Origin of the sequence: Streptomyces sp. NPDC050121 (genome assembly GCF_044460385.1) — a bacterium.
GTDB classification, from domain to species: Bacteria; Actinomycetota; Actinomycetes; order Streptomycetales; family Streptomycetaceae; genus Streptomyces; species Streptomyces soliscabiei.
The window spans coordinates 1-56,005 of the sequence record NZ_JBITJV010000037.1; the positions used below are offsets into that span (position 1 = coordinate 1).

The 56,005-nt window shown below is 71.1% G+C and carries 51 protein-coding genes and 2 pseudogenes (1 of these 53 cut by a window edge); 25 read left to right on the top strand and 28 right to left on the bottom strand.

Annotated elements, in window-relative coordinates; genetic code table 11:
• The 4 genes from ACIBTS_RS38245 to ACIBTS_RS38260 form a co-directional block, all read right to left on the bottom strand.
• Nucleotides 1-690, bottom strand: a 690-nt coding sequence (locus ACIBTS_RS38245; RefSeq protein ID WP_399325276.1) for a carbohydrate ABC transporter permease, incomplete at its 3' end; no start/stop codon positions are given.
• Nucleotides 687-1,655: a carbohydrate ABC transporter permease gene (locus tag ACIBTS_RS38250; RefSeq protein ID WP_399325277.1), complete on the bottom strand. Its 969-nt coding sequence runs from the start codon at nucleotides 1,653-1,655 to the stop codon at nucleotides 687-689. The genes ACIBTS_RS38245 and ACIBTS_RS38250, both read right to left, overlap by 4 nt.
• Nucleotides 1,656-1,664: 9 nt before the next feature.
• Nucleotides 1,665-2,909: an extracellular solute-binding protein gene (locus tag ACIBTS_RS38255; protein WP_399325278.1), complete on the bottom strand. Its 1,245-nt coding sequence runs from the start codon at nucleotides 2,907-2,909 to the stop codon at nucleotides 1,665-1,667.
• Between the two features lie 47 nt (nucleotides 2,910-2,956).
• The gene (locus ACIBTS_RS38260) at nucleotides 2,957-4,891 is read right to left on the bottom strand and encodes a glycoside hydrolase family 127 protein (protein WP_399325279.1); all 1,935 of its coding nucleotides are present in this window, start codon (nucleotides 4,889-4,891) and stop codon (nucleotides 2,957-2,959) included.
• Between the two features lie 220 nt (nucleotides 4,892-5,111).
• Between ACIBTS_RS38260 and ACIBTS_RS38265 the strand changes: the two genes are divergently transcribed.
• The 4 genes from ACIBTS_RS38265 (at nucleotide 5,112) to ligA (ending at nucleotide 10,773) form a co-directional block, all read left to right on the top strand.
• Nucleotides 5,112-6,131, top strand: coding sequence for a LacI family DNA-binding transcriptional regulator (locus ACIBTS_RS38265; protein WP_399325280.1), 1,020 nt, complete (start codon nucleotides 5,112-5,114; stop codon nucleotides 6,129-6,131).
• A gap of 694 nt (nucleotides 6,132-6,825) precedes the next feature.
• On the top strand, nucleotides 6,826-8,055 hold the full coding sequence (locus ACIBTS_RS38270; RefSeq protein WP_399325281.1) for a molybdopterin-dependent oxidoreductase: 1,230 nt from the start codon (nucleotides 6,826-6,828) through the stop codon (nucleotides 8,053-8,055).
• On the top strand, nucleotides 8,055-8,513 hold the full coding sequence (locus ACIBTS_RS38275; protein WP_399325282.1) for a hypothetical protein: 459 nt from the start codon (nucleotides 8,055-8,057) through the stop codon (nucleotides 8,511-8,513). Before ACIBTS_RS38270 ends, ACIBTS_RS38275 begins: the two co-directional genes overlap by 1 nt.
• 121 nt (nucleotides 8,514-8,634) lie before the next feature.
• Nucleotides 8,635-10,773, top strand: coding sequence for an NAD-dependent DNA ligase LigA (gene ligA / locus ACIBTS_RS38280; RefSeq protein WP_399325283.1), 2,139 nt, complete (start codon nucleotides 8,635-8,637; stop codon nucleotides 10,771-10,773).
• A gap of 49 nt (nucleotides 10,774-10,822) precedes the next feature.
• Here ligA and ACIBTS_RS38285 read toward each other — a convergent pair whose 3' ends face one another.
• The 6 genes from ACIBTS_RS38285 to ACIBTS_RS38310 form a co-directional block, all read right to left on the bottom strand.
• Complete coding sequence (locus ACIBTS_RS38285; RefSeq protein ID WP_399325284.1) at nucleotides 10,823-11,368, bottom strand: YciI family protein; 546 nt, start codon at nucleotides 11,366-11,368, stop codon at nucleotides 10,823-10,825.
• Nucleotides 11,369-11,442: 74 nt separating this feature from the next.
• Nucleotides 11,443-12,105, bottom strand: a complete 663-nt coding sequence (locus ACIBTS_RS38290; RefSeq protein WP_399325285.1) for a maleylpyruvate isomerase N-terminal domain-containing protein — start codon at nucleotides 12,103-12,105, stop codon at nucleotides 11,443-11,445.
• A 114-nt stretch (nucleotides 12,106-12,219) separates the two neighbouring features.
• Nucleotides 12,220-12,717, bottom strand: a complete 498-nt coding sequence (locus tag ACIBTS_RS38295) for a peptidylprolyl isomerase (protein WP_079657538.1) — start codon at nucleotides 12,715-12,717, stop codon at nucleotides 12,220-12,222.
• 72 nt (nucleotides 12,718-12,789) lie between these two features.
• Nucleotides 12,790-14,268: a glutamate--cysteine ligase gene (locus ACIBTS_RS38300; RefSeq protein WP_399325286.1), complete on the bottom strand. Its 1,479-nt coding sequence runs from the start codon at nucleotides 14,266-14,268 to the stop codon at nucleotides 12,790-12,792.
• 139 nt (nucleotides 14,269-14,407) lie between these two features.
• Entirely contained in the window at nucleotides 14,408-15,349 is a 942-nt protein-coding gene (locus ACIBTS_RS38305; protein WP_399325287.1) for a hypothetical protein, read from the bottom strand.
• Between the two features lie 103 nt (nucleotides 15,350-15,452).
• Nucleotides 15,453-16,787, bottom strand: a complete 1,335-nt coding sequence (locus tag ACIBTS_RS38310) for a GH25 family lysozyme (protein WP_399325288.1) — start codon at nucleotides 16,785-16,787, stop codon at nucleotides 15,453-15,455.
• 344 nt (nucleotides 16,788-17,131) lie between these two features.
• Here ACIBTS_RS38310 and ACIBTS_RS38315 point away from each other — a divergent pair, with 344 nt between their 5' ends.
• Together ACIBTS_RS38315 and ACIBTS_RS38320 are read left to right on the top strand one after the other, a co-directional pair.
• Nucleotides 17,132-17,263: a hypothetical protein gene (locus ACIBTS_RS38315; protein WP_399325289.1), complete on the top strand. Its 132-nt coding sequence runs from the start codon at nucleotides 17,132-17,134 to the stop codon at nucleotides 17,261-17,263.
• 74 nt (nucleotides 17,264-17,337) lie between these two features.
• Nucleotides 17,338-17,754, top strand: coding sequence for a hypothetical protein (locus ACIBTS_RS38320; RefSeq protein WP_399325290.1), 417 nt, complete (start codon nucleotides 17,338-17,340; stop codon nucleotides 17,752-17,754).
• Nucleotides 17,755-17,830: 76 nt separating this feature from the next.
• Here the strand turns inward: ACIBTS_RS38320 and ACIBTS_RS38325 are convergent, their stop codons facing one another.
• From ACIBTS_RS38325 to ACIBTS_RS38360, 8 genes are all read right to left on the bottom strand, one after another.
• The gene (locus ACIBTS_RS38325; RefSeq protein WP_399325291.1) at nucleotides 17,831-19,237 is read right to left on the bottom strand and encodes a HEAT repeat domain-containing protein; all 1,407 of its coding nucleotides are present in this window, start codon (nucleotides 19,235-19,237) and stop codon (nucleotides 17,831-17,833) included.
• Between the two features lie 384 nt (nucleotides 19,238-19,621).
• Nucleotides 19,622-20,812: an MFS transporter gene (locus ACIBTS_RS38330; RefSeq protein ID WP_399325292.1), complete on the bottom strand. Its 1,191-nt coding sequence runs from the start codon at nucleotides 20,810-20,812 to the stop codon at nucleotides 19,622-19,624.
• Between the two features lie 74 nt (nucleotides 20,813-20,886).
• Nucleotides 20,887-21,267, bottom strand: a complete 381-nt coding sequence (locus ACIBTS_RS38335; protein WP_399325293.1) for a fic family toxin-antitoxin system, toxin component — start codon at nucleotides 21,265-21,267, stop codon at nucleotides 20,887-20,889.
• Nucleotides 21,264-21,560, bottom strand: coding sequence for a DUF1778 domain-containing protein (locus ACIBTS_RS38340; protein WP_319671988.1), 297 nt, complete (start codon nucleotides 21,558-21,560; stop codon nucleotides 21,264-21,266). Before ACIBTS_RS38340 ends, ACIBTS_RS38335 begins: the two co-directional genes overlap by 4 nt.
• Before the next feature lie 66 nt (nucleotides 21,561-21,626).
• A complete protein-coding gene (locus tag ACIBTS_RS38345) occupies nucleotides 21,627-22,106 on the bottom strand; it encodes a hypothetical protein (RefSeq protein ID WP_399325294.1) in 480 nt (159 codons plus the stop codon).
• 99 nt (nucleotides 22,107-22,205) lie between these two features.
• A complete protein-coding gene (locus tag ACIBTS_RS38350; protein WP_399325295.1) occupies nucleotides 22,206-24,326 on the bottom strand; it encodes a DUF4157 domain-containing protein in 2,121 nt (706 codons plus the stop codon).
• Nucleotides 24,327-24,447: 121 nt separating this feature from the next.
• Nucleotides 24,448-25,383 (bottom strand): SGNH/GDSL hydrolase family protein, encoded by a 936-nt coding sequence (locus ACIBTS_RS38355; protein WP_399325296.1) that lies wholly within the window; start codon nucleotides 25,381-25,383, stop codon nucleotides 24,448-24,450.
• Nucleotides 25,384-25,689: 306 nt separating this feature from the next.
• Nucleotides 25,690-26,946, bottom strand: coding sequence for an alpha-lytic protease prodomain-containing protein (locus ACIBTS_RS38360; RefSeq protein WP_399325297.1), 1,257 nt, complete (start codon nucleotides 26,944-26,946; stop codon nucleotides 25,690-25,692).
• Nucleotides 26,947-27,187: 241 nt separating this feature from the next.
• Here ACIBTS_RS38360 and ACIBTS_RS38365 point away from each other — a divergent pair, with 241 nt between their 5' ends.
• From ACIBTS_RS38365 to ACIBTS_RS38385, 5 genes are all read left to right on the top strand, one after another.
• Nucleotides 27,188-28,144, top strand: a complete 957-nt coding sequence (locus tag ACIBTS_RS38365) for a GlxA family transcriptional regulator (RefSeq protein WP_399325298.1) — start codon at nucleotides 27,188-27,190, stop codon at nucleotides 28,142-28,144.
• Between the two features lie 125 nt (nucleotides 28,145-28,269).
• Nucleotides 28,270-29,265, top strand: a complete 996-nt coding sequence (gene gap, locus ACIBTS_RS38370; RefSeq protein WP_399325299.1) for a type I glyceraldehyde-3-phosphate dehydrogenase — start codon at nucleotides 28,270-28,272, stop codon at nucleotides 29,263-29,265.
• Nucleotides 29,266-29,560: 295 nt separating this feature from the next.
• Nucleotides 29,561-29,737, top strand: coding sequence for a hypothetical protein (locus ACIBTS_RS38375; RefSeq protein ID WP_173877633.1), 177 nt, complete (start codon nucleotides 29,561-29,563; stop codon nucleotides 29,735-29,737).
• Nucleotides 29,738-29,751: 14 nt separating this feature from the next.
• On the top strand, nucleotides 29,752-30,993 hold the full coding sequence (locus tag ACIBTS_RS38380; protein ID WP_399325300.1) for an aminotransferase class V-fold PLP-dependent enzyme: 1,242 nt from the start codon (nucleotides 29,752-29,754) through the stop codon (nucleotides 30,991-30,993).
• A gap of 127 nt (nucleotides 30,994-31,120) precedes the next feature.
• Nucleotides 31,121-31,462: a hypothetical protein gene (locus tag ACIBTS_RS38385; RefSeq protein WP_399325301.1), complete on the top strand. Its 342-nt coding sequence runs from the start codon at nucleotides 31,121-31,123 to the stop codon at nucleotides 31,460-31,462.
• A 173-nt stretch (nucleotides 31,463-31,635) separates the two neighbouring features.
• On the opposite strand, the gene pepN is transcribed toward ACIBTS_RS38385, so the two are convergent.
• Entirely contained in the window at nucleotides 31,636-34,077 is a 2,442-nt protein-coding gene (gene pepN / locus ACIBTS_RS38390) for an aminopeptidase N (RefSeq protein WP_399325302.1), read from the bottom strand.
• A gap of 238 nt (nucleotides 34,078-34,315) precedes the next feature.
• On the opposite strand from pepN, the pseudogene ACIBTS_RS38395 reads away from it, so the two are divergent.
• The 3 genes and pseudogenes from ACIBTS_RS38395 to ACIBTS_RS38405 form a co-directional block, all read left to right on the top strand.
• Nucleotides 34,316-34,654, top strand: a pseudogene (locus ACIBTS_RS38395) (hypothetical protein); the annotation flags it as partial.
• A gap of 103 nt (nucleotides 34,655-34,757) precedes the next feature.
• Nucleotides 34,758-35,447, top strand: a complete 690-nt coding sequence (locus tag ACIBTS_RS38400) for a M24 family metallopeptidase (RefSeq protein WP_399325303.1) — start codon at nucleotides 34,758-34,760, stop codon at nucleotides 35,445-35,447.
• A 42-nt stretch (nucleotides 35,448-35,489) separates the two neighbouring features.
• Nucleotides 35,490-36,551, top strand: a complete 1,062-nt coding sequence (locus ACIBTS_RS38405; protein WP_399325304.1) for a threonine aldolase family protein — start codon at nucleotides 35,490-35,492, stop codon at nucleotides 36,549-36,551.
• Nucleotides 36,552-36,596: 45 nt separating this feature from the next.
• Here the strand turns inward: ACIBTS_RS38405 and ACIBTS_RS38410 are convergent, their stop codons facing one another.
• The 4 genes from ACIBTS_RS38410 to ACIBTS_RS38425 form a co-directional block, all read right to left on the bottom strand.
• A complete protein-coding gene (locus ACIBTS_RS38410; RefSeq protein WP_399325305.1) occupies nucleotides 36,597-37,115 on the bottom strand; it encodes a hypothetical protein in 519 nt (172 codons plus the stop codon).
• A gap of 144 nt (nucleotides 37,116-37,259) precedes the next feature.
• Complete coding sequence (locus ACIBTS_RS38415; RefSeq protein ID WP_399325306.1) at nucleotides 37,260-37,433, bottom strand: hypothetical protein; 174 nt, start codon at nucleotides 37,431-37,433, stop codon at nucleotides 37,260-37,262.
• Nucleotides 37,434-37,458: 25 nt separating this feature from the next.
• On the bottom strand, nucleotides 37,459-37,815 hold the full coding sequence (locus tag ACIBTS_RS38420; RefSeq protein ID WP_399325307.1) for a PRC-barrel domain-containing protein: 357 nt from the start codon (nucleotides 37,813-37,815) through the stop codon (nucleotides 37,459-37,461).
• 57 nt (nucleotides 37,816-37,872) lie between these two features.
• Entirely contained in the window at nucleotides 37,873-39,858 is a 1,986-nt protein-coding gene (locus ACIBTS_RS38425; RefSeq protein WP_399325349.1) for a SpoIIE family protein phosphatase, read from the bottom strand.
• Between the two features lie 393 nt (nucleotides 39,859-40,251).
• On the opposite strand from ACIBTS_RS38425, the pseudogene ACIBTS_RS38430 reads away from it, so the two are divergent.
• Nucleotides 40,252-41,337 (top strand): annotated as a pseudogene (locus ACIBTS_RS38430) (chitinase); the annotation flags it as partial.
• On the opposite strand, the gene ACIBTS_RS38435 reads toward ACIBTS_RS38430, so the two are convergent.
• Complete coding sequence (locus tag ACIBTS_RS38435; protein ID WP_399325308.1) at nucleotides 41,315-41,863, bottom strand: DUF6174 domain-containing protein; 549 nt, start codon at nucleotides 41,861-41,863, stop codon at nucleotides 41,315-41,317. The pseudogene ACIBTS_RS38430 and the gene ACIBTS_RS38435 sit on opposite strands and share 23 nt — an antisense overlap.
• Nucleotides 41,864-42,223: 360 nt before the next feature.
• Between ACIBTS_RS38435 and ACIBTS_RS38440 the strand changes: the two genes are divergently transcribed.
• Nucleotides 42,224-43,315: an FAD-dependent oxidoreductase gene (locus ACIBTS_RS38440; protein WP_399325309.1), complete on the top strand. Its 1,092-nt coding sequence runs from the start codon at nucleotides 42,224-42,226 to the stop codon at nucleotides 43,313-43,315.
• A gap of 242 nt (nucleotides 43,316-43,557) precedes the next feature.
• On the opposite strand, the gene ACIBTS_RS38445 is transcribed toward ACIBTS_RS38440, so the two are convergent.
• Together ACIBTS_RS38445 and ACIBTS_RS38450 are read right to left on the bottom strand one after the other, a co-directional pair.
• Complete coding sequence (locus ACIBTS_RS38445; protein ID WP_399325310.1) at nucleotides 43,558-44,424, bottom strand: helix-turn-helix domain-containing protein; 867 nt, start codon at nucleotides 44,422-44,424, stop codon at nucleotides 43,558-43,560.
• A gap of 76 nt (nucleotides 44,425-44,500) precedes the next feature.
• Nucleotides 44,501-45,451, bottom strand: coding sequence for an SDR family oxidoreductase (locus ACIBTS_RS38450; RefSeq protein WP_399325311.1), 951 nt, complete (start codon nucleotides 45,449-45,451; stop codon nucleotides 44,501-44,503).
• 57 nt (nucleotides 45,452-45,508) lie between these two features.
• Between ACIBTS_RS38450 and ACIBTS_RS38455 the strand changes: the two genes are divergently transcribed.
• The 5 genes from ACIBTS_RS38455 to ACIBTS_RS38475 all read left to right on the top strand — a co-directional run bounded on the left by ACIBTS_RS38455 (nucleotide 45,509) and on the right by ACIBTS_RS38475 (nucleotide 50,420).
• Nucleotides 45,509-45,682, top strand: a complete 174-nt coding sequence (locus tag ACIBTS_RS38455) for an alpha/beta hydrolase-fold protein (RefSeq protein WP_399325312.1) — start codon at nucleotides 45,509-45,511, stop codon at nucleotides 45,680-45,682.
• 132 nt (nucleotides 45,683-45,814) lie between these two features.
• Entirely contained in the window at nucleotides 45,815-46,759 is a 945-nt protein-coding gene (locus tag ACIBTS_RS38460) for a C45 family autoproteolytic acyltransferase/hydolase (RefSeq protein ID WP_399325313.1), read from the top strand.
• 349 nt (nucleotides 46,760-47,108) lie between these two features.
• Entirely contained in the window at nucleotides 47,109-47,501 is a 393-nt protein-coding gene (locus ACIBTS_RS38465; protein WP_399325314.1) for a hypothetical protein, read from the top strand.
• 29 nt (nucleotides 47,502-47,530) lie between these two features.
• Nucleotides 47,531-48,706, top strand: coding sequence for an NAD(P)H-binding protein (locus ACIBTS_RS38470; RefSeq protein WP_399325315.1), 1,176 nt, complete (start codon nucleotides 47,531-47,533; stop codon nucleotides 48,704-48,706).
• 469 nt (nucleotides 48,707-49,175) lie between these two features.
• Entirely contained in the window at nucleotides 49,176-50,420 is a 1,245-nt protein-coding gene (locus ACIBTS_RS38475; protein WP_399325316.1) for an Ig-like domain-containing protein, read from the top strand.
• Nucleotides 50,421-50,603: 183 nt separating this feature from the next.
• Here the strand turns inward: ACIBTS_RS38475 and ACIBTS_RS38480 are convergent, their stop codons facing one another.
• Complete coding sequence (locus ACIBTS_RS38480; RefSeq protein WP_399325317.1) at nucleotides 50,604-51,434, bottom strand: helix-turn-helix domain-containing protein; 831 nt, start codon at nucleotides 51,432-51,434, stop codon at nucleotides 50,604-50,606.
• Nucleotides 51,435-51,536: 102 nt separating this feature from the next.
• Here ACIBTS_RS38480 and ACIBTS_RS38485 point away from each other — a divergent pair, with 102 nt between their 5' ends.
• Nucleotides 51,537-52,307, top strand: a complete 771-nt coding sequence (locus tag ACIBTS_RS38485) for an SDR family oxidoreductase (protein ID WP_399325318.1) — start codon at nucleotides 51,537-51,539, stop codon at nucleotides 52,305-52,307.
• A gap of 365 nt (nucleotides 52,308-52,672) precedes the next feature.
• Here ACIBTS_RS38485 and ACIBTS_RS38490 read toward each other — a convergent pair whose 3' ends face one another.
• Nucleotides 52,673-53,467, bottom strand: a complete 795-nt coding sequence (locus ACIBTS_RS38490; RefSeq protein WP_399325319.1) for a helix-turn-helix domain-containing protein — start codon at nucleotides 53,465-53,467, stop codon at nucleotides 52,673-52,675.
• Between the two features lie 73 nt (nucleotides 53,468-53,540).
• Here ACIBTS_RS38490 and ACIBTS_RS38495 point away from each other — a divergent pair, with 73 nt between their 5' ends.
• From ACIBTS_RS38495 to ACIBTS_RS38505, 3 genes are all read left to right on the top strand, one after another.
• Nucleotides 53,541-54,359 carry a phytanoyl-CoA dioxygenase family protein gene (locus ACIBTS_RS38495; protein WP_319674838.1) on the top strand — a complete coding sequence of 273 codons (819 nt, stop codon included), beginning with the start codon at nucleotides 53,541-53,543 and terminating at the stop codon, nucleotides 54,357-54,359.
• A complete protein-coding gene (locus ACIBTS_RS38500) occupies nucleotides 54,356-54,631 on the top strand; it encodes a hypothetical protein (RefSeq protein ID WP_319674839.1) in 276 nt (91 codons plus the stop codon). Before ACIBTS_RS38495 ends, ACIBTS_RS38500 begins: the two co-directional genes overlap by 4 nt.
• A gap of 205 nt (nucleotides 54,632-54,836) precedes the next feature.
• A protein-coding gene (locus ACIBTS_RS38505) for an RICIN domain-containing protein (RefSeq protein ID WP_399325350.1) crosses the window boundary here: on the top strand, nucleotides 54,837-56,005 show its 5' portion. Its footprint extends 322 nt past the window's final position; the window shows 1,169 of its 1,491 coding nt (coding positions 1-1,169); its start codon is at nucleotides 54,837-54,839; its stop codon lies beyond the right edge, outside the window.

The following is a 56,005-nucleotide window of genomic DNA, read 5'->3' on the forward strand; positions in this document are numbered from 1 at the left end:
GATGTACTTGTAGATGCCGAGGGTGATCGGCCTCAGATCGCCGCCGCCGTCCAGGGTGTTGGCGAAGACGAAGTCGGACCAGGCCCACAGGAAGGAGAAGAGCGAGACGGTGACGACGGCGTTGCGGCTGACCGGCAGGACGACCGACCAGAACGTGCGGAAGGTGCCCGCGCCGTCGATGCGGGAGGCGGCGATCAGCTCGCCCGGGATGCCCGACATGAACGCCGTGAAGATCATGACGCCGAACGGCACGGCGATGGTGGAGTCCGCGACGATCAGCCCCCACCAGGAGTTCAGCAGACCGAGGTCGAGGAAGATGCCGTAGAAGCCCATCGCCATGACGATGCCCGGGATCATCTGCGCGACCAGCAGGAACAGCCCGAGGGCGCCGCCGCCGCGCGGGCGGAGCTTCGCCAGCGAGTAGCCGGCCGGCGCAGCCAGCAGCAGGGTGAGGGCGACCGTCCCGAGGCCGATGAGGAGGCTGGTGCCCAGATAGGGCAACTGGTCGTCCAGGACGGCCCGATAGCCCTCGAACGTCGGATGCAGCGGGAACAGGTCGGGCGGGGACTTGCGCATGTCCTGCTGCGGGGTGAGGGACACATTCAGCATCCAGTAAACCGGGAACAGCATCAGCGCCGTGAGGACCAGCCCGATCACGGTGTAACGGCGGGAGCCGGTACGGGACTTCACGCTTCCTGCCTCCTCTGGACACGGATGTACAGGAGCCCGAAGACGAGCGCGATGAGGATGAGGATGTTGCCGACCGCGGCGCCGGGACCGAACTTCGGCAGCAGCGTGCCGAAGCCGAGCTGGTACGACCAGGTCGCCAGCGTCGAGGAGGTGTCCCCCGGCCCGCCCTTGGTCATGATCCAGATCAGGTCGAACACCTTCAGCGTGTAGACCAGCCCCAGCAGCAGCGTGATCGCCGACACCGGCCGCAGCAGCGGGAAGGTGATGCGCCGGAACTGCTGCCACGCGCCCGCCCCGTCCAGGGCCGCCGCCTCGTACAGCTCCGCGGGGATGTTCTGCAGACCGCTGTAGAGGATCACCAGGTTGAACGGGATGCCGATCCAGATGTTGGCGACGATCACCGAGGTCAGCGCCCAGTCCGGCGAGGTGAGCCAGCCGACCGGGTCCGCCCCGAAAAGATGCAGGAAGTAGTTCACCACGCCCGACTCGCTGTTGAACATCCACGACCAGGTGGACGCCGAGACGATGAGGGGCAGCAGCCAGGGGATCAGGAACAGGGCCCGCAGGGTCGGGGCCAGCCGGAAGTGCCGGTTGAAGAAGACGGCGAGAGCGAGCCCGATGACGTACTGGAAGGCGATCGACACGAACGTGAAGACCATCGTGTGGCGCAGTGCCGGGCCGAACGTGGGGTCGTCCAGGACCCGCTGGAAGTTGTCCCAGCCGGTGAACGGGGCGTCGCCGGCCACGAAGGAGCGGACCGTGTAGTCGCGCAGGCTCAGGTCGAGGTTGCGGTACAGCGGATAGAGGTAGAAGGCGGCGAGATAGACGATCAGCGGGGCGACGAAGGCGAACGCGGCCAGGCGGCCTCGCCACCGCTGCCGACGGGGCAGCGGCAGCGAGCCGGAACCGCTCGCCTTCACCACCGCCGACGGCCGCCGCGGGCGGTCGACACGGGCGATGGTCATGTCCGGTGCCTAGCCCTTCTGCGCGCTCGACTGGGCCGTTCCGAGAGCGTCCTTGGGGCTCTTGCTCCCCGACAGCGCGGCCTGCACGGCGGTCCACATCTGCTGCGAGATGGTCGGGTACTTGGTGCCCAGACCGCCGCTGGTGCGCCCGCGCGCCGCGGCCACCGCGTCCACCCACGGCTTGAGCTTCGGGTTCTGCTTCACCTGCTCGGCCTGGACGGCCGCGGTGGGCGCGACATACGTCAGGGTCGTGTCGCTGGCGAGCAGGTTGGCCTCGCTGGTCAGACAGGTGACGATCTTCTTGGTGAGGTCATAGCGCGCGGTGTCCTTCTGGACGGGCACGGTGACGAACTCACCGCCCGTCGGTACCGGCGCCGAACCGCCTTTCTCAGCCGGGACGTTGACGATGCCGTACTCGAAGCCGGCCTTGTCGGCGTTGCCGAGCTGCCAGGTGCCGTTCTCGCCGAACGCGTACTCGCCGGTCGCGAACTCCTGCCAGCTGGTGGTCTGGGTGTTCTGCAGTACGTCCTTGGGGGCCAGCCCGTCGTCCACCCACCCCTTCCACAGTGACAGCGCGGCCACGCCCTTCGCCGAGTCCAGCTTCGTCAGGTCGCCGCCCGCGCCCCAGAACCAGGGCAGGAACTGGAAGCTGCCCTCCTCGGTGCCGATCGCGGAGAAGGTGATGCCCTTCTTCCCGGCCGCCTTGACCTTCTTCAGGGCCGCGGTGAGGGAGGCCCAGTCCTTGACGGAGGCCGGGTCGACACCGGACGCGGTCAGCACCTTCTTGTTGTAGTAGAGGGCGAGGGTGTTGGCGCCGATCGGGATGCCGTAGGCGGCGTCGTCGATGGTGCCCGCGCCGATGATGTTCTGCTGGATCGACTTGGTGTCGAGGCCGAGGTCGCTCGTCTTGTTGAGGATGCCCGCCTCGACCAGCGTGGAGACGACCGGGTTGTCCACCAGCATCACATCGGGCGCGTTGCCCTGCTGGGCGGCGAGCAGCGCCTTGTTGCCGAGGTCGGTGGTGTCGTACGCGGTCCGCTTGACGGTGACGCCCGCCTTCGTCCCGCACTCGCCGACGCGCTTGCCCCACGGCGAGGACGCGTCGAACTGCGGGTACGGGTCCCAGAAGGTGTAGGTCCCGCCGGCTGCGTCGGAGGATCCCGAGCCGTCGGAGCCGCTTGAGCAGGCGGTGAGGGAGGCGAGAGTGCCGACCGCGGCGAGCGCGGCGAGGAGGGTACGGCGGGTCGGTATCACGGGGTGACCTCGTTGTCGTAGAGAAGTGGCGCAGAAGCAGGGGGAGTTCAGGAGAGGGGCAGCCAGACGCGCATGCTGCCGTCCTCACGGTTGGCCCACGCGTAGTAGGGGACGGCGGTCAGCTCGACGGGATCGCCGGCGGCGGGCCCGGCGGCCTGCGCGGTGTCCGTGGGGGTGTACGGCCACCAGCCCCGTTCGGGCACGGTGCGCCGGTGGCCGGCCGCCACGACCGTGGTGACACCGCCGAGCAGGTCCGGGCGGTGCTTCACGGCGAGCGGCCGGGTCGGGTCGAGGACGAGGTCGTCCAGGCCGCCGCCCGGGTGGTCGGCCTGCTCCAGGCAGTACACGAGCGGTCCGCGCTCGATCGCGACACAGCCGCGTACCGCGTCCACCCGGGGGTCGGCCGTGGTCAGCCGGGGTTCCAGCCCCAGCTCCAGGACCACTTCGTCGCCCGGAGCCCAGGTGCGCTCCAGACGCAGCCAGCCGTCCGACACCGCCGTGTCGTACGTCTGCTCCCCGCAGCGCACCCGGAAGTCGCGGCACCACTGCGGGACGCGCAGGGACAGCGTCCAGGGACGGTCGGCGGGGGTCTCCTCGACGGTGAGGCGGACGGTGCCGTGCCAGGGGTACTCGGTCTCGGCGCGTACGGCGACGCCCTCGGCGGTGTAGCGCCCGGCGACGTACTGGTGGATCTGCAGGCCCGTGTCGTCGGTGCTGGCCAGGTAGTGCTCCAGGCTCGCCAGCAGCCGCATCACGTTGGGCGGGCAGCAGGCGCAGCGGAACCATCTGGTGCGGCGGGCCGACTGGTCGCCGCCGGTGTCGGTGTGACCGTCGCGGACCTGGAGCGGGTTGACGTACAGCCAGCGCTCGCCGTCCAGGGAGACACCCGCCAGGAAGCCGTTGTAGAGGGTGCGTTCGATCAGGTCGGAGTAGCGGGCCTCACCCGTGAGCAGGGCCATCCGCCAGCTCCACTGGACCGAGGCGATGGCGGCGCAGGTCTCGCAGTAGGCGCGCTCGTTGGGCAGCTCGTACGGGTCCCCGAAGTCCTCCTCATCGTGGTGGGCGCCGAGGCCGCCGGTGAGGTGGGTCTTGGTGGCGGTCATCGCCCGCCACAACCGCTCGCCCGCCGCCCGCAGTTCGGCGTCCCCGGTCTCCGTCGCCAGGTCGGCCGCGCCCGCCAGCAGATACAACTGTCGTACGGCGTGCCCCTCGACGTTGGTCGCCTCACGCAGCGGAACCCGGTCCTGACAGTAGGCCTCGCCGCCCAGCAGGCCGTGACCGTACCGGTCGACGAAGTAGCCGGCCAGCTCCAGGTAGCGGCGCTCCCCGGTCTCCCGGTACAGCTCCACCAGGGCGGTCTCGACCTCGGGGTGACCGTCGACGCCGTCGATGGGCTTGCCGCTGCCGGGCGGGCCGAAGACGGAGTCGACCTGGTCGGCGAACCGGACCGCCACGTCGAGGAGTTCGCGGCGTCCGGTGGCCCGGTGGTGGGCCACCGCGGCCTGGATGAGATGGCCCGCGCAGTACAACTCGTGGCCCCAGCACAGGTCCTGGTAGCGCCGCCCGTCCTTGACCAGCTGGAACCAGGTGTTGAGATAGCCGTCGGGCTGCTGGGCGGCGGCGACCAGGTCGACGATCCGGGAGACCTCGGCGGCGAGTTCGGCGGCGAGGTCGTCGTCCGGGGCCTGGGCGAGCCGCCAGGAGGCCGCCTCCAGCCACTTGTAGACATCCGTGTCCACAAAGGGGTACGCGCCCCGGAACTCGCCCTCGGCGGCGCCGGCCGCGAGCCGCAGGTTGTGCAGGTTCCCTGCGGACTCCAGCAGACCGGGTCCCTGCGGAAGGGAGACGTGCGCGTTGGTCGTACGGCGGTGGTGCCAGAAACCCGTGTCGATGCCGACGGCGGCGGGGCGCAGCGTGGCCTGGGCTTCGGGGCCGAGGCGGACCGGTCCCGGGGCGGGCTGGGTGGAGCGGGTGCGAGGCATGATTCTCCGGGGGTGAGGGCGCCGAGGGTGAGCGACGAGCTCGTCGGGGCTTGTTTCGAGCAACCGTTTTCTCGTCGTGAAAGTAGAGGGCAGTGGACCTATCCGGTCAAGAGCCGCCGCAAGAGTTATTTCGTTTTTCCTGCGGGCTGGCGTACGGCTCCGCCGCCTGCCACCATGTCGGGCGTTCGTATCATCGAGGCATCGAGGAAAAGGTTTGCCCGTGACCTCTGCTCCAGGTTCTCTCCCCGACGGCCGGGCCCGGCTGACCGATGTCGCCGCCCTCGCCGGCGTCAGCGTCGGCACGGCCTCCAAGGCGTTGAACGGCGGCGGACGGATGCGTCCCGAGACGCGTCAACGGGTGCTGGACGCGGTCGCGGAGCTGGGATTCAGGCCCAATCAGCACGCGCAGAGCCTGCACAGCGGCCGCAGCTGGACGGTCGGCCTGATGACGACCGACGGGATAGGCCGGTTCAGCACACCCGTGCTGCTCGGCGCGGAGGACGCGCTGGGCGCCGGGAAGATCTCCGTTCTGCTGTGCGACACCCGGGGCGACGCCATCCGCGAGCAGCACCATCTGCGCAACCTCATGGACCGCAGGGTGGACGGCATCATCGTCACCGGCCGCCGCACGGACCCCCGGCCGCCCCTGCCCGGCGTCGAGTCCGTCCCCGTCGTCTACGCGCTGTCCCCGTCCACCGACCCCCGTGACACCTCCGTCGTCACCGACGACCGAGGCGGCGCGCGACTGGCGATCGAGCACCTGGTGGCCACCGGACGCACCCGGATCGCCCACGTCACCGGCCCGGAACACCACGCCGCCGCCCGCGAACGCGCCCAGTACGCGGTCGGCCAATTGGCGAGCGCCTCACTCGAACCGTCGACCGGACGGATCCACTTCGGTGAGTGGAGCGAGGCCTGGGGCCGGCGCGCGGCCGACGCCGTACTGCGCACGGCCCCCGACACCGACGCGTTCTTCTGCGGCAACGACCAGATAGCACGGGGCGTGGCGGACGCGCTGCGCGAGCGCGGAGTGTCGGTCCCCGGCGACATCGCCGTGGTCGGCTACGACAACTGGGACACCATGGCGCTGGCCAGCCGCCCGCCCCTCACCACCATCGATACCAACCTCGCCGAGATCGGCCGGATCGCGGCCCTGGAACTGCTCCGGGCGATCGACACCGAGCCACGGCCCGGCGTGCACACCGTGCCGTGCCGGCTGGTGGTGCGCGAGTCCAGCTGAGAGCAGCCGGCGCGGTCCCGGTCCCCGTCACCGGCTTCCCGCGCGCGGTCGGGTATGGGCTGCCGGGAGCGGGCTGTCGGGTGTGGACCCCGGCCGCGTTCACCCGACTGCGCAGGACCGGGGAGGAACGTCGCGCAGGAGGCCGTGCCGAACCGCTCCGTCAGCCAGAAGCCAGGAGCGCCAGGAGCCAGGAGGCAGGGGGGGGCCGCGACGCCACGAGCAGGCCCCGCCAGGGCAGCCGGGTGGCCAAGCGGCCCGTACACCGCCGTCACGACCGCCGACAGGACGGCCACCGGTGTGCCCGGGCCGGCATGTGGGCCCCAACTTCCCAACGCGAGCGGCCAGTTGGCGCACCGGGGGTGTGGTCAGGGTGCTGGACATGGCGGGCGGTCGGCACGGCCGGCGTCACGAGCAGGGCGACTGCCCCCGGCCGCACACAGGTCGCGGCGGAGACCGGCGGCGCTGCGGCCGGGGCGCGAGGAGCGCGGCTCGGCGGACGGCGGGGTGCGGTTCCCCGGCACCCCATGGCCCGTCGTCTGGATCAGGTCGCAGGGAATCGGCGGTGGCTTGTCAGTGTCGGTGAGCGGGGCAACTAGGCCGAGTGGCGGGCCGTGGGCCGCTCTGCGGGCCGGACCAGTGTTTCGTCATGGGTCGCGCACCCTCTGGGCGGGGGGTCCCGGCCTACGGTCGGGGCATGCGCGACGACTCACGGCTCCCCACCTCTCCCGGTTTCTGGCGCAGCCCCCTGCGCGGCCCCTGGTTCACCTCGGTGCTCGGCCTGGTCCTGCTCGTCGGCGTCACCGTGCTGTTCGTGACGGGACTGGTCTCCTACGCCGCCTACAACCCGGACCTCTCGCCGGTGAACGACCAGACCTCGGACAAGGGGATCCTCGGCTTCTACCTGTTCGCCTGGCCGACGAACCCCCACTGGCTGTACCGGCTGAACCAGGGTGTGCACGTCACCCTCGGCATCACCCTGATCCCCGTGCTGCTGGCCAAGCTGTGGTCGGTGGTGCCGAAGCTGTTCGCGCTGCCGCCGGCCCGCTCGCTCGCCCACGCCCTGGAGCGGATCTCCCTGCTGTTGCTGGTCGGCGGCGGGCTGTTCGAGTTCACGACCGGCGTCCTCAACGTCCAGCTCGACTACGTCTTCCCCGGCTCGTTCTACCGCCTGCACTTCTACGGCGCGTGGGTGTTCCTCACCGCGTTCGTCGCCCATGCCGTCCTGAAGACGCCCAAGGCACTGCGCAACGTGCGGCACCTGCGTGAGGAGCGGGACGACCTGGTGTCGCCGCGTCCCGGCCCGCCGACCGTCTCCCGGCGTGGCGCCCTGTGGTTCGTCGGGGGCGGCTCGCTGTTGCTGTTCCTGACGACGGTGGGGCAGAACTTCGACGGCCTGCGCCGCACGGCCCTCCTCGCCCCGCACGGCGGAGCCGACCCGGGCAGCGGCCCGAACGGCTTCCAGATCAACAAGACCGCCGCGTACGCCGCCATCGACCCGGCCGAGACGAGCGCGGACGCCTGGCGGCTCGTGGTCACCGGACGCACGGGCACGGTCCGACTCAGCCGGGCCCGGCTCGCGGAACTGCCGCTGCACAGCTCCGCGTTGCCCATCGCCTGCGTCGAGGGCTGGTCGACGTCCGACCAGTGGTGGCGCGGCGTACGACTGCGCGACCTCGCCGCGCTCGTCGGGTACGAGGACGACCCGCCGGGCCTGTTCGTGGAGTCCCTCCAGCGACATGGCGCCTTCCGGCACGCCGCCCTGCGCGCCGACCAGGTCGCGGACCCGCGGTCCCTGCTCGCCCTGTACGTCAACGGCGAGGAGCTGTCCCCCGACCACGGCCACCCGGCGCGGGTGATCGTGCCCGCCGCCCCCGGTGTGCTGAACACCAAGTGGGTGGCCCGGATGACGTTCGGAGACCTGTGATGCGACGCCCGATCCCCTGGGGCAGCCCCTTCCAACTGCTGCTGCTCGTCTGTTCGTTCGCGCTCGCCGCCTATGCCGGCGTACGGCTCCTCGAGGACGACTGGTTCGGCGTCGCACTGTGGATCGTGGGCGCCGCGCTGCTGCACGACCTCGTCCTGCTGCCCCTGTACGCGTCGGCCGACCGGGTGCTCGCGCGGGGGCTCGGGGCGGCCGGCCACCGGGAGTGGACGATGTACGTCCGTGTCCCCGCGGCCCTCTCCGGTCTGCTGCTGCTCGTGTGGTTCCCGCTGATCGGCGGCAGGGTGGACCAGCGCTACCGGTCGGCCACCGGACTCTCGCCGGACGGGTTCCTCGCCCACTGGCTGGTGATCACCGCCGCGCTCTTCGGCGGCTCGGCCCTGCTGCTGGCGTTGCGGCTGCGCCGGGCGACGAAGCGGCGGCCGCCCGCCGCCCACTGACTTCACCGGCGTCGACGCGGGCGCCGTGACCCCGTCGGCGGCCGTCGCCGCCCGGTGGCAGACGGCGTTCACGTCGGCGAGGGCCCGGGCGTTGTCAGTGGTGGCAGGCAGGATGTGACGTATGACAACACGCGGTGCAGTGATCGTGGATGCCGTCGCCTACGCGCAGGCGGTCGAGGATGCGGTGAAGGCGTCGGCCGCCTACTACGGGGCCGGCACCTCGGTGCTGGACGACGACGCCTACGACCGTCTGGTGCGAGCCATCGCGGCGTGGGAGGCCGAGCACCCCGAGCAGGTGCTGGCGGGTTCCCCCACCGGGAAGGTGGCCGGCGGAGCGGTGCAGGGCGATGTCCCGCACACCGTGGCGATGCTCAGCCTCGACAACGTGTTCTCGGCGGAGGAGTTCACCGCGTGGGCCGCGTCGCTCGCCCGGCGTCTCGGTCACGACGTCACCCGGTACAGCGTGGAGCCGAAGCTGGACGGTCTGGCGATAGCGGCCCGCTACACCCGCGGCCGTCTGACGCGGCTGATCACGCGGGGCGACGGGACGGCCGGGGAGGACGTCTCGCACGCCATCGGCACCATCGAGGGCCTGCCCGGCGAACTGGCGGAGCCGGTCACCGTGGAGGTGCGCGGCGAAGTCCTCATGACGACCGCCCAGTTCGAGCACGCAGGCGAGGTCCGCACCGCGCACGGCGGTGCGCCGTTCGCGAACCCGCGCAACGCGGCGGCAGGCACCCTGCGGGCCAGGGAGCGCGCCTACCCGGTGCCGATGACGTTCTTCGCCTACGGCCTGCTGCCCCTCGCCGACACCGATCCGGCGCAGGCCGGGGAACTGGGCGAGTGCGCGCACAGCGACCTCATGAAGCGTGCCGTCGCGTACGGGGTGAACACCACCGCGAGCACCGCGGTGCCCGGCAGCACCGCCGACACGGTGGAGGGTGTCCTGGACCGCGTGGCCGAGATCGCGGCACTGCGCCCCTCGCTGCCGTTCGGGATCGACGGGATCGTCGTCAAGGCCGACCTGGCCGCGGACCAGCAAGCCGCCGGATCGGGCTCGCGGGCCCCGCGCTGGGCGATCGCCTTCAAACTGCGGGCCGTGGAGAAGATCACCCGGCTGCTGGCGGTGGAGTGGAACGTGGGCCGCACCGGCATCATCGCGCCCCGGGCCGTCCTGGAGCCGGTGGAGATCGACGGCTCCACCATCACCTACGCCACCCTGCACAACCCGGCCGACATCACCCGCCGCGACCTGCGCCTCGGCGACCCGGTCATGGTCCACCGGGCCGGGGACGTCATTCCCCGCGTCGAAGCCCCCGTCGTCCACCTGCGCACCGGCGAGGAACAGCCCATCGTCTTCCCCGAGTCCTGCCCGCGATGCGGATCGGGCATCGACACCAGCGAGCAGCGCTGGCGCTGCACCAACGGCCGCAACTGCCATCTCGTCGCCGCCCTCTCCTACGCCGCCGGACGCGACCAGCTCGACATCGAAGGCCTCGGCCACACCCGGGTCGTCCAACTGGTCGACGCGGGCCTCGTCAAGGACCTCGCCGACCTGTTCGCCCTCACCCGCGACCAGTTGCTGGGGCTGGAGCGGATGGGGGAGACCAGTACCGACAACCTTCTCGCCGCCATCGCCGCGGCCAAGGCGCAGCCGCTGTCGAGAGTGCTGTGCGCGCTCGGCGTGCGCGGCACCGGGCGTTCCATGTCCCGCCGCATCGCCCGGTACTTCGCCACCATGGACGACCTCCGCGCCGCCGACGCCGAGACGATCCAGCAGGTCGAGGGCATCGGCACCGAGAAGGCCCCGTCCATCGTCGCCGAACTCGCCGAGCTGGCCCCGCTCATCGACAAGCTCGCCGCGGCCGGTGTGAACATGACGGAGCCCGGTGCGACCCCGCCCGCCCGGACAGCCGGCGACATCGCCGACGGCGCGGAGGCCACGGAGGCCACGGAGGTCACGGGGGTCACGGGGGTCACGGGGGTCTTGGAGGCGACAGGCGGGCCGCTGGCCGGCATGGCGGTGGTGGTCACCGGCGCGATGACCGGGGCACTGGAGAAACTCAGCCGCAACCAGATGAACGAGCTTGTCGAACGGGCCGGCGGCCGCTCCTCCTCCAGCGTCTCCAAGAAGACCACCCTGGTCGTCGCCGGAGAAGGCGCCGGCTCCAAACGGGCCAAGGCCGAGACCCTCGGCATCCGGCTCGCCACCCCCGACGAGTTCGCGGCGCTCGTCGCCGACTACCTCGATGCCGGATGAGACGGCGGCCCGCCCCTGGCCCGGCCGAGGTGGGTGCGGCCTTGTCCCGTCACCGTCGTCCGCCGAACTCCCAGTGGTGGACCTCGATGTCGGCATAGCGGTCCGGGGTCAGGACGGCGCGTGCCGAGTCCGGGTCCGAGGCCCGGAGCAGCACCGCCGTCCCCAGCCAGTCGGCGCCGTCGTCGGACAGCAGCGGCCCGTACGCGATCAGGTCGTCCCGGTCGGACGGTACGACGAGGTCGGCGGCATCCCCCGAGCCGAGGCCGAGGACCAGGAACCGGTCGCCGCCGGTCCGGCCGCCGGGGAAGTCCCACATGGTGCGTCCCAGCAGGTTGCGCCACCGGCGCACCAGCACGTCCCGGTAGGCGCCGGCCTGGTAGTTGGGCTCGTCGAAGGCGAACGCGCGGGCGGCGGCGGGATCCGGCAGGTCGACGATGTGCACGCTGCCCGTGCAGGTGTCGTCGTCGGCGAAGGTCGGGCCGCGAGCGATCAACTCCGCCGTGTACCGGTCCATGTACGACCAGTGCTCTTCCACCAGCTTGTCGCGCAACGCGCCGGAGCCGGGCCGATCGCGGTGGTAACAGAAGAACTCCATGTCCACAGACCCTCTTCGACACGCGACGGCAGATCAACCGACTTTCCTGCAGCGGTGACCTCTGTCGGCGCCGGTCAACCGAGGACGAGGGGGAGCTTCGGGGCCGGTTGACCCAGCTCACCCAGCTCGGCCCGCTCCGCTTCGGACGGGGCACGCCGACCGGTGCCGATCAGCAAGGCGTCCGTGTCGGAGAACGACGGGGGAAACGCGGCCCCGGCGATCTTCTCCAGCAGCTCGCGGGACCGGGCGAGCCCCTCGGGGGGCGGTTCCACCGCGTCCGGGAGGTGCGCGATCAGGTCGAGGTGGTGCAGCGTCCATTCCAGGACGTACGCGGCGAGGTAGTCGCCTGTGGTCAGCACCATGTCCCGGGTGCCGACCCGGACCGACGGGTCCGCGAGTTCGGCGGCACGACCGGCGGCGGAACCGACGTCGTCCAGGTGGAACTTGAGCAGCCATGGCTCTTCGTACGCGGCGGCCAGCCGGACGGTCAGCGCGTCGAGCGGATCGTCACCGGTGGGGGCTTCGACGAGGTTCCAATAGGTCACCGCGTCCCGGGTCGGTTCCGTTTCGGCGGGCGTGACCAGGGTGATCAGGACGTCCTGGGCGTCGACGATCAGATGGCACACCAAGTCCCGCACGAGCCAGCCGGCGCAACCAGAGGGGCGTGAGAAGTCCTCGTCCGGGAGATCGGCCACCGCCGTGCGCAACGCCGCCCAAGAGCGCGAGAAGAGATCCACGTCCGCAAGCTAACAGCGCGCTGCCCCCACGGCGACCGATTTCGCCCCCGCCGTGCACCGGCGCAGCCGGCCGGGGCGGGACCCCGGCCGGCAGGTGGGCGGTTCGATTCGAGGTCAGAGCTGACCGGACGCCGCGATGGTGATCTTCGCCGACGTCGCGCCGTTGCGGGAGCCGAGCGCCTCGATCTTCTTGACGACGGCCATGCTCTCGTCGTCGGCGACCTCGCCGAACACCACGTGCTTGCCGTCCAGCCAGTCGGTCACGACCGTGGTGATGAAGAACTGCGAGCCGTTGGAGTTCGGGCCGGCGTTGGCCATGGACAGCAGCCCCGGCCGGTCGTGCTTGAGGGAGAAGTTCTCGTCGGCGAACTTCTCGCCGTAGATGCTCTTGCCGCCGGTGCCGTTGCCGCGGGTGAAGTCGCCGCCCTGGAGCATGAAGGCGGGGATGACCCGGTGGAAGGAGGAGCCGGCGTAGCCGAAGCCCTTCTCGCCGGTGGCCAGCGCGCGGAAGTTCTCCGCCGTCTTGGGGACGACGTCGTCGTACAGGTTGAAGTTGATGCGCCCGGCGGGCTCGTCGTTGATGGTGATGTCGAAATAGACCTTGCTCGTCATACCCCTATCCTGCACGGTCCAGGGAGTGCCGCCACACAGCGGGTCCCGTGTCGGCCCCCGGGCGGGGGTCGATCAGTCGACCGGCCAGGTGTGCGCGGGGGCGTTGAGGTGCATGTAGTCGATGTAGAGCTGCGTCATCCGCCGCAGCGCCTCGTGGCGACCGGCGTGGGCGGAGGCGACGATGCGGTGGAACATCTCCTTCTGCCAGACGGCCCCGTTGCGCCCGGTGACACAGCGCTGCTCGATGATGCCGAGCAACGGCTCCCGCCAGGCCGCGTCCATGCCGGAGAGCTCCAGCCCCCGGTGCGCCAGCGGCAGCAGACGCCGCAGGACGAGCTCGGGCACCGGCGCCTCGCCCATCCCGGGCCAGTACAGCCGGGCCTCGATCCCGTGCCGCGCTGCGGTGTGCAGATTGTCCTCGGCGGCCTGGAAGGACATCCGTGACCACACCGGCCGCTCCTCCTCCACCAGGGCGCGGGTGAGGCCGTAGTAGAACGCGCCGTTGGCGAGGGTGTCGGCGACCGTCGGACCGGCCGGCAGACAGCGGTTCTCCACGCGCACGTGCGGCCGGTCGTGGGCGACGGCGTAGACCGGGCGGTTCCAGCGGTAGATCGTGCCGTTGTGCAGGGTCAGCTCCGCGAGTTCGGGGACGTCTCCCTGCGCCAGCGTCTCGCGCGGGTCCTGTTCGTCGCACAGCGGCAGCAGCGCGGGGAAGTACCGCAGGTTCTCCTCGAACAGGTCGAAGACGCTGGTGATCCACCGCTCTCCGAACCACACCCGGGGCCTTACTCCCTGCACCTTGATCTCCTGCGGGCGGGTGTCGGTGGCCTGCTCGAACAGCGGGATCCGGGTCTCGTGCCACAACTCCCTGTCGAACAGGAAAGGCGAGTTGGCCGCCAGTCCCACCTGGATGCCGGCGATCGCCTGCGCCGCGTTCCAGTAGGCGGCGAACTCGTCGGGGGAGACCTGAAGATGGAACTGGGTGCTGGTGCAGGCGGCCTCCGGGGTGATGGTGTCGGCGTAGGTCCGCAGCCGGTCGACACCGTCCAGCTCGATACGAAGGTCCTCACCCCGCGCCGCGAACACCTGGTCGTTGAGCAGTCGGTAGCGGGCGTTCTCCGACAGCGCCCCCTCGCCGACGTCCTCCTGCCGCAGGGTGGGGAGGATGCCGACCATGATCAGATGGGCGCCGATCGACCTGGCGCGCTGCTCGGCGTGGTTGAGCGCGGCGCGGATCTCGGACTCCCAGGCGTCGGGGCCGCCCTGCGTCAGGCGGCGGGGCGGAACGTTGATCTCGAGGTTGAAGCGGCCCAGCTCGGTGGACCAGGCGGGGTCCGCTATCGCGTCGAGGACGTCGCTGTTGCGCATCGCCGGCTCGGCCTCGTCGTCGACCAGGTTCAGCTCGATCTCCAGGCCGACCTGGGGCCGCTCGGACTCGAACCGCGACTCGCGCAGCATCTGCGCGAACACCTCGAGGCACTCCTGCATCTTGATCCGGTACCGGCGCCGGTCCTCGCGGGTGAAGACCAGCGCCGGGACGTCGCGTCCCATCGGCCCTCCCGGCTCGTCCCTTGTCGGACGCCCTCCTGTCTCCAGCGTCGCACCACGGGACGCCCCTCACCAGGTGGCACATCCCCCGGGGTACTACCTGCCAGGCCGGCGGAATTTGCGCAGGTCACCGAGGGGCACGTCACCGGGAAGCCTGGCCGTGGGCTCCGGACAGACGTGACACCTCCCGTGCGGCGTCCCGGGCCGCCTGTCCGGCCCGGGACACAGCGTCGACGCTCGCCCGAAGCCGTTCCTCGGCCTCGCTGCGTTCCTGGTCGGCCCGCCGGAGCTCTTGGCGTGCCTGGCGCAGCCGCTGCTCGGCGGCGGACTCCTGCCGAGCGACCTGGTCGAGCCGCTCACGGGCCTGCTGCAACGCGGCTTCGGCGTCCGCCTGCTCGGCATGCACCTCACGGAGCCGCTGGTCAGCGGCCTCGGCCGCCCGGCGGGCCTGAGCGAGCTGCTCCTGCCGCAGACGGCGCCGCTCGGTGAGTTCGTCCTTCGCCCGCGACCGCGCCGAGGGCGCCGCAACCACCGCCCGGGCCGGCACGCGCGCCGGGCCGGCCGCCTCGGCGTCGTCTGCGGGAAAGTCCGCAGGCGGGGTGAGGGTGCTCTCCAGGCGGCCGCCGGCCCACCGGTCGGCGGCCGCCTGATCGGCGAGCACGGCCCGCAGGGTGGCTTCGACGTCCCGCTGGGCTGTGTCCGACAGCCGGTGCCCGGCCACCCGGGCCAGCTCGGCGGCCTGCCGGGACAGCGCGGAGACGACCGTGCGGCGCTGCTCGGACAGCTCCCTGATCCCCTCGGCGTCCAGGATCCGGTACGCCTCACGCAGCGCTCGCCCCAGCTCCAGGAACCGCCGGCTCTCCCGCGGCTGCGAGCGCAGCAGCAGGTTGGCGGCCCAGGCGGCGAGCGTGGGGCGGCGGGCGGCACGGATCCGGCGGGCGTCCTCCCCGCGGCCGGCCGCCCTGGCCTCGGCGGCCAGCTCCTCGCGTCGGGAGACGAAGCCGGACGGCGGCGTGACGTAGAGCTCGTCGAGAAGCCTCTCCACGTCGTGCCCCTCGGCGGGCCGCCCACCCTTGCGTGCCATGATCGTCAGCTTCCCCCCGGCAGGACCGGCGCGCACCTCGGGCCGCTCCGCCGCCGCGCCGGGGGGCAGGCTTGACCGGCCAATGGCTCACCGGTTCAACGGCTCACCGGTTGGCCAGACGGTCGAGGTCGGCCTGGGTGCCGTTGAAGACGTCCGCGGTGGCCGGGGCCGCGATGCCGTCGAAGAGCGCGGCGTCGGTGTACTGCCACATGAGCCAGGTGCCGGAACCGTTCGGCAGCGGCGGCTCGGTGATCGACCGACGGTAGTCCGCGAGCTGGAGGGGATACGCGGCGAAGGCGGTGGTGGAGCCCAGGCAGTCGTCGAGGAACGACTTCTGGGTGTAGATGACGGGCTTCCGGCCGAACGCCGCTTCCACCGTGTCGAGCCAGGCCTTGGCGTCGGAGACCGAGACATAGGTGGGACAGCCCTCACTGCCGTCGTCCATGCGCTCCAGATCGAAGACCGGCGGCAGGTCACCGGGACGCTGACCGGTGTAGCCGACCGCGCGTACCGCGGCGATGAACCGGTCGGCCTGGGCGGTCCCGGTGTCGGGGGAGGAGGCGGTGTAGAAGTGGTAGGGCGCGACGGCGAGTCCCGCCGCCCTGGCGCCTTCCAGATCGGTGGCGAGGTATTCGTCGGTCACGTTGAGACCCCGGGTGGCCTTGACGGTGGTGAACTCGACGCCGGAGGCCCGCACCGCGGCCCAGTCGACGGGGGCGCCGTTGGGATGCTGGTACTTGGCGGTGTCCAGACCGTCGATCGGATAGCCGGCCGGCCGGGGCGGTGTGCAGTACATGTTCCGGCTGGACCAGTCGGCAAGTCCGGCCCAGGTGTTCGGCCCGACCACCCCGTCCGCGCTCAGGCCTGCGCACATCTGGAACTCGACGACCCGGTTCTCGGTCCCGCCGCCGAAGTCGCCGTCGATGGACAGCGGCGGGTAGTGGCCCGGCTCCATCGCCAGGTCGAGACGACACTGCACCTCCTTGACCTCGACGCCTTTCGCGCCCCGGCGCAGCGTGGGTCGGGTGTCGGTGTGCCCGCACACGGACGCCTGCGCGACGCCCGGTGTCCCGCCGGGCGGGCACGAACGCGGGTGCGCGGACCAGGTGTTCAGCGCGGCCCAGGTGAGGGGGCCGATCTCGCCGTCGGCGGTCAGTCCCGCACACCGCTGAAACGTCTGGACCCGTTCCGCGGTGCCGGGCCCGAAACTCCCGTCCACCGCGATCGGCGTGTAACTGCCGTGCTTGGTGGCCAGGTTGAGCTCACACTGCGCTTCGAGCGCCGCCGGCCCGGTGGATCCCTGCCGCAGCACCGGCTGTTCGGCGGTGTGACCGCATACGGCGATCGCGGCCTTGGCGTCGCTCTCCGCCGACCCGAACCCGAGCATGATCAAGGCACTCGTGAAGGCCAGACCCCGGCGAAACGTCCTCGGTCGCATCCGTTCCTCCTGAAGAATTGGTCGACGGGCCGGACGGCTGCCGTCGGCATGCGGCGCCCGCTCCTGGAGCGCCCGCGTCACTGCACCGCGCGGCCCCGGGGCGGCCGGCGGAAGGTACCGCCGGGCCGGCCGCGAACCCCGGGGCCTGCCCGGGCCGATCATGCCGCAGACACGGGGTGTGGCAGGCTCCCCCGGAGATGGCTGCTGGAATTGCTCTGAACCTGCCAAGCTGCCTCCAGTGCATCGAGATGCCGGGACGCCGACCTGTGCCGGCCCAGGCCTGCGCCGAGCCGCTGGAATGCCGTGGGGACGGCGACCGGCGGGCCGCGGATCAGGGGGGAATCATGAGTGAATACGCAGAAGTCGAGCGGTTCGCCTCGCGGTTGCGCATGCTGAAGGAGCGAGCCGGGCACTGGGACTGCCGACTGGCGGCCCGTTCTTCGGGGGCCGGTTTCGGCCAACTTGATGGTTGCTGAGTACGCGTACTCAGCAACGGAAGCGATCAACCCGGCAGACTCCGGGGTCCATGACGGATCACCGAGGAGCGAACATGAGTCGAACGAGCAGAGCGCTGACCGTGACGGCGCTGGCCGCCTGTGCGTTGGCGGGCGTCGGGGCGGGGCCCGCCGCCGCAGCCGGCGGTCCCCTGTTGCCCCACCCCGGCCCGGACGGCCTGGTGTGGGTGGAGGAACGGACCGGTGACGGCGGCGTCGCGTCGGGCGGCGCCTGGGACGGCCTGCCGACCGTCCTCACGGTGGCGTGCGAGGGCGACGGCAGCGTGCGCGTGACGATGCAGTCGCAGGAGGCGGAGGTGGCCGACTTCTCGGTCGACTGCCCGGCGGGGAGCACCGGAGTCGGCTCGGCGACCATGGCCGCCGGCGTCGTCCGACCGGGCTCCTTCACCATCGGCGTGGACGCCTCGTCGCAGTCCGTCCGATGGGCGCTGACGGTGACTCAGCCGGAGTGACGAACGGGAGCGCGGGAGACCCCGGTCGCGCCGGGACCACCCCGCTCGCCCACGCCGGAGGTCCTCGGCCGCTGCGTCAGACCGGCAGTGCTCCGGCCGGGTGGCCGTGTTCCCGGCCGCATGCGGTGAGAGCGAGTACGCCGTGCCCGGCGACTGTCGTCCCGGGGCCGAGGGAGCCGGGATCGACCGACAGCCGGGCGGCCACGTCGACGGCGTAACAGGTGTCGGGGATGCCGAGTTCCTCTTTCACCTGCCGGTATCTGGAGTCGAGCGCCGCGATGTCCGAAGGGTCCACCCCGTCGAAGAGGTCGTCGGGGAAAGAGCCTCTCTGATGCGGCAGCAGGTATCCGGCTTCGGCGGGGTGTCCCGGTTGCCGGTCGCCCAGTTCGTCGCCGTCTCCTTCGTCGTTGTCTTCTTCGGCGCTGAACGCGTCGTAGAAGCGCACCACTTCACCGGCCTCGGCGATGCACCAGGCGGTCCAGCTGTCCCCGCAGCTCATCCCGTACCACTGGGCCGCCCCGAACCGGTCGCTGAGCTCCGCACACCGCTCGCGCACCACACCCGCCATGACCTCGTCGCGACAGGCGTCGTCGGCGTCCTCCATGCGGTGGGCGTCCTGCGACGGCTGGCCGAAGACCAGGGTCCAGCCGTCCAGCACCGGGCTGACGAACGCCCGGGCGCAGGCTTCGTGGCCGTGCGCCCGGCGCCAGTTGTGACGGTCGTGGTTCCAGGCGGCCGCGCCGGTGCGCAGGGTGACCGACTGGGCGTCGCCCAGATCGAAGGCGTCCAACACCGCCCGCGGATCGGCGCACGGCACCGCGTACCAGGATCCGCACAGGTGCATGCGCTCGGGCACCTCCGTGTGCTGCTTGATCCGCGTCAACCGGCGCAGTGCGTCAAGGTCTTCGGAATCCAGCGCGGCCGGCCCGCCGATGGCGGCGAGTGCTTCCAATGCCCCCGCCCGCAGCCGGGGCCCGCGCGCGGGCGCCCGGCGTATCCGCCGCAGGGCGGCGACCGCGCCGGCGCCCAGGGCCGTGCAGGCCGTCACGGCGCGCCGCCGGACCTCCTCCACAGGGTCACCCAGTGACGGCAACAGCCGGTCGGTGAACGGCAACGCCGACTGCGCCCGCCCCTGAAAGGCGGTGAGCGCGCTCACGCGGACCTGGGGGTGCGGATGCTTCAGCAGGGGCAGGAAGACCGTCATGTCCTGGACCTGAAGGCCTCCCAGTGCCCATCCGGCCCTGCGCTCCACTTCGGGCGAAGCGGCCGAGACGACGGCGTCGACGAGCGGGACGAGCGCGGGCTCGCCGATGCGGCTCAACACCTCCCCGGGGTAGGCCCAGTTGACGGGCGACTGCTCGTCGCAGAGCACGTCCAGCACCCCGAACACCACCTCGGCGCCTCGCGCCACGAGGGCGTCGCGGGCCGTCCGGGGGTCTTCCCCACGACCGGTGAGCGCATCGACCAGCTGTTCTCTGTCCACGACGCCACCGTAGCCGGGGCCACTGACAGCGCCGTCGCGCCGGGGAGTCGACCCGGGGCGGGAGGAGCCGGCGGCTCCACCTCGCCCCGTCCGGGACGACGCGGCGCCGCTCCGGACGGGGTTGTTCGTGAGGCGCAGCGCAGACGTCGTCCAGCCCCGTGAGTCAGCGGCTGCGGATGGCGCTGGTGGTGAAGAATCCCATTGCCGCGGCGCTGACCAGGGCACAGACGGCGAAGAGGGCGGTACGTCGCATGGAAGGACCTTTCCGGTGAAGACGGATGGGCTCTGCACAACGCCGGTCGGCCCCGTGTCGCTTCGCCGCCGGATCGACCCCACTCGTACGGGCGCGGCCAAGCGTGTGGCGGGCCGGGCTCCCCAGGTGTCTCAGGCCCTCGTCGGCACCGGCCGGCGCACCAGGTAGGCGGCCGCGGTCGACACGAGAACGGCCATGCAGGCGATGAACACCAGCCCCGCACCCTCCAGGCCGATCGGGCCCGTCAGTACGCCCACGCCGATCACCGGCACCGAGATGCCGGCGTAGGCCACCACGAAGAGCGTCGAGATCACCGCCGCGCGCCGGTTGGCGGGAGACGCCTCGGCCACCGCCGACAGCGCACCGCGGAAGGCCAGCCCCTGCCCGGCCCCGCCGACGAGCGCGCTCAGCACCACCAGTGACAGCACCTCCCATCGCAGGGCGCCCGCGAGCAGCGCCAGCCCGGCCAGCAGCGCCCCGCACCCCAGAGGCAGCGATCGTCCGACCCCGACCCGGCCCACGGCCAACTGCCCGGCGGTCGAGGCGAAGAAGGCCAACGCGACGATCAGACCGCTCACGGCGTGGTTGCCCACGTCGAGGGAGTGCGCGAGGAACGCGGGGCTGACCGAGGTGAACACCCCGAACAGCGCGAACCCCACGAACGAGGCGATCGCCGCCGGCCCGAACACCGTCCGCACCTGTGGCGGCAGAGCGGGCCGCTGCGGCCGTACGGTGCTCGGCGGCCTCCGGTCCCGCACGGTCTCCGGAAGGCCCGCCACGACCGCGGCCGAGCAGGCGACCAGGGCGAGGTACACGGCGAACGGCAGGTACAGCGGCCAGGCCGCGTACTGCGCGAGGATCCCGGCGAGCAGCGGCCCGCAGCCCAGGCCGCCCATGTTGGCGGCCGTCGCCACGAACGTGGCCCGCAAGGCGCCGCCGGCCGGCGCCAGGTCCATCACGTATGCCGTGGCCGCTCCGGTGAACAGACCGGCGGACAGTCCCGAAAACAGCCGTCCCGCGTACAGCCAGCCCAGCCCGGTGGCGCTCAGGAAGCAGACGGCGCTTGCCGCCGCGCATCCCAGGCCCCACAGCAGCACAGGTCGTCTGCCCACGGTGTCCGAGGCGTTGCCCGCCACCAGCAGTATGCCGATCACCGCGAAGGCGTACACCGCGTACACCACGGTGACCGTCAGTTCGGAGAAGTCGAACTTGTCCTGGTAGAGGCCGTACAGAGGGGTCGGCAGCGTGGTGCCCGCCATGCACACGGCGAACACGGCCCCGCCGAGCACACAGGGGATCCATCCTCGGCGCTCACGGTCCATGCCGGCGACAGTAACGGCCCGCCCGCGAACCCGGCGAGGCCCGACGTGCCCGCGGCGGGCCGCCCCGTGAGGGATCAGGCGACGGACCAGTCCCGCAGTTGGCGGGCGATCCGGGCGACACCGAGAGCTCCGGAAGCGGCGTCGCGCACGAGCGCGACGGCCGCCTTGGGCGGGTAGTCGAGCCTGCGCGCGTTGAGGATCAGGTAGGCCTCGGTGGCATGCCAAGCGAAGGCTTCGTTCGAGTGCTCCAGGCACGGCAGCTTCGCCAGGGTCTGCAGCAGGGCGCCGGCCTTGAGGTGCAGCGAACCGTAGACGTCGTGCTCCAGCGCCCGCGCGTTGACCCGCGCCACCGCGGCGTACAGCGGCCCGTAGTCGTCGACCTGCGGATCACCGTCGAGCAGCTCGGCGGCATGCAGCAGAAACGTGACGTCCAACGGGTGGTCCGGCTGGGTCACGCCGCGTGCCCTCGCTCCTGCTGTTCGAGGTCGCGCCGTGCTTCCCGTTCGGCCGCTCGCTCCTCGGCGCGCGGGTCCGCGGCGCTCGGTTCGGCCGCGAACGCCGCACCGCTGCGGGCCATGGACTCCTTGAAGCCCTCCAGGAACCGCGCTTCGACGGCGGTCGCACGGGCGTAGGCGGCCGAGAGGATGTACTCCTGCAGACTGACCCCCTCCTGCTTCGCGGCGGCGGCGATGGCGGCCCGCTGCTCGGGGTCGGGGAAACGCAGATTCATCGCTTTGGGCTCCGACATGCAGCCCACGGTACCAGTGGTACCACGCCTGGACCCGGGGAACCGGGTCCCTTCGGCCGCCTCCGCTCAGCCGGCGTACACCCTGCCCTGACGCACGACGAAGTGCGTCGGCCCGGAGCAGCCCAGGGAGGGTGTGAGCAGCAGGCTCACCGTGATCGGTGCGGGCTCGGTGCCGGCGGTCGAGAACTGGCAGACGGCGCCCTTGCCCGTCAGCGGGTACCAGAACCAGCCGTCGACGTCGCCCACGGTCACCCGGTCCGACTCCTTCCAGGCACCGCCTGCCTGCGTATAGACCTGCAGGCGCACCGAGGCGGCGTAGGCGTCGTCGGCCGACCGCAGAGCCGTCAGGGTGACCCTGTAGTCGCTGCCGAGGACGGACGAGGCGATCTGACGTGTCTGCGGCGTCGCGGCCTTCGCGCCGGAAACCCCCGCGCCGGAAAGCCCGGCATCGGAGGCCCCAGCGTCGGCGGCCGCGAGCGTGGTCGCCGTCAGGGCGACGAGGACCGCGGCCGCGACGCCGCGGGTTCGCATGCGAGCGAGACTCATGTGTTCCCCCGTTGGAACGAGTCGGAATGGATGGTGGAAATCATCCCCTTTGTCGATGAAGACACGCGATACGTACCGGCGGTTGCACGGGAACCCCGGCTACTGCTTCGAGGCCTGGTCGGGGAAGAGTTTCTCGACGTACTTGTCGAGCAGCGTCTCGTATTTCTTGGCGTTCTCCGGGTCCATGGTGGTGTGCCGGACGATCTTGATGCCGCTCTTGGGGTTCAGCATGAAGTTCTTCGACAGGAGCACGCGGGCCTGCATGAAGTTCTGCCGGTTCGCCACCCGCATCATCTCGTGGCGGCTCTTCTTTCCCTGCCCCTGGAAATGCTCGGGGTTCTTCCCGACGAGCTCCCGCTGCCGTCCGAGTTCCGGGTGGCTCAGCTTCTCCGGATGGTTGACATAGTCGTCGAGGTGGGTGGTCGGCGCGTATGCGCCCTGGTGGAACCGTTCAAGCGTTCTGTTGTGGAGGGCGGTGGCCTGCTGCTTGAGATGCCACTGCTGTTGCTGCTTCGCATGCGCATCGAGTTGCGGACGCGCGGCTCCCACCTGGTCCGCGGTGATGCCGGGGCCGGGCGGGAGGACGTCGCTGCCCGGAATCGGCGACGGCTCCTGGACGTCGGTGTTCCACACCGCGCGGACGGCGTCGAGGTTTCTGGTGATCTCGTCGTTCATCTTCTCGCGCTCATGGTCGACGGGAAGCTTGATCCGCTCGTTCTCGACCTGGTCCGGTGAGGCGGCCGCGAACTTGTTGTAGCGGATGGGACCCAGCGTGTGGAGGTCGTCGAGGAGCTCGTCGTCATGCGGCAGACCATGCGGATGGGCGAGGTAGGCCACGTCGTCGGCCAGGTTCTTGGGGACGAGGATCTGGAAGAGGCTGCCCTCTTTTGTGTCGTTGAGTTTTTCGGCCTCTTCGTAGAGTTCCTCGACTCCGCTGGTGTCCAGGCCGAACTTGGTCAGGAAGTCCTTGATGAACGCTGCCACGGGGATTTCGGTCTGCCCCTTGCCGATCTGGAAGTAGTGGAAGGTCTCCTCGCCCGGGTGGTTCAGGCCGCCGTGCAGGGACAGGTTGGCAGAAATGATGTTGGACTTGGTGGGGGTGATGTTGTCGTCGATCAGTCCGTTCTGCTTCATGTCCGCGTCGAAGAACTGCGAGATGTTCTCGTAGTGCGAATAGTCGGTGTCCTTCGGCCCCGGGTACCTCAGGAAGTGGAAGTCGTCCGGCACTTCCTCGCGGTGATGGCGGGAGTAGACCCGCTTGTAGACGTCCTGGGCCACCCGGATGCGGGGATCCTGGGCGTGGAAGAAGGGGTAGTGGTCGCCACCGTGCTCCTCCTCCTTCGCGATCACGTCCTGCTGTATCCGCTTGTACTGCTTCGCCTGCTCCTCGGTGATCTTCCGGCGCAGACGCCCGTCCTGCTCTTGTTCCTCCGTCAGTTCGGGCGTGGGCGTGAGGAAACGGCCGTGCACGCCCATCCGGTGCTGCCCCGTCTCCTCCAACTCGGCGTTGTGGAAAGGGAGATTGAGATGCGCCTGGGTGGCCGACCTCATGCGCTGGACGGGCGCGGGCGGCGTCCCGCCCGCGGCTCCGCCCGGCGCGGAGGCAGGGGCGGCGGCAGGGGTGTGCGCGGTGTCCGCGACTTCCCCGCGCATGACCTCGGTCGCCCGGGCCTCCGCCTCGCGCTCGAAGCGGTCCGACGGGTCCGAGATGCTCAACCCGGTGCCGTCGTCCGTCCCCGCGACCGGTCCCTGCCGTTGCTGGATGACATGGGTCAGCTCATGCGCCAGGGTGTGCTTGTCGCTCCCGCCGTCGCCGATGACCACATGGTTGCCGGAGGTGAACGCACGGGCACCCACCGAGGCCGCGGAACGCTGCGCGGCGGCGCCGGTGTGCAGACGCACGTCGGAGAAGTCGCTGCCCAGCCGCGCTTCCATCTCGGCGCGCAGCGGCTCGTCCAGCGGCCGGCCGGTCGAGCGCAGCACGTCGTGCACCGCGGACCGTTGCACAGCCTGCTCGTGCCCGGGGTCCGCGCCGGCGTCGCCCCGCTGCTCCTCGACCATCCGTGCCACCACCGCGTTTCCGGCGGTGCGCTGCAAGGACGCGAGCGCCGCCGGGGACATGGGGGCGGCGGCGGGCTGCACCACCGCGGCTGTCTGTCCCGGCGGGTTCGGCACGCGCCGTGGGCCGGCGTCCTTCTCGGGCTGTTCCTTCGCACGCATGGCGGACCTTTCCTCGATCCTCCTTCTCTACCCAGGCGCAGGCCGACCGGGAAAGGTCCGAACGGGCACCTCCGGGTGCACGATCGCCCGTCCGAAGGCCCACCCGCCGAGTCGGCCGGAGTCAGTGGCCGTATCGCCCGTGGGTCAGCCGCTTCAGCACCGCACCTGCCATCGCCTCCTCGCCCTTGGCGTTGGGGTGGGCCGGAGCGGCCGGCGAGGCGGGCCGCAACGGCTCGATCCACCGTTCCGCCGGGGGCTTGCACATGTCGTGGCCGATGGTCGGACCGTAGGTGTCGACGTACTCGGCGTGGTTCCAGCGGGCCACCAGACGCAGCATCAGATTGAGGCGTTTGCCGGTGTCCCGGAGGTAGGGGAAGTCCCGCGACGCGAACGGCACGGCGGGCGCACAGCTGCTGCCGTCGTCGGGCAGAAGGTCGGGGTAGCCGACGACGAGGACCCGGGCGCGGGGGGCCCTGTCGTGCACGGCTGCAAGCACCCGCGCGACCTTGGGCGCCGTCCTGGCGATCTCGACCGTGAGCTGGTCGACGCCCGAGGACCCGTAGTGACGTTGGCACGGATTGCCCGTCGGATCCTGCGGGGCCAGTTGGGCACAGGTGCCGATGATCGAACCGAAGCCGATGTCGTTGCCGCCGATCTGGACCGTCACGAGGCTGCTGTTGCGGCTCAGCGCGTCGAGCTGAGGGCCGTTGGTCCCCTGCGGCTTCCACATGTTCTCGGTCGTCGCCCCGCTGCAGCTGACGTCCTTGAACAGGCTCGCCCGCAGCTGCCCGGCCACGAGCGACGGGTAGTTGTGGTCGGAGCGGGCGCAGTTGGCGTCGACCTGCCGGGGGATGAAGGGGCCGGAGGTGTAGGAGTCGCCGAGCGCCACATACCGGCTTCCGCCACCATCACCGTCATCGCCCCCGCCGTGCGCCGCCGCGGGCGCGGCCGAAGCGGCCACGAGGGCACAACCTCCCAGCGCCGCCAGAAAGGTGACGCCCTTTCGGCGACGACCGGCCAGTCCCGCCACTCTCCCCGTGCGTATGTCGCCCTGCATCGCGTTCCTCCCCCTCGAAGCCCACGCCCACCGACGACGTCGTCCAGTCCGGCCGTCGTCGCGTTCAACTGGGCTTGTATACCGCCGGGTTGGTCGCCGGGGCCAGAGGCGGGAGCCAACGCGTCCCCACGACGAGGCGGTATGTCCGTTCCACGGCCGCCGAGGCGGTGTGTACGGCCGGTTCGGCCCACTGGGGGTTCCGTTCGACGGTGCCCCCAACAGCGCCGACGAAGGCGGGGGTGGCCCTCCCTGACAGAGGGCCACCCCCACGTGCGGGGAGACCGCGAGGAGACCGCGGGAAGACGGTCAGTAGGTGTGCAGCGTGAGCCCGTAGCGGTTGAGGATCTCGTTCACCGGCTGGAACCAGGTCTCGCCGCCGGAGGAGCAGTTGCCCCAGCCGCCGGAGGTGACGCCCTGCGCCTGGTCGCCGCTGATGAACGAGCCGCCGGAGTCGCCCCCTTCGGCACAGACGTTCGTCTTCGTCATCTGGTGCACCGCGCCCTCGCTGTAGTTGACCGTCTCGTCCTTCGCCAGCACCGTGCCGCAGTGCCAGTGCGTGGTCGACCCGGACCGGCAGACGGAGGCGCCCACGGGGGCCTCGGCCGAGCCGCGCACCAGCTGGTCGGAGACCGTGCCCCAGCCGAGCACGACCGGAACGGTCCACCAGCCACTGCCCACGCTCACCCAGGCATAGTCGTTGTCGGGGAACGAGGAGCCCTGGAAGGCGCCGACGTAGGAGCCGTCCCAGCCCGAGACGCCCGCGCCGGCCCGGCCGCAGTGGCCGGCGGTGACGAACCCGCCGTACACCGAGAAGCCGATGGAACAGCGCACGTTGCCCGTGTAGTAGGGGTCGCCGCCCACCGTGCCCGCCGCGAACGTGCGCGGAGCCGAGGCGACGGTCTCGACGGTGACGGGACCGGCGGTGCGGGCCTGCGCCAGGAACCGCTGGACATCGTTGTCGGAGCGCCGGTCGCCGACGACGGAGACCACGACGGCGTTCGCCACCGGGTCGACATGCCAACTCCCCACCCCAAAGGGGGCGGAGAGCCGGTCGATGCGTGACTTCGCCGTGTCCAGCGCCCTTGCGCTGTGCTCGACGACACGGACACCGGCCCCCTCGGCGCGCAGCGTCGCGCGGGTCGACCGCGTGGCCTGCGAGGTGACGGCGACCGTCAGACGGCCGTCGGCGGCGTCGAACCAGGACCCCGCGTAGGCGGCGCCCGCCGTGCGGCGCGCCTTCGGTTCGAGTGCGGTGGCGGCCCGCTCGGCGTCCAGCCGGGCGGCGGCCTGTTCCTCGGTCAGCCCCAAGTCCTGCCGCATGGCGTCGAGCAGCGCGGCGGCGGGGGCGGTACTCGAAGCAGAAGCAGAAGCAGAAGCAGAAGCAGAAGCAGAAGCGGAGGCGGAGGCGGAGGCGGAGGCGGAGGCGGAGGTGGAGGCGGTTGTGGCGGGCGCGGCGGTGGCCTCGCCGCCGTTCGCCGCGGCGGGGAGGGTGCCCGCGCCGCCGAGGCCGGCGAGCGTCAGTAATGCGGCCAGGCAGACGTGCTTGAGCCTTGTGCGTCTCATGGGTGTTGCCCTTCGTCGTTCCAGTGAGTGGGGGGTGGAACAGCGGATGGGTGAGAGCGCTCTCAGGTGTGGCGCGGCAGAGCCTAGCCCGCTCAGGGTGTCAGGTCCATACCAATACCGGTCCGAAGCCCGTACGAATTCCCGTACCAGTACCAGCGCCAGTCCCAAGGGCCCGAACGATGCTGGTGCCGACGCGGGACGGCGTACCGGTAGCGGTTCGCACCCCCGTACCCTGTGCCGGGTGTCGTCCTCCCGCCTCCAACGCGTCGCCGTCCTGGTGCTGGCCGGCGCCAAGCCGCTCGACGTCGGCATCCCCGCGCAGGTGTTCGCGACCCGCGCGAGCATGCCCTACGAGGTGCGGGTGTGCGGCGCGGCGCCCGGCCTGGTGACCGGCGGAGACGGCCTGTCGTACCACGTGGCCCACGGCCTGGACGCGCTCGACTGGGCCGATGTCGTCTTCATCCCCGGCTACCGGCTCCCCGACCGCGACGACCCGCCGCAGGCCGTCGTCGGCGCGCTGCTCGCCGCCCATGCCCGGGGCGCCCGGCTGGCCGCCATCTCGACGGGGGCCTTCGCGCTCGCCGCCACCGGCCTGCTCGACGGCCGACGGGCCACCACGCACTGGCACTACACACGGGCGCTGGCGGCGAAGCACCCGCAGGTGAAGGTCGACGAGAACGTCCTGTTCGTCGACGAGGGCAGCGTGCTGACGTCGGCCGGAGCCGCCTCCGGCATCGACCTGTGCCTGCACATCCTGCGCCGCGACCTCGGGGTGGCCGCCTCCAACCACGCGGCCCGGCGCCTGGTCGCCGCCCCCTACCGCAGCGGCGGCCAGGCGCAGTACGTGCCGCGCAGCGTGCCCGAGCCGCTGGGGGAACGGTTCGCCGCCACCCGCGAGTGGGCGCTGCACCGGCTCGGCGAACCCCTCACCCTGGAGACGCTGGCCCGGCACGCGGCGGTCTCGGAGCGCACCTTCTCGCGACGCTTCGTCGAGGACACCGGGTACACACCGATGCAGTGGGTGATGCGCGCCCGCATCGACATGGCCCGCGAGCTGCTGGAACGCTCCGAGCGCAGCATCGAGCAGATCGCGAACGACGTAGGCCTCGGCACGGGGGCGAACCTGCGGGCGCACTTCCAGCAGATCCTCGGCACCACACCGAGCGAGTACCGGAGCACCTTCACCCGGGGCGAGTAGCCGGGGAGCGCGCCGGGCGCCCACTTCCTCGGCCTGGCGAGATCCTTGCGAACCCTGGCGCTCACGCCCCGGTCACGGTCGGGCGTCGCGCGCGAGGCTGGTGCTGAACCGAAGGGACACCATTCATGACTCGCATCGCCATCAACGGTTTCGGTCGTATCGGACGCAATGTGCTGCGTGCGCTCCTGGAGCGCGACAGCGCCCTGGAGATCGTCGCGGTCAACGACCTCACGGAGCCCGCGGCTCTCGCGCGGCTGCTCGCCTTCGACTCGACGGCCGGCCGGCTGGGCCGTCCGGTCACCGTCGACGGCGACACCCTCGTCGTGGACGGCCGGCGCATCAAGGTCCTCGCCGAGCGCGAGCCGGGCCGGCTGCCCTGGGGCGAACTCGGCGTCGACCTCGTGCTGGAGGCCACCGGCCGCTTCACCTCCGCCAAGGCCGCCCGCGCCCACCTCGACGCGGGCGCGCGCAAGGTGCTGGTCAGCGCGCCCTCCGACGGTGCAGACGTCACCCTGGCCTATGGCGTCAACACCGACGCCTACGACCCCGAACTGCACACGATCGTCTCCAACGCCTCGTGCACGACCAACGCGCTGGCCCCGCTGGCCGCGGTCCTGGACGACCTGGCCGGCATCGAGCACGGGTTCATGACCACGGTGCACGCCTACACGCAGGAGCAGAACCTGCAGGACGGGCCGCACCGCGACGCCCGCCGGGCCCGTGCCGCGGCCGTCAACATCGCGCCGACCACGACCGGCGCGGCCAAGGCGATCGGCCGGGTGCTGCCCAACCTCGACGGCAAGCTGTCCGGCGACTCGCTGCGGGTGCCGATCCCGGTGGGCTCGATCGTCGAGCTCAACACGAGCGTCGCGCGTGACGTGACCCGCGAGGAGGTCCTGGCGGCCTACCGTACGGCCGCCGAAGGCCCGCTGGCCGGGATCCTGGAGTACTCCGAGGACGCGCTGGTGTCGTCCGACATCGTCGGCAACCCGGCCTCCTCGATCTTCGACTCGGAACTCACCCGCGTCGACGGCCGCCACATCAAGGTCGTCGCCTGGTACGACAACGAGTGGGGCTTCTCCCACCGCGTGGTCGACACCCTCGAACTCCTCGCCCGCTGACGCGACCCCGGCCGGCCCCGCTGCTGAAGCCGGGGCCGGCCGGACGGTGGCACTCTCCACCTCTTCGGTGATGTCGCGGACCCGGCGCTGGCCGTCAGGAGGCAGTTCGTGCGCCCGAGCCGTCCGGGGCGGGAATCGCCAGTTCACGGTCCCTGTGCGCGCGGCCGACGGGTCCCGTGGTCACCCGCGCCGAACTCATGGGGGACAATACGATGTTGTCGCCGTCAACGGTTCCGCTGTTCCGGCCGTCGGGCGACGCCTCGGAAGCGACCGTCCATGAAAGCAGAGCGCCCCGGTGATCCCCGTCTTCGACGACACCCCGATCTACCATCGCCTCGTCACCGAACGCGGTGATGTGCCCGCCCAGGTGCGTGGCGAGGCCGAACGCATCAAGAGAGACCTGGACCGGGTCATGAGCGCCCCGTCCTCCTTCACTCCCGGCCTGCCCGCGCAGCGGTCGTTCTTCTCCTGAGCACACGGAGTCCCATGAACGAGGTCGAAGTCGGCACCGTCCCCCGGCCGTTGGTGCTGCCCGACGGGCGGCCCGCGATGGCGGCCTGGACGCTCGACCCCCGGCTGCGGCATCTCAACCACGGCTCGTTCGGCGCCGTCCCGCTGGTGGCGCAGCAGCGGCAGAGCGCGCTGCGGGCCGAGATGGAACGCGCGCCGGTCGTATGGTTCCCGTCGCTGCCCGGCCGGATCGCCGTCGCCCGCGCGGCCCTCGCCGGTCACCTGCGGACCGACGTCGGGGACCTGGCTCTCGTGCCGAACGCCAGCGCCGGGGCCAGCGTCGTCTTCGCCGCGCTCGCCGACCGCCCCGGCGGGGACATCGTGGTCACCGACCACGGCTACGGTGCCGTCACCATGGGCGCCCATCGGCTGGCAGACCGCTGGGGGAGGAGCGTGCGCACCGCCCGGGTCCCCCTGGCGGCCGACGCCGAGCAGGCCTACCAGGCGGTGATGGCGGAGGTGGACGAGGACGTCGCCCTCCTCGTCCTGGACCACATCACCTCCGCGACGGCACGGCTGATGCCGGTCGAACGCGTCGCCGCGGAAGCCGCGCGGCGCGGGGTCACCCTGCTCGTCGACGGCGCCCACGCACCCGGACTGCTCGCCGCGCCGCTGGACGGCCTGGTCTGCGACGCCTGGGTCGGCAACCTCCACAAGTGGGGGTGCGCCCCGCGCGGCACGGCGGCGCTCGTCGCCCGCGGCCCGCTGCGCACGGACCTGCACCCGCTGATCGACTCCTGGGGCGCCGCCGAACCCTTCCCGGACCGCTTCGACCATCAGGGCACGCTCGACGCCACGGGCTGCCTGGCCGCGCCCACCGCGCTGGACTTCATCGACGACACCTGGGGCTGGGACACCGCCCGCCGGTACATGGACGAGCTGGCGGAGTACGGCGCCCACGTCGTCGCGGCCGCCTTCGCCCGGACCGGGACCACGGCGGACCCCGTCGACGTCGGGATGCCCGTCCCCGGCATGCGCCTGGTCCGGCTGCCCGAGGGACTGGGCACGAGCCGGGTCGCGGCGGACGCCCTGCGCGACCGTGCGACCGCCGAGCTGGGCGTGGAAGCCGCGTTCACCAGCTTCGACGGGCTCGGCTACCTCCGGCTGTCCGCCCACGTCTACAACACCCCCGAGGACTACGACCACTTCGCCGAGGCCTGCGTGCCCCTCGTCGAGAAGTGGGCCCGCGAGGCAGGGGAATCACCGGCCCGCGCGTAGGCGCCGCAGGTGCAACTGGGCCGGGGGCGGCCCGTTGTCAGTGCCGTGATGAAGGATGCCCCAGGTGAGATCAACTTCCGCTCCGCGGGGTAGGCGGTCTCATGTCCCCGCCCAGGAAAGGTCCTTCATGATGCCGTCCTCCGCCGCCAAGCCGCAGGTCCGCGACGTCCTGAGCATCGTCTCCGATCCGCGTACGCCGGTGTTCGTGACCGAGTACGCCGGCGGACGCCGGGTGTACGGCTACTGGCGGCCGCTGGACGCCGACGGCGGATGGGGAGGCTGCTATGTCGCCCTGTCCACCGCCGAGTGCGACGCGCTGTACGCGGCGGGACGGATCACGCTCGGCGAGCCCGTCACGGATCCGACGAAGACCACCTACCGGGCCTGCCCCGCCCGCACTCCGGCCGCAGCCCCCCGCCCCACGGCCGCCCCGGTACGGACGACGGGGGCGAGGAGACACGCGGCGTGAGGGAGGGGCCGACGGCCGGCCGCCATGGGGCTCGGCATCACGGCCGCCCACACGGCGCCGACCGACGACATCTCACGGCACGTCAGGACAGCACTGACCGGGGGGCCTGGCGGCGCTCCGCCCGCAACCGGCGAGCAGGTGCTCCCCGTCGAGGAAGCCGAGTCGGCCTTCGGTCAGGCCGTGCGGGTTCGGGAACGGAGCATCCGCCACACCGCGTCCGAACGTTCCAGGAGCGTGTTGCGCACCACCGGGGCCGCCTCGTGGGAGGCCTGCCGGGCCTTCTCGACATACGCGGTGTCGACGGCGTGCGGTGGGAAGAGGTGGCTCGCGAAGACCATCGCCGGGATCATCCCGCCTCGGTGCAACTGCGGGACGGATTCCAGATAACTCTGGGCGTACGGCGCCAGCAGCGCGTCCTGGGCGGGGCGCCAGAACGCCGCCGCCACCTGGCCGACCGCGTTGACGGGGACCGCGCGGTCCACCGCCACCCTCTGCCACACCTCCGCCTTGGCGGCGGGGTCCGGCACGGCGGCCCGCACGGTGAGGGCGCGGACCCAGGCGTCGGGATCCGGGTCGTCGGCCAGGAGCACGGCGGCCTCGGCCGAGACGTCCCCGCCCAGTTCCGCTTCGCGGACCAGCGCGCGCCAGCGCAGATCCACGTCGTCGCCCGCCTGTTCACGCAGCCATGCCAGGTCCTCCGGGTTTGTCGCGGTGCGGGCCAGGCCGCGCAGGGCGACCCGGCGGCGGCCGGGGCCCGCGGCGAGCCGCCGACAGACCGCTGCCACCGCCGCCGTCAGTGCGGCGCGCTCGTCGTGCGGCGCCCACAGTTCGGCGATGTTCGCGGCGAGCGTCAGATAGGGCTCGATCACGGCGTCGGACGTCTCGGCCGCGAGGACGGCGGTGATGCACCGCCCGGCTTCCGCCGCAGTGGCCTCCCCGGCGGTCAGCATGTCCCACACGGTCGCCACGGCCACCCCCCGGGAGATGGCCGTGGGCAGCTGCGCCGCGGCGCCGAACAGGGCGTCCCTCGTCGCGGGATCCGGGCGGGTGGTGGCGAAGGTCAGATCGTCGTCGTTGATCAGCAGGAGGCCGGTGTCCGCCTCGGGCGGCAGACCGGTGAGCGGCGTGCGGGCCTGTGTCACCTCGACGCGTACCAGCGCCTCGCGTTCGAGGGCTTCGCCGTTCCTGCGATATGCGCCCACGGCCAGCACCTGCGGGCGCGGGACGCCCACGGCCGCCAGCGTCACGGTGTCGCCGTCGCGTTCCACGGTGAAGCGGTCCGGGCCCGCGGTGCCGAGCCACGCCGTGCGCCAGGTGTCCAGGTCGCGCCCGCTCGCCTCGGACAGTGCGTCGATGAGGTCCTGGAGTGTGGCGCTGCCCCACGCGTGGCGGGCGAAGTAGGAGGTCATGCCGGCCCTGAAGCGTTCCTCGCCGACATACGTCATGAGCTGCTGGAGAACGGACGCGCCCTTGGGGTAGGTGATGTTGTCGAAGATCGAGGCGGCCTGGGCGACGTCGTGGATGGGCTGATGGATCGGGTGCGACACGGGCCCCTGGTCGGAGAGGTACGCCCTGAGCTTGCCGTCCGCCAGATGGCCCGCCCAGGCGTCGGTGTACCGGGTGGCGCGCTCGGCGGCCCAGTGGCAGGCGAACTCCGCGAACGCCTCGTTGAGCCACAGGTCGTCCCACCAGCGCATGGTGACGATGTTGCCGAACCACATGTGGGCCATCTCGTGCAGCAGCACCTTCGCCAGCAGCTCGCTCTCGGCGGGCGTCGGCGTGGCCCGCCGCAGGAAGCCGTCCGACCAGGTCACACAGCCGTAGTTCTCCATCGCCCCGCCGAACTCCGGCATGAACACCTGGTCGTACTTGGCTTGCGGGAACGGCATGGCGAAGGCCTCGCCGAAGAAGGCGAGGCCCTGACGGGTGAGGGTGAAGATCTCGTCGGCGTCGCGGTCGAGGACCGCGGCGAGGGAGCGGCGGGCGTAGAGGCCGAGGTCGTGTCCGTCGGCCTCGCGGCGGACCTCGTGGAACGGCCCCGCATTGACGACCGTGTTGTACACGGACAGGGGCGGGGTGGCCGGGAACGTCCAGCGGCGGGCGCCGGCCAGCTCCTCGACGCGCGGATCCTGCGCGTTGCTGGTGACGGTCCATGCGGTCGGGGCGGTGACGGTGAAGGCGTGCGGGGCCTTCAGGTCGGGCTGGTCGAAGCACGCCCAGACGAACCGGGCCTCGTCCGGTTCGAAGCTCATCCACACATAGACCTCGCCGTCCGCGGGGTCGGTCGCCTTGTGCACGCCCGCGCCGGTCGCCGTGTCGGCCTGCACGCTCTCCACCCGCAGGACGTTGTGCTCGGCGAGGCCGGGCAGGAGTATCCGGCCGTCCCCGGCGGGGGTGAGCGGGCGGCCGTTCAGCGTGGCGCTGCGGACCTGCGCCGCACAGTCCACGAAGGTCTCCGCGCCCGGCTCCCGGCAGCCGAAGGTCACGGTGGAGACGCACCGGACCTCCGGCCCGTCGGTCAGACCGGTGAGGTCGATGTCGACGTCGTACCGCTCGACCGTCAACAACGCACCCCGGCGCTCGGCTTCCGTACGGGTCAGGCTCCGGAACTCCATATGTCCTCCCTCAGCAGACAGCGGGCGTCAGCGTATGACGCGGGACAACGGCGGACGCAGGGGTTTTCGCGCGTCACCATGAAGAACGACAGGCCGGTCCCCTCGTCATTGATCACCGCAAGTGCAAGGAGATATAAACTAAGTACATTGCATGAGCTGGCCCTGTCGTAATAATGGTTGGCATCTGCGTTTGAGTGAGGAGTGGCTTCGGGTGCGGTCATCCGGGAGGTGATAGCCCGTGAGTCAGTCCCTCGCACCCGCCGGTACGGCCGCCGGCCCGGTCGCAGAACTCGCCCTCACCAAAGACCTGACCCGTCCGGCCCGGCTGACGGTGCCCGACCTGCTCGCCTGGTCGCAGCACCGAACCGACGTCAGCTTCGAGTGCGCCACCGGCGGCGTCCGGCACCACGGCTTCACCGGACCACTGCTGCACGACGTCCTCATGGCCGCACCGCCCGCCTTCGACCCCGCCCGCCGCAAGGACCGCCTGCGCTTCCTGATCGCGGTGTCCGGCGCCGACGGCCACCACGCACTGCTGTCCTGGGCGGAGACCGACCCCGACTTCGGCGGCGCCCCCGCGGCTACACCACATGGGCATGACACCGATCGGTACCGAAAGCCGCCCGCCGGTCGGCGGAACCCCGTTGCCGGCAGCGGCCCCGATCACTACGGTCGGCCCCATGGCGGACGACGAACCCACGCGCGCGGCACGACTGTTGGACGCACAGGCCAAGGCCGAACGGCTCTTCGCGGAGATCGAGGGACGCGGGCTCGTCGCGCCGGGGGAAGGCGAGCGAGCGGTCAGCGACCGGATCCGGGACCTGGCGAACGAGCTGTTCGGCACGACCCGGCACTGGCACAAGCGGATCGTGCGGTCGGGCCCGAACACGCTCGCGCCGTACCGCGAGAACCCGCCGGACCGGGTGATGAGCGCGGACGACATCGTCTTCGCCGACTTCGGGCCCGTCTTCGAGGAGTACGAGGCCGACTTCGGCCGGACCTTCGTCCTCGGCGACGACCCGGTCAAGAAACGGCTGCGGGACGACCTGCCGAAGATCTTCGCCGCCGGCAAGCACATCTTCGAGAGCACCCCGGACATCACCGGCAAGCAGCTGTACACCGAGGTCGAGCGGCTGGCCGCCGACGCCGGCTGGGAGCTGGGCGGCTGGCACGCCGGGCACCTGGTCGGCGAGTTCCCGCACGAGTGGATCGACGGCGCCGACACGGAGTCGTACATCACCCCGGCCAACGAAACCCCGCTGCGGCGCACCGACAAGGCCCGGCGCCGCTGCCACTGGATCCTGGAGATCCATCTCATCGACCGGGAGCGGGAGTTCGGCGGCTTCCACGAGGAACTGCTCACCCTCTGACCAGACCATGAGCGCACGCACCGTACCCAAGGAAGCCCGCCCATGGACACCAGCACCGGTTCCATCCCCTCCAGCCGCGCATTCATCAGCGACAACATGGCCGGGGCGTCCCCGGAGATCGTCCAGGCCGTCGTCGAGGCAGCCTCGGGCCAGGTCCTGCCGTACGGCAGCGATCCGTTCACCGACAAGGTGCGCCGCAAGCTGGACACGATCTTCGAACGGGACACCGCCGTCCTCCTGGTCTCCACCGGTTCGGTTGCCAACGCCCTGAGCCTGGCCGCCCTGACCCGGCCCTGGGGAAGCGTGCTGGCCCACCCCGCCAGTCACATCAACACCAGTGAATGCGGAGCCCCCGAGTTCTTCACCGACGGAGCCAAGATCGTCACCGTGGCCGGAGACGACACCAAGGTCGACCCGGACGCTCTTCAGCAGGCGGTGCGTCACCGGGTGGGGGACGTGCACGCCGTGCAGCCGTCCGTCCTGAGCATCAGCCAGGCCACCGAAAGCGGCAGTGTCCACACCCTGGAGGAGATCCGCCGCCTGTGCGCCATCGCCAAGGACGCCGGTCTGCGTGTCCACATGGACGGCGCACGCTTCGCCAACGCCCTGGACCACCTCGGCGCCTCCCCGGCGGAGATGACCTGGAAGGCCGGCGTGGACGTGCTGTCGTTCGGAGCCACCAAGAACGGCGCGATGACCGTCGAGGCCGTCGTCTCCTTCGACCCCGCACTCGCCGGCGAACTCGCCTTCCGCGCCAAGCGTGCCGGGCAACTGGCCTCCAAGATGCGCTTCCACGCCGCCCAGCTCGACGCCTACCTCACCGACGACCTGTGGCTGCGCAACGCCCGCCAGGCGAACGCCATGGCCAGGCGGCTCAGCGACGGCCTCAAGGCCGTCCCCGGTATCGGCCTGTCGGCCACCCCGCAGGCGAACATCGTCTTCTGCCGTCTGCCCCAGCAGGCCGTCGGAGGACTCCTCGCCGAGGGCTACACCTTCCACCACGGTCGCTGGGGCCCTGGAGTCGTCCGGCTCGTCACCGCGTTCTCCCACATGCCGGGCGACATCGACGGGTTCCTCGACGCGGTCCGCCGCCACGTCGGATGAGCACCGGCTGCGGGAGCCGGCTTCGCGCGCGGCGAGGCGGGTCGCTCAGCGGACGTAGGCGTCGCAGAGGCCGCGTACGGCAGGGGGCACGGGTGACTGGTGCGACCACTCGCACACGGTGCGCATGTCGTATGTGGGCCGGGGCTGGGTGGTCCGCGGCCCAGGGGTCTGGTGGCGGGGCGCGACAGGGGCCGCGGACCGGCGACGGGCCGGCGGAGGCGTGGCGGGCCCGGGCGGTGCGGGACGTGCGGGTCGTGCCGCCGGGGCCGTGTCCGGGCGCGCCGGAGTCCGGGCGTGCGAGCGCGGGTGCCCCTCGGCGCCCGAGGAACGGCGCTCCGTGACGACGCGGTGGCCTCGGCTGTGCTGCTGCGGTGCCCGGGTGGGGGTGGTGGTGACGAGGGCGGTGCGCGCGGAGGCCTGGCCCGGCGCGGGGACGGGGGAGGGTGTGCGGGCGGCGTCCGGGGCCATGTGCGGGGGCGGCGGTGCGCCGGACGGGAGGGAGACGCAGCCGCCGGTGAGGAGGACGGCGGCCAGGACGGGGGCGAGGGCGAGGGGACGGCGCATGCCCACAGGGTGACGGTGGGCCGGGTGACACGGGGCTGCTTCGCCGGTGATCACCGGCATGGGTGACGCCTGCGGCGGGGTCGACGGTCAGCGGGGCAGGGACAAGGCCCCGGCAGGGGCAAAGCCCGGCAGGGGCAAGGCCCGTCAACGGGCCAGGCGGTGCTTTCTTCCGCCTCGGCGGAAACGCATCGCGGCGTAGATGAGATCGGCGAGGAGAACGAGGGCGCCGATGATCAGCAGGTAGAACATCCCGTGGGCCGCGAACCCGATGATGCCCAGGACGAGGGCCACGAGGATCAGAAACAGAAACGGGCTCATGGGTACTCCCGACGGCCTCGACGCCTCAGCGGCGGGCAAGGCGTCGCTCGCCGCCGGCGCCCGGCGCATAGTCCAGTTCGTAGTGTGCGAACACCTTCGGTTCGTCCTGGGCGCGCAGCTGGCCGTCGACGCCGATCGCCGGGGCCTTCTTCACTGCGTTTTTGCTGTGGGCGACCTTCAGATAACCCGGGCCGACGGTCGCCCCGCGGAGCGGCACGAACACCAGGCGGCGACGGGTGGGAAGACCCACGGTCACTGTTGCGAAGGAGGGCTTGTCGGTGCCGGTGTCCACGTAGACCGACTCCAGGACGCCGATCCTGTGCCCCTGTGGGTCGACCACGTTGTGACCGCGCCATTCACGGATATCGCCAGCCTCGAACATGAGGTACCTCCGCAAGTGCGGGTACCCCGAATCCGCTCGACAGGCACGTCGGCACATTCACTGCGGTCGGGCCATCAGCACCGCGACGTCGTCCTGGGCGGGATGCGGCAGCATCTGCTCAAGGACGCCGTCGCAGAGCGCGGCGAGCGGCTGACCGGGGCACCGCAGAGCCCGTGCGAGCCGGTCGAGTCCCTGATCGAGGTCCCTGCCGCGGGCTTCGACGAGCCCGTCGGTGTACAGCACGAGCAGACTGCCCGCCGGCAGCGGGACGACCTCGGTCCCGAACTGCTGCCCTCCCGTTCCCAGCGGGGTCCCCGGCGAGCCGTCGAGGAAGGTGATCGCGCCGCCCGGCGCCACCACCGCGGGCGGGGGGTGGCCGGCCCGCGCGACGAGGCATCCGCCCGAGGCGGGATCGTGGACGGCGTAGACGCAGGTCGCCATCTGGTCCTCGCCCATGTCGGCCACGACGGCGTCCAGCGAGCGGAGCATGTGGGCCGGCTCGATGCCGTGCCGGGCGAGCGTACGCACCGCCGCACGGAGCTGGCCCATGACGGCCGCGGCGCGGATGCCGTGCCCCATGACGTCCCCGATGACGAGTGCGGTCCGTTCCGTGGGCAGCGCGATGACGTCGAACCAGTCGCCGCCGACGTCGTGTTCGCTGGCGGGCAGGTACCGTCCGGTGAGCTCCAGGCCGGGGACGGCGGGCAGCGCGCTGTTGGTGAGACTGCGCTGCAGGGTGAGGGCCGCCGCGCGCTGCCGGGTGTACATGAGCGCGTTGTCGATGTTCAGGGCGGCGCGCGCGGCCAACTCGTCGACGAGTACGCAGTCCTGCTCGTCGAAGGGCTCACGGCCGCGCAGCCGCGTCACCACCATCGCGCCGAGCACCTTGCCCCGGGCGACCAGCGGGACCAGTCTCGCGGAGCCCAGGTTCATGAGATAGGCGCGCAGGTCGCCGGCGCGGGGATCGGTGATCAGCGCCGGGACGTCGGACCGGTAGAGGTTGGTGGGACTGCCGTCGGCGATGACGCGTTCGTAGAGGGAGCCGGGTGCGATCCGGGACGTCATGCCCGGGACCAGCTTCGCCGTGGGGGCACCGGGATCGGGGAAGAGAGCGGCCATCCGCCGGACCACGCCGTGGGTGGCGGCGGTGGACTCGTCGGGCGCGATGACCTCTTCGAGGAGCTGGACGTCGGCGGAGTCCGCGAGCTGGGGCACCAGCATCCGCACGATCTCCTCGGAGGTCTGCCGCAGGTCCAAGGTGGTGCCGATCCGGGTGCCGGCCTCCGCGAGCAGCGCGAAGCGGCGGCGGGCGCGTTCGGCGTCGCGTTCGGCCCGCTGGCTCTCCGTGATGTCGATGAGGGAGGCGATCAGGCCCAGGATCCGGCCGGCGCCGTCGAGCAGCGGCGCGTAGGAACACGACCAGGTCCGTTCACGGTGGGGGTCCGCCGGAGTCCGCCCGGAACGGCGGACGTCGACGATCGCCGTGCCCCGGGTCAGTACCTCCCGCATCATCGACTCCAGAGCCACCGCGTCGACGCCGGGCACGACCTCCGTCAACCGCCGTCCGACATGATCGGCGGCCGGGACGCCGCTCATCCGGGCGAGTGCGTCGTTGACCCGCAGGAAGCGCAGATCGGTGCCGAGGGTGGCCAGACCGATGGGGGACTGACGAAAGAGGCTCTCCAGGGCCGCCAGGGAATCCCGCATGCGCAGCACCTGGGACGTCTCCACGGCGATCAGCAGTGCTCCGGGCCGTCCCCGCGCGTCGGAGGCCGGCACGATCCACATCTCCATGGTGACCTCATGGCCGTCGCGGTGACGCACCGACAGGGTGCCGACGACGGTCTCCCCGCCCTGGACGCGTTGCGTGAGCTGGTCGGCCAGCTCACGGTTGCCGTCGGGGACCAGCAGGGTCGACGCCGGCCGGTCGAGTACGTCCTGCGGCCGGAATCCGAGCAGATCCTGGGCGGCGAGCGACCATTCGACGATGCGGCCGTCCGCGTCCTCACGCCACAGTGCGATCGGAAGCAGCTCGCGCAGCACGCCCGCGTATCCGACAGCCCCCAAAGGCCGCGCGGGCGCCTGTCCCGCCCTCTGAGGGGCATTCACCGTGCTACCTCCCCGGGAGGCGATATCCGGATATGAAAAACCATATCCGGAAAGATTCGAAAGGGCGGAATGCGCCCGCGCCCCGAGGTGTCGGTGTGGGGGATGGCGGGGGCCCGAGCGGATCACTGAGGACGGCGCCGGCTCCGCAGGGTGTCCGTGGCGAACCGAACCGGGGGGACAAGGGGGCGGGCCACCGGGACGAGCGGCTCTCCGGGCTTGGTCAGATAACTGTAAAGAACATTGACAGTTAGCTGGTCTAGTCCAATCATGGGTCACTGTTCACCCCGCGGTTCTGTCCTTCCGCTGTCCCCGCCTGCCCTTTTCCCCATGGGAGCGTCAGTGAGACGACCTGGTCCTCTTCGTATGTTGCTGTCCTGCCTGAGCGTGACCGCTGTGTCCGCCGGGCTTGTCGCACTGGGAGGAGGGGATGCGCTTGCCGTGCCGGACTCCCTCCCGGCCCCCGGCAGGCCCATGCCGCCCCATGTGGCGGCGCCCTACTTCGAGGCGTGGACCGGCGAGAGCCCGGCCCGACTCGCCGCCGCCTCGGGCAACAAGTACCTCACCCTGGCCTTCCTCCAGACGGCCACGGCGGGCTCGTGCACCGCGTACTGGAACGGCGAGACCGACCAGCCGATCGCCCGCACCACGTTCGGCCGCGACATCGCCACGATCCAGGCACGCGGCGGCAACGCCATCCCGTCCTTCGGCGGCTGGTCCGCCGACACCACCGGCACCGAACTGGCGGACAGCTGCACCAGCGTCGACGCCATCGCCAAGGTGTACGAGAGCCTCGTCACGACGTACGGCATCACCCGGATCGACCTCGACGTCGAGGGCGACTCCATCGACAACGCCGCCGGCATCGACCGCCGCAACAAGGCGATCGCCGAGGTCCAGCGCTGGGCCGACCGCACCGGCCGCAGCGTCCAGTTCTCCTACACCCTGCCGACCTCCACGACCGGCCTCGAAGCCAACGGCCTGGCCCTGCTGCAGAACGCCGTCGACAACGGCGCGCGGGTGGACGTCGTCAACCTCATGACGTTCGACTACTACGACGGCGCCACCCACGACATGGCGGCCGACACCGAGACGGCCGCCGCCGGCCTGCACGATCAACTGGCCGCGCTCTACCCGAAGGAGAGCTCCGCGAGGCTGTGGAACATGATCGGCGTCATCGAGATGCCCGGCATCGACGACTTCGGACCCGAGGAGACCTTCACCCCGCAGGACGCGGTCACGGTGGAGAAATGGGCCGAGGCAAAGAAGATCAACACGCTCTCGTTCTGGGCGCTCCAGCGCGACAACGGCGGCTGCCCGGGCACCGCCGGCTCCGATTCGTGCTCCGGCATCGCCCAGGACACCTGGCGCTTCAGCCAATCCTTCGAACCGTTCACCAGCGGTGGCGCGCGCCCCTAGGTCGTGTCCGCAAAGCAGCGCCGTCTGCCCGGCTCGGTGATGCGGACGAAGCCGCCTGGCCGGGGGCCGGTTCGTAGGAGCTGATGGTGTACAGGGCTTCGTCGTCGATGGAGTTCTTGTCCCAGTCCAGGGAGATCCGCACAGGGTGCCCGTCGGCGGCGTACTGCGCCTCGGCCGTGTCCGCGTCCTCGCTGCGGGCCCGGTGCAGTGTCTTCAACAGCTTGCCGAGGGTGGGCACTTCGCCCGGCAGATCCCGCGCCTGCCGCCGGCTGTCCTCGTCGAGCCCGATTATCTCCGTCACCTCGCCGTCGTGCACCGTCACCCGGAACGTCCCCGCCAGGACCTGGGTGCTCGACGTCAGTGTGTAGGAGTACGAGGCAGGCTCCTCCCAGCCGCTCGCCGGCTCCTTGGTGTCGGCGGAGGTCGTGGCGGTCGAGGCGCCGCAGGCCGTGGTCGCGAGCGGCAGGGCCCCGAGCAGCGCGGCCGTGGCCACGAATCGAACACGGGAACGTCCGGCGGTCATGGTGACTCCCTCGGGGTCGGTTACCGCTGTGACGCCGAAGGACCCGAGAACGTTCACGGCAGCAGTTCCCAGGCGGTCACCGTCGACCTGGGCATGTTCGTCGCGGCCGGGGCGGGCGTGGTGCTGTACCTGCCGACGTACCCGCCGAAGCCACTGGGGGTGCGGAGCCCCTCCCGGGGGTTCCGGGGGTTCGTCCGAGCCGACGTCCGGTGAACCGTCCGCTGTCGTGTTCTGGCGGGAAAACGTCAGGGCCGGGTGCCGCCTCCTCGGGGGCGGCGCCCGGCCCTTCGGCCTACGATCGAGCTCACTGCCATGGCCCGCGTCCCTCACGGGCACGAACTCGATCCCCGGGGAGGGTCTGTGATCGCCGTCGTGGGTGCCGGGCTGACGGGCGCGGCCACCGCCTGGCAACTGGCCCGGCGAGGCCATGAGGTCACGCTGATCGAGGCGTACGACATCGGCCACAGACAGGGCAGTTCGCACGGCAGCTCACGGATCTTCCGACGGGCCTACGCCGACCCCTTCTACGTACGGCTCACCGGGCAGGCCCACGAGCGGTGGCGGGAACTGGAGGACGACGCCTCAACTCCCTTGCTGCGCACGACCGGTGGTCTCGACATGGGGGAGGACCGCGACCCGCGTCCGATCGCGGAACTCCTTGCCGCGGCCGACGTGCCCCACGAACTCCTCGCCCCGGAAGAGGCCTCGGAGCGCTGGCCGTACATCCGCATCACGGGCCCGGTGCTGTACCACCCGGACGCGGGCGTGGTCGACGCCGACCGGACCGTCGCAGCCTGCGTACGACGGGCGATCGAGCACGGGGCGCAGGCGATCATCGGCACACGCGTCACGGGCATCGACGTCCAGGACACCCGGGAGCAGGTGCTCCTGCGCACCGAGGACGGCCGCGAGATCGTCGCCGAAACGGTGGTGATCGCGGCCGGCCCCTGGCTGCCCGATCTCGAACTACCCCTTTCTCTCCCGCAGTTGGAGGTGACCCAGCAGCAGGTCTTCCACTTCCGGCAGCGAGAGCCCTCCGAGCGGTGGCCGACCCTGATCTGGGACGGCACCCTGCACCTGTACGGCCTCCCGTCGGGCAGTGACGGCGGCCCGCTCCCCACCGTCAAGGTCGCCGAGCACGACCGCGGCACCCCCACCACCGCCCGCACCCGCACCGGCGTCGTCGACCCGTCCTCGCGGGCCCGGGTGAGCGGCTTCGTACGCGACCGCCTCCCGGGCCTCGAGCCCGACCCGGTGGCCGAGGCGAGCTGCCTCTACACCACCACCGTCGACGAGGACTTCGTCGTCGACCGCCACGGCCCGTTCGTCATCGCCTCCCCGTGCTCCGGCCACGGCGCGAAATTCGCCCCGCTGATCGGCGCGATGGCGGCCGACCTCGCCACCGGCCGCGCCGAACCTCACCCCCGCTTCCGCCTGGACCGCGCGGGCTAGGGCCTGTCCGGCGGATCAAGTCGCAGGGAAGCAGCGGCGCCTGATCGACGCAGGTGAGCGGGGAACGGTGCGTCCGACTGCAAGGCGGAGGAGGGCGCAGCCGAGAGTGGGGGAGGGCGTTCCATTCCCCGTCTGAGGCATGATCCGCGGGACAGCCCTAGGTGAGACCAAGCGGATCCGCCGGCCTCCGTACCCCTCGCGGAAGCGCGGTTCACCCCGCCCCTGCATGGGGCGTGCGGTGCTCAGCCCTGTTCCCGCTCCACCGGAAGCCACAGTTCGGCGTCGCCCTCGCGCTTGTCGGGCGAGAGGCGGGTGCTCAGGATCTCCGGGCCGGGGCGGCTGCGGTACGGGTTGGACGGGAACCACTCCGTGAACACGTCCCGCCACAGCTCCTGGATGGCCTGCGGCGCCGGCCCGGAGGTGGTGAAGACCGCCCAGGTTCCGGCCGGGACAGGGAGAAGCACGGTGCCGTCGGGGGCAGCCGCTGACGTGATCACCCCCTGGTAGTAGTCGAGTTCGGTGCCCTCGGCCCGGCTCGGGTCGAGGTCGTCACAGACCGCCACCATGCCGTACGGCTCCTGGTTCGACAGCTTCCCCAGGTGTTCCAGGACCTGCGGGTCGATCCCGCGAACGAAGTCGATGATCGCCTGGTTCGGCCCCACGTGCACCAAGGGCACCCGGGCCTTGAGGCCGACGACGTTGAACTCCGGCCTGTCCACTACGCGATAGCGCATGCTGCTGCTTCCTTCCACAGTGAGGCGGAAGGACAACCGGGGCTGGGAGACGAGCGCGGCGCCGGTGCGCCTGGCCTCGCCCGGCCCGACACCGTGCATGGCGCGAAACGCCCGGGCGAACGCCTCGCCCGAGCCATAGCCGTAACGCACCGCGATCTCCAACAGCGACTCACGCCCTGCGAGCACCTCGGCGCCCGCGACGGTGAGCCGACGCCGCCGTATGTACTCCGACAGCGGCATGCCCGCGAGCGCGGAGAACATCCGGCGCAGGTGGTACTCCGAGGTGGCCGCGATCCGCGCCAGCCCGGCCACGTCGACGGTCTGATCGAGCTCCCGCTCGATGTGCTCCATGGCCTTGTTGAGCCGCTCCAGCACGTCCGGTCTCCTTCCTTGCTTGTGATCACCACGCTAGGCGGCAGGCATCGGGCCGGACCCGACAATCTGTGCCCGGTCATGTCGGGTACAAGCGGTCACACCCGGACGGCGCTTGAGGCGCCGGGCCCGGCAGGCCCTTCTCGACATCCTCTGCCACTTTCTCCGTCACTTCCTCTGCCACGCCTGCGAACGCGTTGGTCGTCGCGGCCCAGTGCAGGAATGTGCGGGCGCCGCGGAGCCGCGTCCGCAACAACTGCTGTGTCGCGCCACTGTCGAGGCGTACGTCGAGGGCCCCGGGCAGGGAGGTGTCGGCTCGTCGCCCGGCAGGCAGCCGCGCGTCGTCGAGGCCGTCGCGCCGGGCGATCAGCACGCCGAGGTCGTAGCGGCTCAGGGCGTCCGGCCCGGCGAGATGGAACATCCCGGCCGCGTCGGACAGCGCGATCTCCCACAACGCGGCGGCCAGGTCCTCGACATGGACGGGGCAGCGGATGTCGTCGGTGAACAAGACCCCCTCGTGGGTGCCGTCCGCCAGAGCGTGCACGGTGCGCTCGTGCGCGGACCGGCCATGTCCGACGATCAGCGAAGTCCGGGCGACGGCGGCGGCCGGCATCAGCAGTCGCACCGCCGTCTCGGCGGCGGCCTTCGCGGCGCCGTACGGGGTGAGCGGATCGGGCAGGCAGCGCTCGTCGTAGCGGACGCGCGCGCCGGAGAACACCGCGTCGCTGGAGACATGGACCAGGCGGCAGCCCCGCTCGGCGGCGGCCAGCGCCACGAGGACGGCGCCGTCGGCGGTCACCGCCCAGTCGGCCCCGCCGCTCGACGCGTTGACCACGACCGACGGGGCCACGTCCGCGACCACCGTGGCGACACGCGCGGGGTCGCGGATGTCGAGCGCATGCCAGGACACCCCCGCGGCCGTGCCGGGCCGGGATGCGAACGTCGCGGACGTCTCGAGCCCCGCCGCGGTGGCCTGCCGGATCAGCTCGGCGCCCAGGAAACCACTGCCCCCGATGATCAGGACCGTCATGGACCGACACGGTAACGAACGCGGAATCAACCACCGCTGGAATTCTGCATCCTGGCCGTGCTCGGACCGCCGGTCTGGGAGACATTCCACCTCGGCGAGCTGCGCCCGCTGCTGGAGCACAGCTACGGCGCCGGAACCCGGCGGGTGGTCGCCGGGCTGTCGATGGGCGGCCTGGGCTCTCTCCAGCGGCGACGGCGCCGCCGGCCCCTTCGACGCGCCCGGCGCCCATGACGACCGGCGCCCACGATTGGCCGTAGTCCTCCACCGGCTATGCCCGTTCTGGTATGCGCGCTGTGGTGAACTGCCCGGGAAATTGGCTAGGTTGCCCTCACTTCGCCCGACGTCCGCAAGGGAGCGGCAGCCATGAGCCAACATCAGAAGACATTCCGTGCGATCGAGGTCGGCGATGGAAGCGACGGGCGATGGGCCACCCATACACAGGCTCTGTGGCCGCTCGCGGAGGGGTGGATGACCAAGGAGAGCCGGACCGTGGAGGGCGCGGACCGTGCCCGGAAGCTGTTTGAGGCACACCTGCCGGAGCTGGTACCGGTACTGCACCGCCTCGCGGGCCAACTCGACCGGCCCGAAGCGATGACCTTCCTCACCCTCGCGACCTTGCGACCGTTCTTCTCGGGCTGCACCCAGATCGGCGGCAGCGGCACCCTGCTGCGCAACTACGACTTCAGCCCCGATGACTGCGAGGGCACCATTGTCTCCTCCCGCTTCCTCCGACCGGTGATCGGAACGCAGGATGCCGCGTGGGGCTTGCTGGACGGGATGAACGATGCCGGGCTCGCCGTCTCACTCACCTTCGGCGGCCGTTTCGTCCACGGCCCGGGCTTCGCCATCCTCATCGTCCTGCGCTACCTGCTGGAGACCTGTGACACCGTTGACGAGGCAGTCGGCAAACTGAAGTCCATACCGATCGCAATCCCGCAGAACGTCACCCTTGTCGACCCGGAACAGGCGGTGACGGTGTTCGTGGGACCGGACATCTCACTGACTGAGGCACCGGACGCCTGCGCCGCCAACCACCAGCACATGCCGGTGCCCGACGAGCAGGAGCAGTCCTCCCGGACCCAGGAGAGACTGAGCGCCGTCCGCGCAGCGGGCACGGACGTGGCGGCGATGCTGAAACCGCCGCTGTACCAGTCCGCGTACGACGAGGGGCTGGGAACCGTCTATACCGCCCATTACCGGCCCTCCGAGGGTCGTGTGACCTACTACTGGCCCGGCGAGTCCTGGGAACAGTCCTTCGATGATTTCGCTCCGGGATCCCGCACCGTGACCATCGGCCGAGCCGACTGAGAGCCGCCAGTGGGCGGCGAGGGCAAGCTGTTCGGCGCGCTCGTCGTGCCCGGCGACTTCACGTCCTCCGTTGCCGCCCTGACCGGCACCGCGGTAGCCCAAACTCCGGCCCGCCCGGCGCTGACAGTGCTGACGAACCAGTCGGCCGGCAGCCTGGGCTCCGGTCTGGCGCGGGTCGCGACCACGCAGGCGGCCGAGAACTCCTCGCTCCACATGGGCAAGGAGCTGACCGCCCGGACCGGGGCCGAGGCGACCCGCCTACACCGACACCGGGTTCGAGGCCAACAGTGCGAAGTCCGACACGCCCCTGTCCGCCTACGCACAGCAGCGGCAGGCCGTCGACCGCGTGATGGCGCAGGCCATCAGCGACGGCGACGCGCCCGCCGTCGTCGCCAAGACGATCGTCACGGCAGCGACCGACGCGCAGCCGGAACTGCGCTACACCGCCGGCCCCATGGCCGCACGCGCGCGCATACTGCGCCGCCTCGCTCCCGCCGGGCGCCATCTCGCCCGCGGCGATCCTTCCCGGGGCCGCAGCCCTGTACGCGCGGCTGGCCGGGTAGCACCTGCTTGCCGCTCCCGGCAACGCGTCGTTCCCGAACCGGACCCGGTCCAGGGGCGACCGGCTCCGGGGCCACTGGAGCCGGACGCCGTAGCGGCCTTGCGGGCCAACCCCGCCGTGCCGGTCGAGGGCATGCACGGCACCGCAAACACCGCGCTGATCTCCCGCTGTCGCAGCTGACTCACTCCACCACCACACAGGACACATTGATGTCGGAGCGTAATCCCATCCTGATCACCGGTGCCGCCGGCGAAATCGGCGGTGTGAGCCGGACGATGGTCGACATGCTGCTCGAACAAGAGCACCCGGTACGCGCGTTCGTGCGCACCGACGACGAGCGCGTGCGGTCGCTGCGCCAGGCCGGGGCCGAGGTCTTCGTCGGCGACCTGCTCACGGTCGCCGACGTGACCGCCGCGCTGAAGGGCGTCCGGCGCATCTACTTCAGCATGAGCCTGTCGCCGTACTACACCGACGCCGTCAGCCTGATGGCCGCGGCGGCGCGGGACCGGGGCGACACCGAGGTGTTCGTCAACATCTCCGAGTGCGAGCAGTCGTTCATGACGTTCGACAGGATGACCGCGCCGGAGGAGGAACGGCGTGGGTGGCTCGGCGGACTCATCGCGAACTGGTCGCCGCAGCAGCGGGCCCACTGGGTCGCCGAACAGGTGCTTCAGTGGTCCGGCCTGCCGACTGTCAATGTGCGGGGAGCCATGTTCGTCGAGAACCCCCTGATGACCTGGCTGGCGCTGGAGCCGCTGAGCAGGGGTGAGCTGCGCCTGCCCTTCGGCGACCACCGGCTCGCGCCCATCGCCGGCTACGACGTGGAGGAGCTGTGCGTGAAGATCCTGACCGACCCGGCGCCGCACATCTCCAGGTCCTACGACCTCCACGGTCCGGAGCTGAAGGACATGCACGGCTTCGCGGAGGACCATGCGGCCGTGCTGGGACGCCCGGTCGTCTACGTTCCCGAAGACGTCGAAACCTGGAACGAGACCTACATCGACCCCGCCCTGGCCGCGATCCCGCACACCGCGGAGCACCTGAGGAAGCTGACCCGGCTGATGGGCGGTGGCGGATACCGCGGCACCACGGACCAGCTGCCCTCCTCGGACGCCCGCCGAAGACCGTGCGGTGGGCGCTGGAGAGCCACCCGCGCATCCGCAAGCCGGCGTCCGCCTGAGCCTCCGGAGAACGGGTGGGGCCCGGCGAAGTCGGACGGGACGTCGGTCGATCGGCGAGTGGTACACGTCCTTCTGATCCAGGCACTCCATCTTGCCTGCGCGCGTGACCGTTGTCGCGTCGGTTCAGCGAGACCATGTCGCGGTCTCGGCGGCATTCGCGTGCACTCCCTCGGTTCCCGATCGCACTCAGCGTCAATCCGTTGAGGAGGGTCGGTCCCACGTTCCGGGAACCGTCGTCCGCCGGCACCGTGGAGATGCCGGAGGCAGCGATGCCGATGCCCAGCGCTTCGCCGGTGCCGGCCAGCGCGTCGGCCCACCACGGCAGGGTGCTCTGGGTGCACGTGCCTCGTTGCCCAGCCGCTTCACCGCCGGGTCTGCATGGCCGGCATCCTGAGGCATGATGAGCAGCTTGATCGCGACCGGCCTTCCGGGCTTGAGGTCCTCCGCCAACCAGACCTCGCCCATGCCGCCCCGGCCGAGCCGGACCTCTGGCATGAGCGGGCAGGTCGGGGATCTCCGCGACGCATCCGGCATGGCGCATCCGACAATGGGTGGTGTTCGCCACAATTTACCCATTTATGGACAGGGGCGAGTCTATAAGTGATGGGAAAGCTGGTTGCACTCCTTCGGCGATCAGCGCAGGGATGCAAAAGACCAGTGGTTGGAGAAGTGTTTGATCGCGCTGTGTAATCGACGCACCGGACTCGTGGCTACGGCCGGCGTACTCGGCGGCGTACTCGCAGTCACGGCCCTCGGCGGTACGAGCAATGCTGCCGTCGGCGGCAACGATGCCGGGACCCCCTCGAAGTCTCAGGCGCGGGTAAGTCAGGCGGACGCCCAGGAAGCCTCCGACGCCCGAATAGAGATAACGTCCGGGCAAGGCGCCTACGACGTCGGGATCAACGGCCCGGTCAGTGTCACCGTCAGCAAGGGCAAGCTCACCAAGGTGACGATGACCGCCGTCGCGACCGGTGCCGAGATCCCGGGCACTCTGTCCGCGGACGGTACCTCCTGGAAGCTCAACACTCGACTGGAACGTGCCACCAAGTATCAGATCACCGCAGAGGCCGAGGACGCCAAGGGCCGCTCCGCGACCGGCACCGCCACGATCACCACGGTCTCCCCGGCCAACGACTTCATCGGGCACCTTTCCCCCGAGGACGGCTCGACCGTCGGCGTGGCCATGCCGGTGACGGTCAACTTCAACAACGCGATCAGCGACAAGGCCGCCGTGCAGTCGGAGATCCAGGTCAGCTCCAGCAGCGGCCAGTGGGTCGTCGGCCACTGGTTCAACGACCACCGCCTGGACTTCCGCCCCGAGCATTACTGGAAGCCCGGCTCCATCGTCACCGTCGCGCTCAACCGCCACGGCATCCAGAAGACGGTCACGTTCAGGATCGGCCGGAGCCAGATCAGCACCGTCGACGCGAAGACGAAGCAGATGACCGTCGTCCGGGACGGCAAGACGATCAAGACCATCCCGATCTCGGCAGGCAGCGCCGAGCACCCGACGTACAACGGTCGGATGGTGATCTCCGAGAAGTTCTGGCACACCCATATGAACGGTGCGAGCGTCGGCCTCACGGAGAAGAACGGCAAGCCCTCGTACGACATCAAGGCCGTACCGCACGCCATGCGCCTGACCGACTCGGGCACGTTCATCCATGGCAACTACTGGGGTACCGACTCTGTCTTCGGCAAGGTCAACACCAGCCACGGCTGCGTAGGCCTGAAGGATGTCAGGGGCGGCGGCGACGGCAGGCAACCCGCGGCGTGGTTCTTCGACCACTCGATGATCGGCGACGTCGTGATCGTCAAGAACTCCGAGGACAAGACCACGTTGGCCCCCGACAACGGTCTCAGCGATTGGAACATGCCGTGGAGCGAGTGGGTCGCGGGCAGCAGCCCCACCCCCTGACACCAGGCCACTCTCCACACAGACGAACCTGCATCCCTTCCGCCAGGCGTGGCCGACACCATGACGGCCACGCCTGCGGCGACAGGACGCCCGAACGGCCCTCGGCCCGGGGCTCCGCCGGCACATGCCGGGGCTCCGCCGGTACAGGGAGGCGCGGCCTGCTGGGCGGCTGCTCGCCCCGGTTCAGTGCTCCCGGCGCGAGGTCGCGGCCAGCGAGCCGAGGAGCAAGAGCGCCTCGCTGCTCGGTGAGGCCGGCTCCGCGTGGTAGACGACGAGCTCCTGGCCCGGGGCCGAGCGGACGTCGAAGGTCTGCATGGTCAGCGTCAGGGGCCCGACGTCGCTGTGCTCGAAGCGCTTGTGTTCCAGCGCCTTGCCGCGGGCATCGTGGCGATCCCACTGCTCGGCGAACTCCGGGCTCTGCTCGAGCAGTTCGCCGAGCACCTGCCGAACCCGCGGGTCGTTCGGCGCCGCGCCGTGGCCGAGCCGGAAGCCGGCCACGGAGTTGCGCGCGACGTCGTGCCAGTCGCGGTAGAAGGTGCGGGAGGCCGGGTCGGTGAACACGACGTGCATGAGGTTGCGCGAGTGTGTCCAGCCGTGGAAGAGCGCGTCGGCGATGGCGTTGGCCGCCAGGACGTCGTACGCGCGGTTGTAGACGATGGCGGGGTTGTGCGGCCAGGCGTCCATGAGCCCCAGCAGGCTCGGCTCGACCCGGTCGGTCACGGCGGCGGCCTGGGAGCGGGGGCCGAGGCCGGCGAGCCGGAACAGATGCCGGCGGCCGTCCTCGTCCAGCCGCAGGGCGGCGGCCAACGCGTCGAGCACCTGTGCGGAGGGCGTGCGCTCCCGCCCCTGCTCCAGGCGTATGTAGTAGTCGGCACTGACCCCGGCGAGCAGGGCGACTTCCTCGCGCCGCAGCCCTGGCACCCGGCGGTGCCCGGTGGTGGGGAGGTTCGCCTCGGCCGGGGTGACGCGGGCGCGTCGGGCGGTGAGATAGGAGCCGAGCTCTGAGCGTGCCATGCCGCCATGCTAGGTCCGGGCCCGCCGCGCGTCCTGGGTGCGCTGCACCCAGGAGGATGCCGCCCCTTTTGCGGGCGAGCCGGCCGGGCCAGCCTCGAGGCCATGACCACACAGCAACCCGAACGCGCGGAGCCGACCGGCCGCAAGGTCGTCCTCGTCACCGGCGCCAGCAGCGGCATCGGCGCGGCCGTCGCCGCACGACTCGCAGCAGAGGGACACCAGGTAGTGGCCGGTGCGCGCCGCACCGACCGCCTGCGGGCTCTGGCGAAGCACGCGGACGAGGCCGCCGCCCGCTCCGGCGGCGCCCTGCAGCCGGTACGGCTGGACGTGACGGACCGCGCGGACGTCGCGGCCTTCGTCCAGGCCGCCCGCGACCGCCATGGCCGGGTCGACGTCCTTGTCAGCAACGCCGGGGTCATGCCCCTGTCGCGGATGGACTCCCTGCTCGTCGAGGAGTGGGACCGGATGATCGATGTGAACGTCCGCGGCCTGCTGCACGGCATCGCTGCGGCGCTGCCCGTGTTCACCGCGCAGGGCTCGGGCCACTTCGTCACGGTCGCGAGCATCGGCGCCCACCAAGTCGTGCCCACCGGCGCCGTCTACTGCGGCACGAAGTACGCGGCCTGGGCGATCACCGAGGGCCTGCGCCAGGAGTCCGACCCCTCGATCCGGGTCACGACCATCTCGCCCGGCGTGGTCGACTCCGAACTCGCCGACACCATCACCGAGGCCGGAGCTGCCGAAGCCATGCGGGCATACCGCGCCCACGCGATCGGATCCGACGCCATCGCCGGCGCGGTCTCCTACGCCCTCGCCCAGCCACCCGACGTCGACGTCAACGAGATCGTCGTACGTCCCGTCCGCCAGCGCTGAATCTTCCACCGCGCGGGCGCGGCGGGACCGTGCGGAGACGCAGTCATGGGGCCTCCGGTGGCCTCGCCCGTGCCGCTGGAGAGAGGTGTCCGAAGGCCAGGAGTCGGCGGCAGGGAGTTGAACCCACCCCAGGCGGGGTGTGATCGTCCGCGGACGAGATGAGGGGAAGGCCGGGACCGGGGTTGACGGTCCCGGCCTTCGCTCTCGGCCCGGCCGCCCGACCCGGAGAGCGTCGGGCCCCTGCAGTAAGGCGTAGCCGGTCCGCCCTCGACTGCTGTGGCGGTCGTTGATGACTGCCGATGTGTCCGGCGCGAGAGGTCGGGCATGGGTGCTCCGGTCCGGCGGCAGCTGTCCGTCGGCACCGCTTACGGTTCTGGGCGGTCCAGCCCCGCCGGGGCGTCCGCACGTACGTCACGTGGGCTCGCGCCGAGTTCACGGCGGCAGGCCTTGTTGAAGGCCTGGAGGTCGGGGATGCCCACGGCCGCGGCGACGGCGGTGATGGACAGAGTGGAGGACAACAGGAGGTGGCGGGCGCGTTGCAGGCGTCGGTGCCGGATGTACGACACGACCGTGAGGCCGGTTTCGGCACGGAACACGCGCGTCAGGTGTGTGTGGGAGATTCCGACGGCGTGAGCGACGTCCGGTACGGACAGTGGTCCGGCCAGGTGTTCCTCGACGTAGGCCTGTGCGGCGGCCACGAAGGGGTGGCGGCGCCCGGCTCCGTCGCCCCTCGGCAACGCGGCGATGCGCCACAGAGCGGTCCAGACCTCGGCCGTGGCTCGCGGGGGAGAAGTCGCCATGGCTGTCACGGCGTGTCGAAGCAGATCGGCCAGGCGTGTGCTCTCGGCGGCGGCGTCCTGCATCACTGGCACCACCCGCGCGGTTCCACGGTCGTGCAGTCGCAGATGGACGTAGAAGTGCTCCGATCTGCCCCGGTAGTGAAAGTGCACCTCCGTGTTCGGCGGCACCAGGCTGACGTGGCCGGGGCGTATGGGGTGGACCGACGGCCCGAGGGACAGGGCACCCTCGTAGTGGTAGAGGTGCAGCTGCCAGAGGTCGGGCAGCCGGAAGACGTCGTGGGCGGTGGAGACGCCGTGTACCCCGATGCCGGCGGCGACCACGGTGGGTGCCTCGTCGAGCCGCAGTGTTGCGTGTTTCACGAGGACGGAAAATTACCAGCACTGGACGAATTCAGCCCACGACCGATCCGGACAGGGCACGTACGTTCGTCGCATGTCAACCAGCAAGCAACTCCTGACATCGGTTCAGGTGGCGCGCTTCGTCGCGCAGGGATTCCTGCGCCTGGACGGGGTGGTGCCGCAGGAGATCAATGAACGGGCCGTCGCGGCCTTGACCGAGGGACTGCCGGAAGTGTCCTACGGCACTCCGCTGGGCAAGGCGTTCGCGCGGGACACCTTCGTCCACGCGCTGCTCGCCCTGCCGGTCGTCGCAGGCGCTGTCGAGAGCCTGGTCGGCCGCGAGCCCACCGTCGACCACCAGGCGGTGCATGTGCGCGAGCCGCACGAGGGACAGGCGCAGCCGCTCCACGCAGACGCGATCATCGATGTACGGCCGGATGCGTTCGACATCCAGCTCATGTACTACCCGCACGAGGTGACCGCCGAGATGGGCGGCACCCTCAGCGTGCCCGGAAGCCATCTGCGCAGGATCAACGAGACGGACGTCGGCCGCGTCCAGAACCTCAGGGGGCAGACCCGTCTGACCTGCCCGGCAGGCACTGTCGTTCTCGTGCACCACGGCATCTGGCACGGTGGCCGCCGCAACGACACCGCGGGCCGCCGCTACATGTACAAGCTCCGCCTCAACCCGACCGTGCCGCAGGTGCGTCTGTGGGACCTCTCCGACCTGCACGACCCTGCGGTGACAGCCGAACTCAACGCCTACTTCCCCTGGTACGAGCAGGCCACGGCCCGACTGGAGATCTACAACCGGGTCCTGCTGTGGCGGGCCCTGACCGGTGACGACTCGTTCGATGTCGAGTACTGGGTCACACGTGTCAGCAACCGGCCGACCCTGAGGAGTCACGCATGAGGCAGCAGGTCCTGGTCCTCTATCTCGCCACATCGGCGCTGGACTCCGACGTCGTGGGCTGGTCCCGATACGACGGGACCGGCCGGACCCGTCCGACGACCGGCGACAGCGACGAACCGCCCTATCCCACAGGGATTGCCGCGCTGCACGACGGGTGGCGCCTGTTCCAGGCCTCCCAACTGCTGCCGCCTCAGCCCGGTCATGAGTACGACGTCTCCTTCCTCAAACACGAGTTCTTCTTCGAGAAGGTGGAGGACCGCTCCGGCCCTTGACCCCGCGCGGGTCAGGGTGCGCGAGCTCGCCCGGCCCGGGTTGCCGGCGCTCAGGTGGTGGCCGGGTTCTGTCTGGCGCCCCGAGGCGAGCGGGCTGACGCTCTCAGTGAACGAGACACCGATGAAGGGCATGCATATGACATTCAGGGTTCCGTGGCGGAGATGCGGGAGGCGTACCGGGGTGCTCACCGCGGTGACCGCCCTGATGGTGGCGCTGTTGACCGGACTTGGCGTTGCTGGGACGGCGCAGGCGGCCACCGTGGACACGAGCGCGTGGTACGTGTTGGTCAACCGTGGCAGTGGCAAGGCGCTCGACGTGGCGGGCGCGAGCAGCGCCGACGGAGCGGCTCTGTCGCAGTGGACTCGCCATGACGGCGCCAACCAGCGGTTCCAGTTGGTCGATTCGGGCGGCGGTTACTACCGGCTGAGGGCGCAGCACTCCGGCAAGGTGCTGGACGTCCTCAACTACTCCACGGCCGATCACGCGGACGTCGTGCAGTGGCGCGACGCCAATGGCACCAACCAGCAGTTCCGGCTGGCGGACTCGTCGGACGGTTACGTCCGGCTGATCAACCGCAACAGCGGCAAGGCCGTCGAGGTGGAGAACGCCTCCACCGCAAACGGTGCCAAGGTCGTGCAGTTCACCGACTGGGGCGGGGCCAACCAGCAGTGGCAACTGGTCCGCGTCGGCTCCGCGGAAGCGCTGGCGCAGGTGCACACCGCGGGACGGGTCAAGGACGCCGGGAACACGGCGCAGTACAGCTGGCCCGGCGTGTACTTCGAGGGCCGCGTCGGCGGCACCGGCGTGGGGATCGTGCTCAACGACTCGGCCGCCGACTACGACGTCCAGATCGACGGCGCCACCGTGGCCACGCTCGTCACGCCCGGCAACACCACGCACTGGATCAACGGCCTGTCCAACAGCACGCACACCGTCCGGCTCGTCAAGCGCAACGACACCCCGGGGGACACCAGCACGTTCGGGGGCTTCGTCGCCGCGCCCGGCGGTGCCGTACTGAGCAAGCCGGCCGCCCGCAGCCGTCAGATCGAGTTCATCGGCGACTCCCTCACGGTGGGCTACGGCAACCTGTCGACCTCCCGCACCTGCACCTCGGACCAGCTCAAGCGAAGCACCAACTCCGATGTGAGCTACGGCGCCCTCACCGCCCGGCAGTTGAACGCCGACTACCAGATCAACGGCTACTCGGGCCTTGGCATGGTGCGCAACTACAACGGAGGCCGGACGGACGTCACGTACCGGAGCTTCTACGACCGTGCCCTGCTGAACGTTCCCGGCGACGTCTGGCAGAACCCGGGCACGTGGCGCCCCCAGGTCGTGGTCGTGAACCTCGGCACCAACGACTTCTCGACCGC

Bases quoted from the DNA above. Each gene is read 5' to 3' on its own strand.
- ACIBTS_RS38250 (WP_399325277.1), bottom strand. From the start codon at position 1,655: ATGACCATCGCCCGTGTCGACCGCCCGCGGCGGCCGTCGGCGGTGGTG.
- ACIBTS_RS38330 (WP_399325292.1), bottom strand. From the start codon at position 20,812: ATGGACCGTGAGCGCCGAGGATGGATCCCCTGTGTGCTCGGCGGGGCC.
- ACIBTS_RS38385 (WP_399325301.1), top strand. From the start codon at position 31,121: ATGATGCCGTCCTCCGCCGCCAAGCCGCAGGTCCGCGACGTCCTGAGC.
- ACIBTS_RS38415 (WP_399325306.1), bottom strand. From the start codon at position 37,433: ATGAGCCCGTTTCTGTTTCTGATCCTCGTGGCCCTCGTCCTGGGCATC.
- ACIBTS_RS38270 (WP_399325281.1), top strand. From the start codon at position 6,826: ATGCGCGACGACTCACGGCTCCCCACCTCTCCCGGTTTCTGGCGCAGC.
- ACIBTS_RS38345 (WP_399325294.1), bottom strand. From the start codon at position 22,106: ATGAGTCTCGCTCGCATGCGAACCCGCGGCGTCGCGGCCGCGGTCCTC.
- ACIBTS_RS38450 (WP_399325311.1), bottom strand. From the start codon at position 45,451: ATGACGGTCCTGATCATCGGGGGCAGTGGTTTCCTGGGCGCCGAGCTG.
- ACIBTS_RS38470 (WP_399325315.1), top strand. From the start codon at position 47,531: ATGTCGGAGCGTAATCCCATCCTGATCACCGGTGCCGCCGGCGAAATC.
- ACIBTS_RS38405 (WP_399325304.1), top strand. From the start codon at position 35,490: ATGGACACCAGCACCGGTTCCATCCCCTCCAGCCGCGCATTCATCAGC.
- ACIBTS_RS38465 (WP_399325314.1), top strand. From the start codon at position 47,109: ATGGCGCAGGCCATCAGCGACGGCGACGCGCCCGCCGTCGTCGCCAAG.
- ACIBTS_RS38435 (WP_399325308.1), bottom strand. From the start codon at position 41,863: ATGACCGCCGGACGTTCCCGTGTTCGATTCGTGGCCACGGCCGCGCTG.
- ACIBTS_RS38360 (WP_399325297.1), bottom strand. From the start codon at position 26,946: ATGAGACGCACAAGGCTCAAGCACGTCTGCCTGGCCGCATTACTGACG.
- ACIBTS_RS38410 (WP_399325305.1), bottom strand. From the start codon at position 37,115: ATGCGCCGTCCCCTCGCCCTCGCCCCCGTCCTGGCCGCCGTCCTCCTC.
- ACIBTS_RS38420 (WP_399325307.1), bottom strand. From the start codon at position 37,815: ATGTTCGAGGCTGGCGATATCCGTGAATGGCGCGGTCACAACGTGGTC.
- ACIBTS_RS38300 (WP_399325286.1), bottom strand. From the start codon at position 14,268: ATGGGACGCGACGTCCCGGCGCTGGTCTTCACCCGCGAGGACCGGCGC.
- ACIBTS_RS38310 (WP_399325288.1), bottom strand. From the start codon at position 16,787: ATGCGACCGAGGACGTTTCGCCGGGGTCTGGCCTTCACGAGTGCCTTG.
- gap (WP_399325299.1), top strand. From the start codon at position 28,270: ATGACTCGCATCGCCATCAACGGTTTCGGTCGTATCGGACGCAATGTG.
- ACIBTS_RS38400 (WP_399325303.1), top strand. From the start codon at position 34,758: ATGGCGGACGACGAACCCACGCGCGCGGCACGACTGTTGGACGCACAG.
- ACIBTS_RS38295 (WP_079657538.1), bottom strand. From the start codon at position 12,717: ATGACGAGCAAGGTCTATTTCGACATCACCATCAACGACGAGCCCGCC.
- ACIBTS_RS38275 (WP_399325282.1), top strand. From the start codon at position 8,055: ATGCGACGCCCGATCCCCTGGGGCAGCCCCTTCCAACTGCTGCTGCTC.
- ACIBTS_RS38355 (WP_399325296.1), bottom strand. From the start codon at position 25,383: ATGCAGGGCGACATACGCACGGGGAGAGTGGCGGGACTGGCCGGTCGT.
- ACIBTS_RS38315 (WP_399325289.1), top strand. From the start codon at position 17,132: ATGAGTGAATACGCAGAAGTCGAGCGGTTCGCCTCGCGGTTGCGCATG.
- ACIBTS_RS38495 (WP_319674838.1), top strand. From the start codon at position 53,541: ATGTCAACCAGCAAGCAACTCCTGACATCGGTTCAGGTGGCGCGCTTC.
- pepN (WP_399325302.1), bottom strand. From the start codon at position 34,077: ATGGAGTTCCGGAGCCTGACCCGTACGGAAGCCGAGCGCCGGGGTGCG.
- ACIBTS_RS38260 (WP_399325279.1), bottom strand. From the start codon at position 4,891: ATGCCTCGCACCCGCTCCACCCAGCCCGCCCCGGGACCGGTCCGCCTC.
- ACIBTS_RS38305 (WP_399325287.1), bottom strand. From the start codon at position 15,349: ATGGCACGCAAGGGTGGGCGGCCCGCCGAGGGGCACGACGTGGAGAGG.
- ligA (WP_399325283.1), top strand. From the start codon at position 8,635: ATGACAACACGCGGTGCAGTGATCGTGGATGCCGTCGCCTACGCGCAG.
- ACIBTS_RS38500 (WP_319674839.1), top strand. From the start codon at position 54,356: ATGAGGCAGCAGGTCCTGGTCCTCTATCTCGCCACATCGGCGCTGGAC.
- ACIBTS_RS38340 (WP_319671988.1), bottom strand. From the start codon at position 21,560: ATGTCGGAGCCCAAAGCGATGAATCTGCGTTTCCCCGACCCCGAGCAG.
- ACIBTS_RS38480 (WP_399325317.1), bottom strand. From the start codon at position 51,434: ATGGCACGCTCAGAGCTCGGCTCCTATCTCACCGCCCGACGCGCCCGC.
- ACIBTS_RS38285 (WP_399325284.1), bottom strand. From the start codon at position 11,368: ATGGAGTTCTTCTGTTACCACCGCGATCGGCCCGGCTCCGGCGCGTTG.
- ACIBTS_RS38485 (WP_399325318.1), top strand. From the start codon at position 51,537: ATGACCACACAGCAACCCGAACGCGCGGAGCCGACCGGCCGCAAGGTC.
- ACIBTS_RS38320 (WP_399325290.1), top strand. From the start codon at position 17,338: ATGAGTCGAACGAGCAGAGCGCTGACCGTGACGGCGCTGGCCGCCTGT.
- ACIBTS_RS38380 (WP_399325300.1), top strand. From the start codon at position 29,752: ATGAACGAGGTCGAAGTCGGCACCGTCCCCCGGCCGTTGGTGCTGCCC.
- ACIBTS_RS38460 (WP_399325313.1), top strand. From the start codon at position 45,815: ATGAGCCAACATCAGAAGACATTCCGTGCGATCGAGGTCGGCGATGGA.
- ACIBTS_RS38350 (WP_399325295.1), bottom strand. From the start codon at position 24,326: ATGCGTGCGAAGGAACAGCCCGAGAAGGACGCCGGCCCACGGCGCGTG.